Source organism: Streptomyces sp. NPDC028368, assembly GCF_055565615.1.
Genome location: NZ_JBVHTY010000016.1, coordinates 113482 through 169250, shown reverse-complemented (window position 1 = coordinate 169250; position 55769 = coordinate 113482). Strand labels below are relative to the sequence as shown.

Genomic DNA, 55769 nt, shown 5'->3' with positions numbered 1-55769 from the left:
GATCGACCGGCCCGGAACGAAGGTCGTCGTGAACCCCGGTGGTACGAACGAACAGTTCGCCCGCGCACATCTCAAGCGGGCCACCATCACGGTCCACCCGGACAACACCACGATCTTCGACGAGATCATCGCCGGCCGCGCGGATGTGATGATGACGGACGCCGGCGAGACCCGCTACCAGGCCAAGATCCACCCCGAACTGTGCGCGGTCCACCCCGACAAGCCCTTCTCCTTCTCCGAGAAGGCCTATGCACTGCCGCGCGGCGACGACGAGTTCAAGGCGTATGTGGACCAGTGGGTGCACCTCGCCACTCACGACGGGACGTACCGGAAGTACGAGGACGTCTGGATGAAGTGACGGCTTATGCGGTGGTGCACAGGAGCGCGGGGTCCGCGACCGCGAGCGGCGCGCCTGCCGGGCGGTCAGGCCTGCGCCCCGCCTCCCGAGTCCGCATGCCCGAGCACATTCACCACCCGCCCGTTCGGGTCCTTCACGAAGAAGCGGCGCACGCCCCACTCCTCCTCCTGCAGCGGCCGGACGATCTCCGCCCCGCTCGCGAGCACGGCCGCGTACGCCGCGTCCACGTCCTCCACCTCGACGCTCATATCGGGGGCGACCGGCGCGGTCTTGTCCTCGGTCATGAAGGTGAGCTGCGCCGTGGGGTTGGCGGGGGACGCCAAGGTCATCACCCACCCCTGGTTCATCACCTCCTCGAAGCCCAGCAGGCCGTAGAACTCCCGGCTCTCCTCCAGGGCGTCGGACTGGATATCGGGGACGACGCGGCGTACGGACATCGGTAACTCCTTTGACGGGGGCCTCCGATGATGCCTTGAGGCGCTGTCATGGGAGCCTCATGTGGGCGTCATGTGGGCGGATTTCTCGGCGATGGCGTGGGGTGGGCCGAGGGGTGGGGGTGGGCAACGTGCTGCCCCGGATGCCGGCCGGTGCGCCGAGGGGTGAGGGCGTGACGGCGTGACGGCGAACGCGGTCCGTCCTGGCCGGGTGGCTGCCGAGCGGTCCGCCCGCTGTCCTGGTAGCGCCCGCAGGCGCACCCCCAGTGGCGTACCCGCCTTGTCCGGACAATGTGACCTCTGGACTTCCCGTCATCTGCGCGGACGGATACGCTCGCGAACGTGGGGAAACGCGATACAGACGCCGCGGGCGCCGAGAGCCCTGTCCAGTTCAGCGTGGACCGGAGCAGTCCGGTCCCGCTGTATTTCCAGCTCTCCCAGCAGCTGGAGGCCGCGATCGAGAACGGCAAGCTGGCGCCCGGCAGCCTGCTCGGCAACGAGATCGAGCTGGCCGGGCGGCTCGGGCTGTCCCGGCCCACGGTGCGCCAGGCGATCCAGTCGCTGGTCGACAAGGGGCTGCTGGTCCGTCGCCGCGGCATCGGCACCCAGGTCGTCCACAGCCAGGTCAAGCGCCCGCTGGAGCTGAGCAGCCTCTACGACGACCTGGAGGCGGCCGGGCAGAAGCCCGCCACCCGGGTGCTGCTCAACACCACCACCGAGGCCGACGCCGAGGTCGCCGCCGCGCTGGGCATCGCCGAGGGCGCGGAGGTCGCGCTGGTCGAGCGGCTGCGGCTCACGCACGGCGAACCCGTTGCGCATCTGCGTAACCACCTTCCCGCCGGGCTGCTGAAGCTGGAGACCGCCGAGCTGGAGGAGACCGGCCTCTACCGCCTGATGCGGTCGGCCGGGATCACCCTGCACAGCGCCCGCCAGGCCGTCGGCGCGCGGGCCGCGACGGCGGAGGAGGGCGAGCGGCTCGACGAGCCGGAGGGCGCCCCGCTGCTGACGATGCAGCGCACCACCTTCGACGACACCGGTCGCGCGGTCGAGTTCGGCTCGCACGTCTATCGCGCGACCCGGTACGCCTTCGAATTCCAGCTGCTGGTGCGCCCCTGAGTCAGGCCCCGAGCCGAGGTTCTTCGTCAGAATGTTCTGACAAACTATTGACGTGGCTCCGCGCCCGCCGTTAGAACTCCTCCAGCCGCATTCCGGCGGCCTGGAGCAAAGGCGGTTCCACGATGAGCGGCGTGCGAAGCGCGCGAAAAGTGCGTACAGCCGGACCCGTCACCGTCCGCGGTGCCGCCTTGGTGGCGGCCCTCGCGCTGGTCGCCGGGTGCAGCGGTTCCGGCGGCAGGAACGCGGACGGCGGGGAGGGTGACGAGGGCTCCGGCGCACCCCGGATGACCATCGGCATGGTCAGCCACTCCGGCGAAGGTGACACTTTCTGGGACATCGTCCAGAACGGCGCGGAACGGGCCGCCGCCAAGGACCGGGTGAAGTTCCTCTACGCCAACGACAAAGAGGGCGCCAAACAGGCCGAGCTGGTGCAGGCCTACATCGACCAGAAGGTCGACGGGCTGATCGTCACCCTCGCCAAGCCGGAGGCCCTCAAAGCGGTCGTCCGCAAGGCCGTCGCCCACGGCATCCCAGTCGTCACGATCAACTCCGGCGGCGAGTTCTCGAAGGCGTACGGGGCGCTGACGCACATCGGCCAGGACGAGTCGGTGGCCGGCCGCGCGGTCGGCGCCGAGCTGACCGCACGGCACGCCAAGAAGGTCCTGTGCGTCATCCACGAGCAGGGCAATGTGTCGCTGGAGGACCGCTGCGCGGGCGTCCGCAAGGGCTTCTCCGGGCCGGTGGAGAACCTCAATGTCGACGGCACCAACGCGCCCTCCTCGCAGTCCTCCATCGAAGCCAAGCTGCAGGCCGACAGCTCCATCGACGCGATCGTCACGCTCGGTGCGCCGATGGCGGCGATCTCCGTCAAGGCCAAGCGGGAGGCGGGCAGCCGGGCCGGGATCGCGACCTTCGATCTGAACTCCGCCGTGGTCAAGCTCCTCAAGGCCAAGGACGTCACCTTCGCCGTCGACCAGCAGCCCTTCCTCCAGGGCTACGAGGCGGTGGACCTGCTGTGGCTGCACAAGGCCAACGACAACGTGCTCGGCGGCGGCAAACCGGTGCTCACCGGGCCGGCGCTGGTCACCGGGAAGGACGTACCCATGCTGGAGTCGTACACCGGACGGGGCACCCGATGAAGCCGTACGGAAGACCGGGAGGGCAGGATCCGGGGCGGGATCCTGGACGGAACCCGGCGCAGGACCAGGGACGGGATCCGGCACAGGACGCGGAACGGACCGCCGGGCGGGACCGGCGACCGGACCCCACGAACCGGTACAGATCACCGGTAACGGATACTTGGCCGGTTGGGCGAATACGACCCATGCGGCCGACACAGCGACATCAGCGGGAAGGGCAAGTCCTCGTGGCAAGGGTTCGAAGTAGGGGACGCGTCGTGAGCGCCGTGCTGGCGGGAGTGCTCTGCGCCGCACTGGCGGGGTGCAGCAGCACCGGAGGCAAGCGGGCCGAGGACGCGCGCGCCGCGCAGGCCGCCGGCGGCAAGGCCGCCGTGAACACCCCCAGGTGGACATTTGCGATGGTCACTCACTCGGGTGACGGCGACACCTTCTGGGACATCGTGCAGAACGGCGCGGAACAGGCCGCGGCCAAGGACAACATCAAGTTCCTCTACGGCCACGACGAGGAAGCCCAGCGGCAGGCCCAGCTGGTGCAGTCCTACATCGACCAGAAGGTCGACGGGCTGATCGTCTCGCTCGCCAAGCCCAACGCCATGAAGGACGTCGTCGAAAAGGCCGAGAAGGCCGGCATACCGGTGATCACGGTGAACTCCGGCGCCGAGGAGTCCAAGGCGTTCGGCGCGCTCAGCCACATCGGGCAGGACGAGACGGTGGCGGGCGAAGCCGTCGGCGAGGAGCTGAACAAGCGAGGCCGGAAGAAGGCCCTGTGCGTCCTGCACGAGCAGGGCAATGTCGGCCATGAGCAGCGCTGCGACGGCGCGAAGAAGACCTTCAAGGGCGATCTGCAGAAGCTGTACGTCGAGGGCACCAACATGCCCGATGTGCAGTCGTCCATCGAGTCCAAGCTCCAGGCGGACCCCGGCATCGACGCCGTCGTCACCCTCGGCGCCCCCTTCGCCCCCACGGCCGTCAAGGCCAAGGAGCAGGCCGGCAGCAAGGCCGAGATCGACACCTTCGACCTCAATGCCCAGGTCGCCGGCGGCCTCAAGGACGGCTCACTCGGCTTCGCCGTCGACCAGCAGCCCTACCTCCAGGGCTACCAGGCCGTGGACCTGCTCTGGCTCTACAAGTACAACTCCGACGTCCTCGGCGGCGGCAAGCCGGTGCTCACCGGACCCCAGGTGATCACCAAGAAGGACGCCGCCGCACTGCAGGAATTCACGAAGCGGGGGACCCGATGAGCACCATCGTCAAGGCATCGGCACGGGACGAACGGCTGCTGCACCGCTCCCTGGCGCGCCGCCTGATGGGCCGCCCCGAACTGGGTTCGGTCGTCGGCGCCATCGCCGTCTTCGTCTTCTTCTCCCTCGCCGCCGAGCCGTTCCTGCAGGCCTCCAGCCTCTCCACCGTGCTCTACGCCTCGTCGACGATCGGCATCATGGCCGTGCCGGTGGCACTGCTGATGATCGGCGGCGAATTCGATCTGTCGGCCGGCGTCATGGTCGTCAGCTCGGCCCTGATCTCGTCCATGGTCAGCTACCAGATGACGGCCAACACCTGGGTCGGTGTCGGGGTGTCCTTGCTGGTCACGCTGGCCATCGGCGTCTTCAACGGCATCCTGCTGACCCGTACGAAACTCCCCAGCTTCATCATCACGCTCGGCACGTTCTTCATGCTGACCGGCCTCAACCTCGGCTTCACCAAGCTGATCAGCGGCACCGTCTCCACGAAGTCCATCGCCGACATGGAGGGCTTCGACTCGGCCCGTGCGCTCTTCGCCTCCCACCTGACCATCGGCAGTGTGGACATCCAGATCACCATCGTGTGGTGGATCGCGCTGGTGGCCCTCGCCACCTGGATTCTGCTGCGCACCCGCGTCGGCAACTGGATCTTCGCGGTGGGCGGCAACGCGGATGCGGCGCGGGCGGTCGGCGTCCCGGTCACGAAGACCAAGATCGGCCTGTACATGGGCGTCGCCTTCGCCGCCTGGGTCTCCGGCCAGCACCTGCTGTTCTCGTACGACGCGATCCAGTCCGGCGACGGCGTCGGCAACGAATTCCTCTACATCATCGCGGCCGCGGTCGGCGGCTGTCTGATGACCGGCGGCTTCGGCTCGGCGATCGGGGCCGCGGTCGGCGCCTTCATCTTCGGCATGACCAGCAAGGGCATCGTCTACGCGCAGTGGAACCCGGACTGGTACAAGTTCTTCCTCGGCGCGATGCTGCTGCTCGCCACACTCCTGAACGCATGGGTCCGCAAGCGGGCGGAGGACAAGTCATGACAGCCCTCGTCGAGCTCGACAACGTCAGCAAGTTCTACGGCAACATCAAGGCGCTGGAGGGCGTGTCCCTGCAGGTGCACGCGGGGGAGATCTCCTGTGTGCTCGGCGACAACGGCGCCGGCAAGTCCACCCTCATCAAGATCATCGCAGGGCTGCACCAGCACGACGCCGGCACCTTCACCATCGAGGGCGAGGAGACAAAGCTCGCCTCCCCGCGTGAGGCCCTGGACCGCGGAATCGCCACCGTTTACCAGGACCTGGCCGTCGTCCCGCTGATGCCCGTGTGGCGGAACTTCTTCCTCGGCTCCGAGCCGACCACCGGCGTGGGCCCCTTCAAGCGGCTCGATGTCGCCACGATGCGCAGGACCACGCGCAGCGAGCTGCTGCGCATGGGCATCGATCTGCGCGACGTCGACCAGCCCATCGGCACCCTCTCCGGCGGCGAGCGGCAGTGCGTCGCCATCGCCCGCGCCGTCTACTTCGGCGCCAAGGTCCTCGTCCTCGACGAGCCCACGGCGGCGCTTGGCGTCAAGCAGTCCGGCGTCGTCCTCAAGTACGTCGCGGCCGCGCGGGACGCCGGACTCGGCGTGGTGTTGATCACCCACAATCCGCACCACGCCTACCTCGTCGGCGACCGTTTCGTGCTCCTCAAGCGCGGCACCATGGCCGGCAGCCATGCCAAGAAGGAGATCGCCCTGGAGGAGCTGACCCGCCAGATGGCGGGCGGCAGCGAGCTGGAACAGCTCAGCCACGAGCTGGCCCGTTCGGCGACCCCGGAATTCCCCGGCGGCCACCGGCCCGACTGATCGTCCGCCGTGCCCCGCGCCGGTCCCCGGGCCGCGCGGGGCGCGGCACCCCACGTCACGGTGCGCCGGACGTCGCGGGTGATGCACAATCGCACCGAACCATCCGAAGCTTGCATGCCCTGCGCACCTCGCGAAGGCATGCCGGCCATCCACGCCGAGGCCCCGGCCTCCTGAGACCCGCAGGGACGAGACGACTCTTGCGAGCACGCAGCCGCCGCGACCGGAACGGCAGCCGTAACGGCGAAGAGGTGGGCCGATGAGTATGTACCGGGACCGGGTGCACCGAGGATCGGCCAGAGCCACCGTCCTGCGCACGGTCGGCACCCGCGAGCGGCGCTCGCATCTGACCGCCCCCCGGGTGCCCACCGTCGGCATCGACATCGGCGGCACGAAGGTCATGGCGGGTGTGGTCGACGCCGACGGCACCATTTTGGAGAAGGTCCGCACCGAGACGCCGGACAAGTCCAAGAGCCCCAAGGTGGTCGAGGACACCATCACCGAGCTCGTCCTGGACCTCTCCGACCGGCACGACGTCCACGCGGTGGGCATCGGCGCGGCCGGCTGGGTCGACGCGGACCGCAGCAAGGTGCTCTTCGCCCCGCATCTGAACTGGCGCAACGAGCCGCTGCGCGACCGCCTCGCCGGCCGCCTTGCGGTGCCGGTCATGGTCGACAACGACGCCAACACCGCCGCCTGGGCGGAGTGGCGGTTCGGCGCCGGACGCGGCGAGGACCACCTCGTCATGATCACGCTCGGTACGGGCATCGGCGGCGCCATCCTGGAGGACGGCGCGGTCAAGCGCGGCAAGTACGGCGTGGCCGGTGAGTTCGGCCATATGCAGGTCGTGCCCGGCGGCCATCGCTGCCCGTGCGGCAACCGCGGCTGCTGGGAGCAGTACAGCTCCGGCAACGCCCTGGTCCGCGAGGCCCGGGAGCTGGCCGCGGCCGACTCCCCGGTCGCGTACAACATCATCGAGCGGGTCGGCGGCCGGATCGGCGACATCACCGGTCCCCTGATCACCGAGCTGGCCCGCGAGGGCGACGCCATGTGCGTCGAGCTCCTCCAGGACATCGGCCAGTGGCTCGGCGTCGGCATCGCCAACCTCGCCGCCGCCCTCGACCCGTCCTGCTTCGTCATCGGCGGGGGCGTCAGCGCCGCCGACGACCTGCTGATCGGCCCGGCCCGGGACGCCTTCCGGCGCAACCTCACCGGCCGCGGCTACCGCCCCGAGGCCACCATCGCCAAGGCCCAGCTGGGCCCCGAGGCCGGTATGGTCGGCGCCGCCGACCTCGCACGCCTGGTGGCCCGCCGCTTCCGGCGCGCCAACCGCCGCCGCGTCGAGCGCTACGAGCGCTACGAACGGTCCGGCCGCCGATGACCGACTCCGACCTGAATTCCATGAGCGACGATCACCTCCCCACCCCGCCGCCCGAAGGCAAGCGCCCCCGCCCCGTCCTGATGGCCCTGATCGTGTTCCTCCTGATCGCGATCCCGGCCGGCTACATCGTCATCTCCGCCGAGCAGAGCCGGGACAGCGGTGTGGGCAAGGAGGCGGAGGCCGCGGCCACCGGACTGACCAACGCCTTCCCGTCCAAGGTCCAGCAGCGGACCTACGACGTCCCGGTGCCGGTCGGTTCCACCCCGGTCTACTACTACGAGACCAACTCCTGGAAGACCAGTTCCCTCTTCGTGCAGTTCCGGACCAACGACTGGGGTCTCGACCACTACCTCAAGGCCGTGGGCACCAGCGCCGCCGCCCTCAAAAAGGGTGCCAAGACCATTCCGCCCGGCCAGGCGGCGAAGGTCGGCTGGGACTTCAGCGTCGACTGGCCCTGGGCGGGCACCGTCAACCCGAAGAAGGCGCCCCAGCCCACGCAGCGGATCATGGTCAGTTACGACGAACCCGGTCACCCCGTCGTCTACACCGTCTCGACCATCACATTCTGATTTTTTTCCGGCCTCTTCGTCCCACTTCTTCCTGACCTGGGTGTCAGGACCGTGTCACGGAGTCGGTAGCGTGGTCGGGTGAGCGAGAAGACCCTGCAGCACCGGATCGACGGTCCCGACGACGCACCCGTACTCGTACTGGGCGCATCGCTCGGTACCACCTGGCACATGTGGGACCGGCAGATCCCCGAACTGACCCGCCACTGGCGCGTCATCCGTTTCGATCTGCCAGGTCACGGAGGCTCGCCCGCCCACGCCGCGTCCTCCATCGCCGAACTCGCCGACCGGCTGGTCGCCACCCTCGACCTCCTGGGCGTCGAGCGGTTCGGCTACGCCGGCTGCAACATCGGCGGTGCCATCGGCCTCCAGCTGGCCCTCACCCGCCCGCACCGGGTCACCTCCCTGGCCCTGGTGTCCTCGTCGCCCCGCTACGGCACCGCGGACGCCTGGCGCCAGCGCGGCGTGGTGATCCGTACGAACGGACTGGACCCGATCGCCCGCACCGCCCCCGAGCACTGGTTCACCACCGGCTTCGCGGGCGCCCAGCCCGCCATCGTCGAATGGGCCGTCCAGATGGTGCGGACCACCGACCCGGGCTGCTACATCGCCGCCTGCGAGGCGCTGGCCGCCTACGACGTACGGTCCTCACTCAGCCGGGTCGGCGTGCCCACCCTCGTCGTCGTCGGCTCCGAGGACCAGGTCACCCCGACCACCGACGCCCGCACGCTGGTCGCCGGCATACCGGACGCGAGCCTGGCCCTGGTGCCCGGCACCTCCCACCTCGCACCCGTCGAGCAGCCCTCGGCCGTCACCGAGCTCCTCATCCGGCACTTCACCACCGCCTGGCACGACAAGCCAGGGCCGGCCGGCCAGGCCGCGATCGGTGCCGCCGCCCCCAAGGCGCAGATCGCACCCCCGCCGCCCCCGGTGGCGCCCCCCGCCGCCATAGAGTCCGGCCTCACCAAGCCGGAACCGGCCCGCGGCGGCACCTACGACGCGGGCATCAAGGTCCGGCGCGAGGTCCTCGGCGACGCCCATGTCGACCGCGCCGAGGCCGCGGCCGACGATTTCACCGGCGACTTCCAGGACTTCATCACCCGCTACGCCTGGGGTGAGACCTGGACCCGCCCCGGTCTCGACCGCCGTACCCGCAGCATCATCACCCTCACCGCCCTCGTCGCCGGCGGCCACCACGACGAACTGGTCCTGCACGTCCGCGCCGCCCTCCGCAACGGCCTCACCCCCACCGAGATCAAGGAGGTCCTGATGCACACCGCGATCTACTGCGGCGTCCCGGCAGCGAACTCCGCCTTCGCGGTGGCCCAGCGGGTGATAAAGGAAGAGACAACGCCGGAGGGGTGAGGGGCACTCGATCCTTTCTGCGGGTGGGCGGCCGGACCCCGCGGCAAGATGGCCGTATGGAACTTACGAAGAAGACCCATGCCTGCGTCCGTCTCGAGAAGGACGGGCAGACGCTCGTCATCGACCCCGGTGCCTTCAGCGAGGAGGACGCGGCCGTCGGCGCGGACGCGATCCTGGTCACCCATGAGCACATGGACCACTTCGACCAGCAGCGGCTGCGGGCGGGCATGGAGGCGAACCCGGGCGCCGAGATCTGGACCCTGGCCAGCGTCGCCGACCAGCTCTCGGCCGCCTTCCCCGGCCGGGTGCACACCGTGGGCGAGGGCGACACCTTCACCGCCGCCGGGTTCGACATCGAGGTGCACGGCCAGCTGCACGCCGTCATTCACCCCGACATCCCCCGGATCACCAACGTCGGCTATCTCCTCGACGGCGGTGCGGTTTTCCATCCCGGCGACGCGCTCACCGTCCCCGAGGGCCGCACCGTCGACACCCTCCTGCTGCCGGTTCACGCCCCCTGGAACAAGATCGCCGAGATCATCGACTACGTCCGCGCGGTCGCGCCCCGCAGCGCCATCGACATCCACGACAGCCTGCTCCAGGACCACGCCCGCCCGCTCTACGACGCCATGATCGGCAAACTCGGCGGCGCCGACCACGGCCGCCTGAGTCCCGGCGCCAGCACCACACTCGGCTGAGGGCCACCCGGCCGACCGCCACTCCTGCGGCCGCCGCTCCGCTGACTGTCAGACCCTCGCTGTAGGTTTACGTCCATGCGCATCGCGACCTGGAACGTCAACTCGATCACCGCCCGCCTCCCGAGGCTGATGGCCTGGCTGGAGAGCACCGGCACGGACGTGCTGTGCATCCAGGAGACCAAGTGCTCGGCCGAGCAGTTCCCGTACGACGAGCTGCGCCGGCTCGGCTACGAAGCGGCGGTCAACGCCGACGGCCGGTGGAACGGCGTGGCGCTGCTGTCCAAGGTGGGCCTGGACGATGTCGTCATGGGCCTGCCCGGCGGCCCGGACTACGAGGGCGTACAGGAGCCCCGCGCCGTCTCGGCCACCTGCGGCCCGGCCCGCGTCTGGTCGGTGTACGTCCCCAATGGCCGCGAGGTCGACCACGCCCACTACGGCTACAAGCTCCACTGGTTCGAGGCGCTGAAGGCGGCGGTTGCCGAGGACACGGCGGGCTCCCGCCCCTTCGCGGTCCTCGGCGACTTCAACGTCGCGCCGACCGACGAGGACGTCTGGGACCCCGCCGTCTTCGTGGGCGCCACCCATGTCACCCCCGCCGAGCGCGCCGCCCTCGCCGCCCTCCGCGAGGCGGGCCTGACGGACGTCGTACCGCGCCCCCTGAAGTACGACCACCCCTACACCTACTGGGACTACCGCCAGCTCGCCTTCCCCAAGAACCGCGGGATGCGCATCGACCTGGTCTACGGCAACGAGCCCTTCGCCAAGGCCGTCTCGGACGCCTACGTCGACCGCGAGGAGCGCAAGGGCAAGGGCGCCTCGGACCATGCGCCGGTCGTCGTGGATCTCGATGTATGAGCGACGAGGCAGGAGCGGACGGGCGAGCGGAGACGCCTGAGCCACGACGCCTGAGCCACGAGGCCTGAGCCACGACGCTTGAGCGGAGACCCATGAGTGGGGCCGGCCGCCGTATGCCGCTGTTGATGCTGGATCTCGACAACACTCTCGTCGACCGCGATGCCGCCTTCCGCGCGGCGATGACCGCCTTCCTGGCCGAGCACGCTCTGCCGGCGGCCGATATCGAGTGGCTGATGTCGGTCGACGCGAGCGGGTACACCCCGAGAGAGGCGGTGGCCGACGCCAAGGCCGGGCGGTACGGGGCGGCCGTGCCCGCGAGTGCCGTTCGGAGCCTCCTCGACCGCGGCGGCGCCGATCGCGTCGTCCTGGCCGAGGCCACCCGCGAGACGCTCGGCAGGGCGGTCACCGACGGCTGGGTGTGCATGGTCGTCACCAACGGCCGCCTGGCACAGCAGGAGGCGAAGATCCGTCACGCCGGGCTCGACCGGCTGGTGCACGGCTGGACGACAACTTCGGCTCGCAGCTGCTCACCTCGGATGTGAACGGCGACGGGCGGGCCGACCTCACGGCGATCGCCGGCCAGGAGAACGACGGCGGCGCCCTGTGGCACCTGCCGGGCACCACCGCCTCCTCGCTCTACGACCCCACCGCCACCACCAGCTTCGGCCCCACCACGGTCGGCGTCACCAACGGCCCGCTCACCGGCTTCGGTTCGGACCTGGCCGGCTGACGCCGCACACCCGGAGCGAGCCGCCAGGCGCTGGTGCCGTCACCCCCGTCCGGGCACCAGCGCCCGCAGGTCCACCGACTCGCCGAGCGCTTTCAGCCCCGCGTCGCCGGGGTGGAGATGGTCGCCGCTGTCGTAGGCGGGCAGCATCCGCCGGTGCCGCTGGGGATCGCGGAGCACGGCGTCGAAGTCCAGCGTCGCGTCGAAGGCTCCGCCGTGGGCGCGGAGGAACGCGTTGACGGACTGCCGGCGGGCCTCGACGGCCGGTGTGCAGTCCGGGTAGCCCTCGCAGGGAGTGATGGTGGCCGCCACGACCCGCAGTCCCCGCTCGTGCGCGCGCCGGGCGAGGGCGCGCAGACCGGCGATGACCTCGTCCGCCGAGGTGCCCCAGCGCACGTCGTTGATGCCCTCGAAGACGACGACCGTACGGGCGGCGGGCTGCGCCAGCACATCCCGCTCCAGGCGGTGCTGGGCGCTGACCCCGCCGGTGTCGGTGCTGACCCCGTCGCCCTGGTAGCGGTCGGTGACGATGCGGTTCGCGGAGATGCCCTGGTTGAGGACGCCGTAGCGGGGGAGGGCGGTCCCCGACTGGAAGCGGCGGGCGAGCACATCGGGCCAGCGGCGGTTGGCGCCGCTCGTCGACTTCACCCCGTCGGTGATGGAGTCGCCCAGCGCCACGATCGAGCCGGGGCCGCCGTCGACGTCGACGCCGGTCAGGAACGGCCAGATGGTCATCGTCTCCGGATAGCCCGCGCCCCCGGTGTCACCCGTGCGGTCTCCGCTGCCCGGCGCACTCAGATAGGACACCTGGGCGGCCTCCTGGTGGACCGGCGCCGCCGTCACCGTCCCCGGCAGATGGAGGGAGACCAGGAGGTTGGTGTCCGCCGGGACGTGGAAGTCCACCGGATCGCTGAAGGCCTCGGCGCCCGCCGGTATGCGGGTGCCGGTGCGGCCGCGGCCGAAGGTCAGCGGTACGGGTGCCGTATCCGCCGCGGCGCCCGCGTCCTGCACCGCCACGCTCGCCGCCCCTATGTCCACCGGCGCCGCGGCGAAGGTGTTCGCCAGCCGTATCCGCGCCCGCGGCCCGCCCGCGCCGGCGTGCACGACCAGCCGCAGCGTACGGTCCGTCCAGGGGCCCACCGCCCGGTAGCCGGCCGTACCGGCCGCCCAACTCCCGGTTCTGCCCTCCGAGTTGTCCCGTACCGCCGCCGCGAAGACATGCAGATCGGCGGCCGGTCCCGGGTCCCGCGGCAGCACCACCGACGCCACCTCGCGCCCGGCCTTCAGCGGTACGGACACCGCGTACAGCCGCGCCGACTGCGCGCTCTGCCCGCCCGCGCCGTTGATGTGCGGCAGCGCCACCGCCTTGGTGCTCAGCGGCCCCGATCGCCAGTCGGGCGCGGTGAGTTCGTAGGCGGTGCGGGATCCGTCGCGGTAGTGCACCGTTCCGGTGCCGGACGCCGGCGCGCCCTCGTCGGCCGGCCCGGTCCCGGCGACCAGGAACGTGAGCGCGCCGCCCCGTCCGTGCAGCGCCACCGCCTGCCCGTCCGCCACCACGTTGTCCGGCGCGCCGGCCGCCTTACGGGGCAGGCCGAGCCGCGCCCCGTCGATGACGAGCGTGCGGCCGGGCGTCCAGCCGGCCGCCGCCAGGTCCTGTGCGGAGAGCGAATGGCCCGCGCCGTCGAAGTCGGCGGCGTCCGGTCCGGCGTTGTCACTGACGGCCGTGTTGTCGAAGAGGCTCGCCAAGGGCAAGGGGCGCTGCGGGTGGGGCGCCGCCGCGGCCGGTGCCGCGAGGACGGTGGCGGCGGGCAGTGCGGTCGCGGTGAGCAGAAGTGCCAGGGCGGTGCTCCATGGTCGTACGCGCATGAATGCCTTCCCTCTGGTGGCTGCGGCGACGTGAGGTGACGTCAGATGACATCGGTCGAGGTCAACGGGCAGGTTCCGAGCTGCGATCCGGCCGTTCCCGCGAGGGGCGGGGCGCTTCTGCGGATCCGGCGGATCCGATCCGAGCGCCATGAAAGTAGGGAGGCCGGCCGGGGGCGTCAAGGTGACGATCGAGGATCCGTCGCGCCGCGCGCCTGTGGCCGTGGCCCTGGTACGGGTGGGACCCTCGCACCATGAACATGTCTTTCCTGGACAAGTGGCGCAAGCGCTCTCGGGCGGACCGGTCGGTGCCACTGGCGGAGTCGGTGAGCGCCGATCCCGACAGCGTCGTCGAGCTGCTGTCCGAATGCGAGCTGCTGCGGGCGCAGGCCGCCGCCGAGGGGGTGGAACTGGACGACTCCGTGGGCTCGTTGGAGGCGCTGGACCAGCTGCAGCCGGTCTGGCGGGACGACCCGGAAGTGGTGTCCTGGCTCGGCAATGACGCGGGTCTCTATCTGGGGACGGTCCTGGTGCGCACCGTGCGGGGCGCCGTATGGCATGTGTGGCCGGACGGGCAGCCGGTGGTCAGGCTGGCGTCGGGGCGGGAGATCGATGTGGTGGAAGCGGGGCATGAGTGGGCGGATGTCGGCGCGCCCGAGCTGTCCCAGGTCTACGCCGAGGCCGACGAGAGCTGAGCCGCCGGCCGATGGAGCGCAGGGCGACGGCGCCGCGAGGAGTTCCTCCGTAACCGTGGATTACGTCCCTCTATCCTTCGCTACGTGCGTGTCCAGAGAAATACACCCCTTTCCTCCCGGTAGTTTGCGGGCTCTCCCCTGTACGGATGAGAGTGGGCAGGTCTGCATATGGCCGGTGATGCGCTGATTGAACTGCGCGGGGTCAACAAGCACTACGGAAAACTGCACGTCCTCCAGGACATCGACCTCACCGTCGGCCGCGGGGAGGTGGTGGTGGTCATCGGGCCCTCAGGGTCCGGGAAGTCCACCCTGTGCCGGACCATCAACCGCCTGGAGACCATCGAGTCGGGCAGCATCGAGCTGGACGGCAGACCGCTTCCCGAAGAAGGCCGGGCGCTGGCCAAGCTGCGTGCCGAAGTCGGCATGGTTTTCCAGTCCTTCAACCTCTTCGCCCACAAGACCGTGCTGGCCAACATCATGCTGGCGCCCGTCAAGGTCCGTAGGACGAAGAAGGACGAGGCGGCGCAGCGGGCCCGCGAACTCCTCGACCGGGTCGGGCTCGCCTCCCAGGCGGACAAGTATCCGGCCCAGCTCTCCGGCGGCCAGCAGCAGCGCGTCGCCATCGCCCGCGCCCTCGCCATGGACCCCAAGGCGCTGCTCTTCGACGAGCCGACCTCCGCCCTCGACCCGGAGATGATCAACGAGGTGCTGGAAGTCATGCGCCAGCTCGCCCGGGAGGGCATGACGATGGTCGTGGTCACGCACGAGATGGGCTTTGCGCGGTCCGCCGCCAACCGCGTCGTGTTCATGTCGGACGGCCGGATCGTCGAGGACCGCACCCCCGAGGAATTCTTCACCGCACCGCGGAGCGAACGCGCGAAGGACTTCCTCTCCAAGATTCTCAAGCACTGAACGGGGGCGCCGCGATGCCGCATTTTCCTCTCACGCCCCTGCGCCGCGCCCTGGTGGCAGTCCTGCTCACCGCGCTCTCGCTGGCCGTGGCCGGCTGCGGCCGGGACGGCAGCCCACCGGTCAAGGGCCCCAAAGGCAGCGAACTGCCCCGGTACCCGGTCGCCAAGAACTTCCGGCTGTCCGCCTCGCCGACCTGGGAGAGGGCCGAACGCCGCGGGCATCTCGTGGTCGGCGCCAAGGAGGACCAGCCGTATCTCGGCGAGAAGGATCCGGCGTCCGGCCGCTACACCGGCTTCGATATCGAGATCGCCAAGATGCTGTCCGCCGGTCTCGGCTTTCCGCCCGGCAGCATCCAGTTCAAGACGATCGCCTCGGCCAACCGCGAGACGGCCCTGCAGAACGGCCAGATCGACTACTACGTCGGCACCTACACCATCAACGACAAGCGCAAGAAGCTGGTGGGTTTCGCCGGGCCGTATTACATGGCCGGTCAGTCGCTGCTGGTCCGCAGCGATGAGAAAGACATCCACGGACCGCAGGACCTGGCCGGCAAACGCGTCTGCTCGGCGGCCGGCTCGACGCCGGCGCAGCGCATCGCGGCCGAATACCCCAAGGCCGATCTGGTCACGTACGACGCCTACTCGGTGTGCGTGGACAACCTGCTGACCTATCAGGTCGACGCGGTCACCACGGACGACGCGATTCTGCTGGGGTACGCGGCCAAGGTGCCCGACGAGCTGAAGGTGGTCGGCAAGCCGTTCTCCGAGGAGCCGTACGGGATCGGCGTACCGCGCGGCGACAACGCCCTGCGCCTCGCCCTCGACACCGTGCTCGCCGCCGACGAGAAGAACGGCAACTGGAAGAAGGCGTACCACGCGACGCTCGGTGTGTCCGGAGTGCCCGCACCGAAGCCGCCCCCGATCGACCGCTACCCGGCGAGCTAGGACCCGACCCGTGAACGTTCTCCTGGACAACCTCTCCCTCTACGGGGACGGCCTGCTGGGCACCCTCGAACTCACCGTCTTCGCCTCGCTCCTCGCCCTCGTCCTCGGCTTCCTGATGGCGGCCTTCCGCGTCGCGCCGGTCGGCTCACTGCGGGCGTTCGGCACGGCCTGGGTGATGGTGCTGCGCAATACGCCGCTGACGCTGCTGTTCTTCGCCGTGGTGCTGGGCCTGCCGCGCTTCGGGCTCGTGCTGCCCTTCAAGCTGTTCGCCATCCTCGCCCTCGGCTGCTACACCTCCGCCTTCATCTGCGAGGCGGTGCGCTCGGGCATCAACACCGTGCCGGCCGGGCAAGGGGAGGCGGCCCGCAGCCTGGGCCTGACCTTCCCGCAGACCCTCGGCGACATCATCCTTCCGCAGGCGTTCCGCTCGGTCATCCCGCCCATCGGCTCGACCCTCATCGCGCTCGCCAAGAACTCCGCGATCGCCGGCGCCTTCAGCGTCGTCGAACTCCTCGGCGTCTACAAACCGCTCAACGAGATGGGCTACAGCATCATCTGGACCTTCGTCTGGATCGCCGTCGGCTATCTGATCGTGACCCTGACCATCAGCGCGCTCTTCAACCTGCTGGAGAAGCGCTACGGAGTCGCCCGATGACCTCGACCACCGCCCTCTACGACATCCCGGGCCCCCGTACCAAACAACGCCACCGCCTCTACGGCCTCGTCTCGACCGTCGCGATCCTGGGCCTGATCGCCTGGATCATCCACCTCCTCTTCGCCACCGGCCAGTTCACCGCGACCAAGTGGACTCCCTTCACCTACAAGGGAATTCAGGAACTTCTGCTCACCGGACTCGGCAACACGCTGCGCGCCTTCGGCCTCGCGGCGGTCCTGTCGCTGGCGCTCGCGGCGGTGCTCGCGGTCGGCCGGCTCTCCGAGCACCGGCTCATCCGCTGGGTGAGCACGCTGGTGGTCGAGTTCTTCCGCGCGATGCCCGTCCTCGTCATGATCTTCTTCATCTACGTGGCGCTGAAGGTGGCACCACTGCCCGCCCTCGTCACCGGTCTGGCCCTCTACAACGGCTCGGTGCTCGCCGAGGTCTTCCGTACCGGCGTCAACTCCGTCGACCCGGGCCAGCGGGAGGCCGCCTACGCGCTCGGCATGCACAAGACCCAGGTCATGACGCACGTCCTGGTGCCGCAGGCGCTCCGCGCCATGCTCCCGGCGATCATCAGCCAGCTGGTCGTCGCCCTGAAGGACACCTCGCTCGGCTACCTCATCACCTACGAGGAATTCCTGCACGCCGGCAAGCTCATCGCCGCCAACCTCGACTACGGCCTTCCCTTCATCCCCGTAGTCATGATCATCTCGCCCCTCTACATCGGTATGTGCATGCTGCTCTCCTGGCTCGCCAACTGGGCCGCCAAGCGTCAGCGGCGCAACCCGAAGGTCAAGGCGGACGAGGTGGCCCTACCGGAGCCGGGCATCTTGCTCCCGGGAGGGGACCACCAGCCGAAGGGATGAGAGCGGCCACGTGCCCGCCGGAGCGGGGGCACGTGGCCGGACTCCCGTCCCCCCTCCGGAGGTACCGCGCCTCAGTCGCGCACCGGCACCGACACATACGAGGGATCGCCCGCCGGGGAGGAGAACGTCAGCTTGGCGCCACTGGGGTTGTGCTCGATGTAGAGCGGGTCGACGGTGTCCACGACCACCGCGAGACGGTGCCCGGCCGGGACGTCGTACGCCGTGGAGAAGAGGTCCAGGTCCAGGCCGAAGGGCTTGTCCGGGGTCTTGCCGTGGAAGGTGAACGGGGCGTGGGTGACCAGCTTGCCGAGGCCGAGCGGGCCCACGTCGTAGAGGTAGGCGATGGCGGTGCCGCTCTCGGCGGTGCTCGCCACGGTGGTGTGCAGACGGGTCGTACCGCGCACCCGCTGCCCGGTCTCGTAGCGCTCGGACTGCCAGACGGCGGCCAGTGAGCGCGGCAGCAGCGGGATGGACGCCATCGGAGGCAGCCGGAAGAACTGGTCCAGCATGCTGGAGAGGAAGATCAGCCCGCCGTCGGCGCCGGAGTCGAGATTGGTGTGGATCTGCCGGCTGCCGCCCAGCTCGATCCTCCGGTGCGCGGACGGCACGTCCTTCCAGCTCGGGTAGCCCTCGTACGCCCCGGTGGAACGGGACTTGAGCAGGACCGGCGACTCGCGGTTGATGCCGTTGTCCGCGCCCTTGAGGTAGTGGTCGAACCACCGCTTGGTGTTCGTCCAGGTGTCATTGGGCAGCCCGAACAGTCCCGTCGCCTCCGCCGTCGCGTGGTCACCGGGCCGGAACTCCAGCCGCTTCGGCCCCTTCAGCTTCTCGTAGAAGGCGGCGTACTGGTTCGGCGGGAAGAGGGAATCGCCCCATGCGTTGCCGAGCATGACGGCCGCGCCATTGGCGTTGATCTTGTCGATGTAGGTGGCGGGGGAGCGCTTCTTCCCCCACGCGATCATGTCCTTCTCCTTGGCGAGATCGGACGTGAAGAAGTCCTTGAGGATGCGCTGCAGTTCGGGGCTGGGGCGGCCGGTCAGCGCGCCCGCGCCGCCGAGCATCGCCGCTGCCTGGAGGTGCTGGGTGCGGCCGCTGTAGATGGAGTCGATCAGGTTGCCCCAGCCGCTGAGCGCCGCAACCGCCTTGATCCGCTTGTCGAATGCGGACGCCAGCAGGCTGATCCCGGCCCCGTACGAGACCCCGCCCATGCCGACCTTGTGCGGATCGGCGGGCGTGTGGGCCAGCGCCCAGTCGATGACCTTCGATGCATCGGCGATGTCCTGCGGGCCGGCGGTTTCGATCTTCCCGCCCGACTGCCAGAAGCCACGCGAGTTGTATCCGACGACCACATAGCCCGCCTCGGCCAACTTCTGGGCCTGCGCCATGTATTCGACCTGCGGCATGGCCCAGCTGGTGGGCAGTACGAGGACCGGGTACCGCCGGGTTCCGTCCGCACCGGCCGGGGTGAAGACGTTCGCCTTGAGGGTGATGCCGCCGTCGCCCTTGATGTCGACGAACTTCACCGAGGGCGCGCCGGATGCGGGCGCCGATTCCACGGTCGCGGCCTGGGCGGTGGCCGGCGCGCCGGTGAGAGCCGTGGTGGCGAGTACCGCCGCGGAGACGGTGCCGATCGCGGCGCGCAAGGTCGTGCGGGAGGGCGTCATCTTCTCTGCTCCAGATCTCGATGCGAGCCGCTCGGGCGCTGTCCGAGGACAGGTGGGGCGCACGGGGCTCGAGTTGACTGGAGGGTAAGGTCCACGGCTTACCTGTGGTAACCCGTCGGTAGGTTACGGGTGGGTAACGTCGAGGAGGCGAGGGTGAGTCTCATGCCGCGGCACCCGCCCCTTGTGCGTCATGTCTGCTTGACGTCAGGTCGCCATGACGAAATGCTGGGCCCATGCTGACTCCCGAAAGCCTCGAGGGGCATTTCACCCTGCTGACCGCCACGGCCCGCTACGACGCCCTCCGGCTGCGGGACTCCCTGGCTTCCGATCCAGACGTTCAACCGCTTGGCAGGGATGAGGTGTTGGAGATGCTGGCGCTCGGTGAGGTGATCGCGCGCAAGGCGGCGTACGGCCGGCAGCTCTCGGTGCGGTCCGCTCGGGCCGCGGGCGCCTCCTGGTCGCAGGTCGGGGCGGCGCTGGGAATGAGCAAACAGGCCGCCTGGGAGGCGCACGGCCGCTGGATCGAGGAGAACGCCGGGCGCGCCGGCGGAGGTGAGGGGGAGTGAGCGGAGCGGACACTTCGCCGCGATGGAGGAGCCGGATCTCTTCACGCAGGAAGTCCGGACGTCCTTCGCCCTGTTGCGGCGCCGGCCTCGGCGCCCGGCGGGCTGACGTCCCGCCAGAGGCGGACGATCCGGGCGGCGATGGCGGTGCCCTGGCACCTGCCGGTGGCCGCCATCGGCTCGCCCAGTCCTACGGGCGCCCCGACGCAGGCACCTCCTCGTCCGCCGGTACGGGGCCCGGCGGTGTCCCGTCGCCGAACGGGCGGCCGCCCAGCTCCTCCCGGTGGTGGGGCGTCAGCCAGCCGCTGAGATCCGGGCCGAGCGGGACGATCCCGGTCGGGTTGATGCCCGTGTGCACCCGGTAGTAGTGCTGCTTGATGTGGTGGAAGTCGACGGTGTCGCCGAAGCCGGGCGTCTGGTAGAGGTCCTTGGCGTACGACCACAGCACCGGGTCCTCGGCCAGTTTGAACCGGTTGCATTTGAAGTGGCCGTGATAGACGGCGTCGAAGCGCACCAGCGTGGTGAACAGCCGGATGTCGGCCTCCGTGATGGTGTCGCCGACCAGATAGCGGCGGTCGGCCAGCCGCTCGGACAGCAGATCCAGGCGCCGGAAGACATCGCCACAGGCGTCGTCGTAATCGCTCTGTCCGGTGGCGAATCCGGCTCGGTACACCCCGTTGTTGACGTCGTGGTAGACGCCCTTCATGACCTCGTCGATCTCCTCCCGCAACGGCTCGGGGTAGAGGTCGGGCGCGCCGGGGCGGTGCAGCGCCTGCCATTCGGTCGCCAGGTCCAGGGTGATCTGCTGGTAGTCATTGGTGACGAGTTGCCCGCTGGGGACGTCCACGATGGCGGGGACGCTGACCCCGCCCGGGTAGTCCTTCTCGCGGGTGTCGTAGGCCTCGCTGAGGTAGCGGATGTCCAGTACGGGGTCGCGGCCGCCGGGATCCAGGGTGAAGCGCCAACTGCGCTCGTCCTGAAGGGGGTCGGTGACGGCGAGCGAGAGCGCGTCCTCCAGGCCGAGCAGCCGCCGCGCGATGACGGCCCGGCTCGCCCAGGGGCAGGCGCGGCTGACAACGAGGCGGTAGCGGCCGGGCTGCACGGGCCAGCCGTCCCGGCCGTCCGCCGTGATGCGGTCCGCGAAATGGCTCCGTGAGCGCTTGAACGGCTTTCTGCCGTATACGGCGTTGCCTTCCGCGGCGGCGCCGCCGTCATCGCCGTGGTGGTTGCCGTCGTCGTGGGTGGGGCGCGCCATCGCCGGCTCCTTCCTGTGTGCTCTCCGTGGGTGGTGGCTGTGGTGCTCTGTGCGTGCTCTGTGCGTGCTCTGTGCGTGCTCTGTGCGTGCTCTGTGCGTGGCGAGCCTTCCCCGTTCGCCGGGCCGTGACGCGATCCCGTACAAAGAGATATGTCCGGGAATAGTGTTATGGAGGTTGGGATTTGATGCCGAGTGATATTCGTTGGCCGGCGGTCATTCAAAGTTTTACGAAGGGCGTAATGGCCACTTACCGGTAACCCGGGAGCCGCACCTGGAATCGGCCGATGATCAAGAAACTATTCGGCGTCGTCATAGCCGGCGCCGCGCTCATCGCGCCCACGGCGACCGCCCATGCCGCATCTGCGGCCGACTGGCAGCGGGTGGGTGACGGCATCACCTCCGGAATCAGCGGAATCGTGGTCGACGGCCGGGACGGTGACGCGGTGGACACCCTCGCCGTCCGTGACAACAAGAACCCCGGCGAGAACCGGCTGGTTGCAGTGCGCTACCGCCCGGCCCACTGCACCTGCTGCACTTGCGGCTTGGCTGGCCGGCAGCGGTACGACGTACCGCATTCACGTGGAAAAGGGCATCGCTCACGCCGTGAGCGCATTCCAGCTGCCCGGAATTACCTCGGACGGTAACTACGAGGGATTCGCGCTGACCGCGACGAAGGGCGAAAGCGTCGCCGTCTGGGCGGACCGGGGGCAGGATGGCCGGCCGGCGAAGCTGACCACCGCGAAATGGGATCCGGCCACCAATGACTTCGGCAAGCGCGATTCCGCGGAATTCAGCGCGCCGTATCCGGCCGAGGACGTCCGGCACATCTCGGATGTCAAGATCTCGGCCTCAGGTGAACTGACCGTGTCGTCCGCATCGGACCCGGGCGACGACGGTCCGTATCACGGGAAGGGGTCCTGGGCACGGACGAGGAGAACGGCGGCGGATCCATCGCCGCCGCCGAGTTCTGCAGCCCGTGAAACGGCCATGAGCCTCGCGTGAGACGAGGCACCGAGGGGCAGCCGTCCCTGCCTCGCGGTTGCCGGCCCATGGCGTGAGGCGACCTCACCCGAGGCGCGTCAGATCGGGGCGCAGCCGGTGCCAGATCGGGTGCCGTAGCCGTCCCCCCGAGGTCCAGCCGGTGAAGGTGACCTCGGCGATGAGCCGGGGCTCTGCCCAGTGGGCGCCGGTCACGTCCACCGGGTTGGTGAAGGGGGAGTGGCCCAGAGGGATCACCCCCAGATATTGCGCGAGATCCCGCCGCTCCCGGTCGGACAGGCCCGAGCCCACGGAGCCGACGTACCGCAGCCCGCTCGCTTCCTCCACGCCCGCCAGGACGGAACCCGGGAGCCCGGTGAGCCCGCCGTGACCTTCCGTCCAGCCGCCGATGACCACGTCGAGCGTCACCAGATGCTTGGTCTTGCGCCACTCGGGTGACCGTACGCCCGGCGTATACGGCGAGGTCAGCCGCTTCGCCACCACACCCTCGATGCCGCCCCGCAGCGACGCCTCCCATGCCTGCTGCCCATGGCCCTCCACATGGGCCGGCACCGACCAGTTCGCGCCGCGCAGGCGCAGCTGGGAGAGGATGGCGCGGCGCTCGTAATACGGCGTCCCGAGCAGCGACCGGCCCAGATACATCACGTCGAAAAGGACGAGGTGAACCGGGTATTCCATGGCCAGCCGGGCCGTGCGGCGCGGGTTCACCACCCCCATCCGGCGCTGCAGCAGCCCGAAATCGGGCCGCCCCCGCGCGTCCAGCACCACCACCTCGCCGTCCAGCACCGCGGGCCGGCCGCGCAGCTGCGCGCCCAGCGCGGCGAGCTCGGGGTAGGTCGTGGTCGCGTCGTTCCCGGCCCGGGTGGCCAGCCGGACCGTGCCGTCCCCCGACGTGCTGACGACGCAGCGCGCACCGTCCCATTTGGCCTCGAACGCCCACAACGCCTGCTCGTGCTCGGCGGGCAGCGGGCCGACGGTGGCCAGCATCGGCCGGACCTCGGGATACGGCGAAAAGCCAGGCTCATCGGTCGGGGCCATATGTCGATGATCGGGCGATACGGGGCCTGGGGCCAGGCGGGGCCAGGCGGGGCCGTGCGGTGCGGGCTCCGCACGTCCGGCACGTCCGGGCAGCCTCTGCGGGGAGCCGACGCGCTGCCGGGCACCTAGGGCCGGTGGTGCCCCGCCATGCCGCCCCGGGAAAGGGGCGGCATGGCAGAGCGCATCGGACACTCAGCATGGAAAACCGGATTCTCCTGCGCGGCATGTCCAGGCGGGGAGACGGGTGGTTTTCCCGGCGCGCTCGGGTGGTGAGGTGCCTGCCCGCCTGCCCGGCGAGATGCCTGCCCGCCTGCCTGCCCTGTGTTCGCCCGCCCCGCGCCCGCCCGCGTCAGGCGCCGCCGGCATCATGCGCCCTCGCGGAACACCAGCAGATAGCGCCAGAAAGGCAGTCGGCGGATGCCGGCTCCGGGAAGCAGCGGAGTCGTAGTGCCGGGAGGGGAGTTCGAGCTCGGTGATGTCGGCGTGCTCGTAGCGGGGGAGCGGGGCGCCCGTCCCTGACGGTGACCGGGCGGCTGGTGACGGTGCAACCAGGCCAGGTCACGCGCACATACGATCACTTCTGATCATCACGGAGCAGGATGCCAAGGGCGGTCAACGACTGTCGAGGCGGTCAAGGACCGTCGAGGCTGTTGAGGAGAGGCGGGGATTGCGGATGAGTCGGGCGGTGTTGGTGACGGGTGCCTCGCGGGGCATCGGCCGCGCGGTTGCGGAGCGGTTTGCGGCGGCCGGAGACCGGGTCGCGCTGCACTACGCGTCGCGTCGGGAGGCGGCCGAGGAGGCCTTCGCCGGATTGGCGGGGAGCGGGCACATCCTGGTCCAGGGAGATGTGCGGACGCCGGACGGCGCGGCGGAGATCGCCGAGGCGGCGGTGGACGGGCTCGGCGGGATCGATGTGCTGGTCAACAATGCCGCAGCGAATGTGGCGCACCCGTTGGACCGTACGTCGTTCGAGGAGTGGCAGGCCGCCTGGCGAGGGATCGTGGACGTGAATCTGCTCGGGGCGGCGCACATCAGCTACTGCGCGGCGCGGAACATGATCGAGCGGGAGGTGGCGGGGCGGATCGTCAACATCGGATCGCGGGGCGCCTTCCGCGGCGAGCCGGATCATCCGGCCTACGGCGCGTCCAAGGCGGCGCTGCACGCCATGGGCCAGTCGCTGGCGGTGCATCTCGCGCCGTACGGGATCGGCGTCGCCTCGGTCGCGCCGGGGTTCGTCGGGACCGAGCGGGTCGCGGACCGTCTCACCGACGACGTCAGGCAGCAGAGCCCGTTCGGCCGGGTCGCCACACCGCAGGAGGTGGCCTCCGCCGTCCACTACCTGGCCTCGCCCGACGCGGTCTGGTCCTCCGGCGCGGTGCTCGACGTCAACGGGGCGTCGCACCTTCGGTGAGGTGGGTGGCGGGTGAGGCGCGACGGGCGCCCGCGGCAGTGCACCGCAAGCCCCGGAAAAGGGGAAGCCCCGGCCGAACGGGGGATTTCGGCCGGGGCAGCTTGGGGGTGGAGGCGTACGGAAAAGTGTTTCCGCGCCGTCTCCAATTGAACGATAAACCATTGGCCGGCGTTGCCGCGGCGGAGCCCCGGGTGACAGTCGTCACCCATGGCGGCCGCGGCCGCGGCGTGCGGTCGGCGCGCCGGGTGACGTGCAGGGATATGGGGACGTGCAACCGCGCGGTGCGCGCCCTGCCCGCCTTCAGGCCTCGATACGGATCGGCCGGTACTCGCGGTCCAGCAGCCGGGGCAGCTACCGCCGCAACGCCGTAACGGTCCGGGCGCGATCGCCGCCGCCGCACGCGGCCACCGCCTCGGGCCGCAGCCACACCCCGGGGCGAGGGGTTCCGCGCCCGTTCGGCCGGGCCGTGGCCGGGGGCGTCAGGGGCTGACCGCCAGCACGATGTACGCGGCCAGCAGGGCCAGATGGACGCCGCCCTGCAAGGGTGTGGCACGGCCGGGGATCACCGTCAGGGTGCCCACCATGACGGTGAGGGCGAGCAGGACCATATGGGTCGCGCCGAGGCCCAGGTAGAGGGGGCCCGTCAGCCAGATCGAGGCGACCGCGACCGCGGGGATGGTGAGGCCGATGCTGGCCATCGCCGAGCCCAGGCCGAGATTGAGGCTGGTCTGTACGCGGTCCCGGCGCGCGGCCCGTACGGCGGCGATGGTCTCCGGCAACAGGACCAGCAGGGCGATCACGATGCCGACGACGGAGGACGGCAGGCCCGCCGCGGCCACACCGGACTCGATGGTCGGCGACACCGCCTTGGCCAGCCCGACCACCGCGATCAGGGCCAGCGCCAGCAGACCGAGGCTGACCATCGCCGTCCGGCGGGACGGCGGATCGGCGTGCTCCTCGCTGTCGATCACCTCGCCGGACGCCGTGACGGGCAGGAAGTAGTCTCGGTGCCGGACCGTCTGGGTGGTGACGAACATGCCGTAGAGCACCAGCGCGGCGAGCGCGGCGAAGACCAGCTGCGGGGTGGAGAACCGCGGCCCCGGCGTGGTGGTGGTGAATGTCGGCAGGACCAGGCTGAGACCGGACAGCGTTGCGACGGTCGCCAGCGCGGCGCCGGTGCCCTCGGCGTTGAAGACGGCCACCTTGCGCTTGAGGGCGCCCACCAGGAGACACAGTCCGACGATGCCGTTGCAGGTGATCATCACGGCCGCGAAGACGGTGTCCCGGGCGAGCGCGGCGCTCTTGTCGCCGCCGTCGGCCATCAGCGTGACGATCAGCGCCACCTCGATGATCGTTACCGCGACCGCCAGTACCAGGGACCCGAACGGCTCGCCCACCCGATGGGCGATCACCTCGGCGTGATGCACCGCGGCCAGCACCGCTCCGGCCAGCAAGCACGAGACCACGACGACCAGGGCGACCGGCAGCGACCGGCCCCACGTCACGGCCAGCAGGATGACCGCCAGGACCGGCAGCACACCGGTCCAGTGCAGGACGATGGCACGCAGGCTGGCGATCATGCTTCCGAGCTTCGCAGATCCCCCTGGCGGCCGCCCGCCGAGCGTGCCCTCTCCGTGAGCGTGCCCTCTCCGAGCGCGCCCGCCCGCCGGGCGTCAGGCCGCCGCCCGGTGCCCCTTCGGCTCGGCGGCCGTGATCGCGGCCTTGGTGACATCCGCGACCAGCTCGACGACATCGGGCCCGTACGCCTGCGAGTTCACCACCTTCAGCAGCAGCGCGAACTGGCCCCCGGCGCCGTGCTTACGGGCCAGCCGGGCCCGGTTGCGTACGAGGTGGCGCACCGCGGCCCGATGGGTGACCGGGCGCTGACCGGCCGCCAGGAACACCGGCCGGTCGCCCTCACCGGCCGTCAGCCGGGCCAGCAGGACGTACTCGGTCGCGCCGGGCTCCATCCGGTACGCCGTGCCGCCGATGGTGAAGGTGCCGCGGTCGGCGCCGGACTCGTCGCCCGGATGCACCGCGACGCCCGGCAGCAGATTGGCCATATGGGCCGCCAGGCGGCGGTGCGCGGTCGGGTCGCCGACACAGAACTCGGTGCGCGCCCCGAAGCCCTGGAGACCGGTGTCGTGCGGCGCGACCTCCGGGTGCGCCCCGCAGTTCTCGATCACCGCGGCCAGCCCGAGCAGCGCCAGCGCGTCGTGGCGCGGGATGCTCCAGTGGGCCGAGGCGCTGTCCCGGTGGGTGACCAGCACGCACTCCGAGCCGTCCGGCAGGCCGAAGAAGTTCTGCTCGCGGGTCACCTTCCGGCGGGCCGCCGCCGATTGCACGGCCCAGCCGGCAGCCAGGCCCACAGCGAGGGCCGCGACAGCCACGGTCAGGAGCAGCAGGGTGTCATCCATGGCGGGGGAGCGTAGCGGCTGCCCGGGTGTGTGTTCGAGGGCGGGCTGGTGGCTGGGCCGGCTTGTCCCGCTATGCCCTCTGCCGAGGGGCCGCGTCCGCGAGTAGGCTCCGGGCCCCTACCGCCCCCCCGATGCGTACGCACTTGGAGGACAACCCGGTATGCCGAACGCCCGACGTCTCACTGTCCTGGGGGCGGCCGCCGCGCTGGCCGGCTCCCTGCTGACGGCCCCGGCCGCCGCCCGGTCCACACCACCGCAGGGCCCCTCGCCCCAGGTGCACGCCACCCCCGCCAAGACCCCGGTCGCCGTCGGCTACGGCGGGGCGGTCTCCAGCGTCGACGCGGACGCCTCCGCCGCCGGTATCGCCGTACTCAAAAAGGGCGGCAACGCCGTGGACGCCGCGGTCGCCACCGCCGCCGCCCTCGGCGTCACCGAGCCGTACTCCTCGGGAGTGGGAGGCGGCGGCTACTTCGTCTACTACAACGCCGGTACGCGCACCCTACGCACCCTCGACGGCCGGGAGACCGCCCCGCGCTCCGCCGACAAGAACCTCTTCCTGGAGCACGGCAAGCCGATCCCGTTCGACGACGCCGTCACCAGCGGCCTGAGCGTCGGCACCCCGGGGACGCCCGCCACCTGGGACACGGCCCTGCGCAAGTGGGGCAGCCGGTCGCTCGGGCAGGTGCTGCGCCCCGCCCGGCGCCTCGCCCGCGACGGCTTCACCGTCGACGAGACCTTCCGGCAGCAGACCGCCGCCAACGAGGCCCGCTTCCGCGACTTCCCCGCCACCGCCGGCCTCTTCCTCCCCGGCGGCAAGCTCCCGGTGGTCGGCTCGACATTCAAGAACCCCGATCTGGCCCGTACCTACGGGGAGTTGGCGAGGCGGGGCGTCGGTGCGCTCTACGGCGGCGACCTGGGCCGGGACGTCGTACGCACCGTCCGCAAGCCACCGGTCCGCTCCGGCGCGGAGCGCACCGTACGACCGGGCGACCTGACCGCGCACGACCTCCGCGCCTACCGGGCCCTCGGCCAGGCGCCAACCCACACCACCTACCGCGGCCTCGATGTCTACGGCATCGGCCCGTCCTCCTCCGGCGGCACCAGCATCGCCGAAGCGCTCAACATCCTCGAGAAGAGCGACCTTTCCCGCCTGACCGAAAAGCAGTACCTGCACCGCTACATCGAGGCCGGCCGGATCGCGTTCGCCGACCGCGGCCGCTGGGTCGGCGACCCGGCGCAGGAAGACGTACCGACCCAGGGCCTGACCTCGCAGCGCTTCGCCGACTCCCGCGCCTGCCTGATCCACGACAACAAGGCCCTGACCAGCCCGCTCGCCCCCGGCGACCCGCGCCGGCCCGAACCCTGCGGCACCGCCGGCAAGGCCGCCCCGACGACGTACGAGGGCGAGAACACCACCCACCTCACCGTCGCCGACAAGTGGGGCAACGTCGTCGCCTACACCCTCACCATCGAGCAGACCGGCGGCAGCGGCATCGTCGTCCCGGGCCGCGGCTTCCTCCTCAACAACGAGCTGACGGACTTCTCCTTCGCGCCCGCCAACCCGGCCGTCCATGACCCCAACCTCCCAGGCCCCGGCAAGCGCCCGCGCTCGTCCATCTCTCCCACCATCGTGCTGCGCCACGGCAAGCCCGTGGTCGCCCTCGGCTCACCCGGCGGCGCGACCATCATCACCACCGTCCTCCAGTCCCTGGTGAACTTCCTGGACCGCGGTATGCCCCTGGTGGACGCCATCGCCGCGCCCCGCGCCAGCCAGCGCAACGCGGCGGCCACCGAGCTGGAACCTGCCCTGTGGAACAGCCCGGTCCGCGGCCAACTCGAGGCGCTCGGCCACACCTTCACACAGAACCCGGAGATCGGGGCGGCGACCGGTGTACAGCGGCTGCCGGACGGACGCTGGCTCGCGGCGGCCGAAAAGGTACGGCGCGGCGGCGGCTCGGCGATGGTGGTCCGACCGTAGTCCAGGGTCCTCTCTCACGGGCGCTGTGCCGTCCGTATGACGTCCATGTGGCCTACCGCGCGGCGTCATTGCTGGCCCCGTTGGTGCCGACTAGCCTCCTGGGACCGTTCGTCGGCAAGAACGGTCCGTTCGCAAGAACGGTCCCAGGGAGGGCGCGCACAGTGAGCGTTGACGAGAGCCGTGGCGGCGGAACGGGCCCCGGCCCGGCAGGCCGTCTCCGCACGACGGCCGGAGAACTGGAAGGGCTCGCCGAACAGGCGCGGGCACTGGCCGACGGGAGGGTGACCTCCACCGCGCTGGTACGGCGTTCCCTGGAGCGCATCGAGGCCACCCAGGGCACCGTCAACGCCTTCCGGCGGGTACGGCCCGACGCGGCGATGGCCGAGGCCGCGGACGGCGACCGCAGGCTGGCCGCCGGCGAACGGCTGCCGCTCCTCGGCGTGCCCGTCGCGGTCAAGGACGACACCGACGTGGCGGGCGAGCCCACCGCGTTCGGCTGCGCCGGGGAGTTTCCGCCCAAGGAACACGACGCCGAGGTCGTACGGCGGCTGCGCGCGGCCGGCGCGATCATCGTCGGCAAGACCAACGCCTGCGAACTGGGGCAGTGGCCGTTCACCGAAGGACCGGCCTTCGGCGACACCCGCAACCCCTGGAACCTCGACCACACCCCCGGCGGTTCCTCCGGCGGCTCGGCCGCCGCGGTGGCCGCCGGCCTGGTCCCCGCCGCGCTCGGCACCGACGGCGCGGGCTCGGTCCGTATCCCGGCGGCGTGGTCCCACCTCATCGGCATCAAGCCGCAACGCGGCCGCATCTCCACCTGGCCGGACGCCGAGTCCTTCCAGGGCATCACCGGCATCGGCCCGCTGGCCCGCACCGTCGAGGACGCGGCCCTCCTCCTGGACGTCGCGAGCGGCAACCACGACGGTGATCTGCACCGTCCGCCCGCCATCGGGGCCCGCGAGGCCGCCGGCCGCGACCCCGGCCGCCTCCGCATCGCCCTCTCCTGGAAACCGCCCATCACCTTCACCCGCAAACCGCTGCACCCGGAAGTCCGCGCCGCGGTCACCGGCATGGCCCGCACCCTCGCCCGCCTCGGCCACTTCGTCGAGGAGGCCGAACCCGACTACGGCCTGGTCGGCCTCTCCTTCGTCCCGCGCGCCACCGCCGGCGTCGGCGAATGGGCCGCCCGCGTCCCCGACCGCACCCTCCTCGACCCCCGCACCCTCGGATCCGTCCGCATGGGCCGCATCCTCGGCGGCCCCGTGCTCCGCCGCGCCCGCGCTGCGGAGCGACGCCAACAACGCCGCATCGGCGCCCTGTTCGGCCCCTACGACATCCTTCTGACCCCCACCACCGCCACCCCGCCGCCGCGTATCGGCACCCTCGCCAAACTCAACGGCTGGCGCACGGATCAGGCCATGATCGCCGCCTGCCCCTACGCCTGGCCGTGGAACGTCCTCGGCTGGCCGGGCGTCAGCATCCCCGCCGGATTCAGCAAGGACGGCCTGCCGCTGGGCGCCCAACTCCTCGGCCCGGCGCACGGCGAGCCGCGGCTGATCTCGCTGGCGGCGCAGCTGCAGGACGATCTGCGGTGGCACGAGCGCAGACCGGTGGGTCACCCGGCGCCGTAGCCGTACGCAGGCACCGGGCGTGTCGCTCCGCCGCGCAAGCTACCGGCGCGGTGCCGGCAGCCGGCGCGGTTCGAGCCGTTCCTCGACGGCCGAACCGCCCTCGCGCACGACCACGTACGCGCCCTTTCCCGGCGCTTCCGTGACGGTTTCGACGAGCTCGGTTCCCCGGTAGACCAGACCCACGCCGTCGTCGGTGCAGTGCGTGGTGGGCAGGGTGCCGTCCGCGACGAGCCGGTGCACCAGCGGGCGGCGCCCCGGGTCGCTGTCGTAGTGGACGCCGTTGCCGTACGGCAAGAAGCCGAGCGCGTCGGTGAGCGGCCGCAGTTCGGGTCCGAAGGAGTCGGTGGCGCCTCCCTCGAACCAGCAGATCGACCCCGCGCTGACACCGCTGAGCACCACACCCGCCTCCCAGGCGCGGCGGAAGACCGTATCGAGCCCGTGCACCCGCCACACCGCCAGCAGATTCGCCACCGAACCGCCCATGACCCACACGACATCCTGCTCCAGGACGGTGCCCGCCACGTCCTCGAGATTCGGCATGGGGAACAGGTGCAGCGGCGTCAGGTCGAACCCTGCTACCCGGGCCGCCTCGGTCATCCGCGCGGTGAAGTGCTCGGCGTCGCCGATCGCGGTGCCGACGTACATGACGCGGGGCCGGCGTCCGTGGACCCCGGACAGCTCGACTGCATGGTGCACCAGAGCGTCGAAGGCCACCATCGTCCGGTTTCCGATGCGGTGACCACCGGAGGTGGCGAGGATGGTGGGCTCCGAAGCGCTCATGGCGGGATCCTACTCAGCGTGATCCGCCGTCCGGCGGGCGGGCCGGTACCGCCAACTCAGGCCAGCAGCTTGAGGATTGCTTCCGTCGTGCCGGTCTCGCCGAGCCGCGGGAAGATCTTCTCCCTCCTGCTCACTTAATTGGAACGGTTGAGGAGCGAGCCGAGGAGCAGAGGCGTCATTCCTGCGTCAGCCGTCGTATCAGGTCGGTCGCGGTCGCCAGGGTGCGCTGTTCCTCCGGGCCGAGGCGTTCCTCGATGGCCACGGCGAGCCAGTTCTGCTTGGCCTGCCGTACGACCTCGAGGGCGCGGCGCCCCTCCTCGGTGAGGGAGAAGACGACCTGTCGCCCATCGGTCGGATGCGGGCTGCGGGCGAGGACGCCGTGCTCTTCCAGCGCGCTCAGGGTCATCCGCATGGACTGCGGGCGGACCAGCTCGGCGCGGGCCAGCGCCGCGGTGGTGGCCGGCCCGTCGGCGTCGATCCGGGCGATGACCGCGCGCTGGGTGGGGCTGAGCTCACCCTGGGGGGATGCGGCGCGAAGGTGCCGCATCAGCTGCCCGACGGCCGCGCCCAGGTCTGTCGCGAGGCGTTCCTGACTCTTTTCCGGCATAGCGCGAGCGTAAGAGATCAACAGACAAACTTGCAAGTTTACCTGTTGTGTGCGCGTTCTGTAAACCGTCCGTAGCGCGCCGTCGTCCTTGCCGAAACATCCAACGTGTCGAATGCGGGCGAGTGGGAGAAGTCCGCCTAGGGGGGAGAGACTCAGCCCATGTCGGGAGCTCAACTCCACGATGCAGTAGAGGAGTTCGCGTCCTTCTTGGCCGGTCTTGCGCAGCGGCTCGATCCTGCGGCCGGGTGGTACGCGGTGTTTGCGCGGCGCGACCCCGAGGGGCTGCGGGCCTGCCTGGAAGGGCGGGACGTGCCGCCGTGGGATGTGGTCGAGTCGCTGCTCTACGACCTTGCGGGGCTGCCCGGTGAGCAGGCCGCCACCATGGCGAAGGCGCGTGCCCGGCGGTTGCACGCGCAGGCGGTGGCCGGCTATGACGCACAGCCCGGCGGCCGCCCCGCACTCCAGGAGCGCCTGGAGGTCATGTTGCGCGAGCAGCGGCACGCGGCGCTGCGTGCCCGCGAACTCCAGGCCGCCGCATGGGCGGCGGCCGGCTCCCCGGAGGCGGACCGGCTGGCCGACGAGCTGGCCTGGGCGCAGGACGACCACCTCCGCGCGGGTGCCCGGACCGGCGAGCTCCGGTCCCGCCTGGAGGCCCTGAGAGAGGCCGAGGGCAGGCAGCGGGCCACCGGCGACAGGGGTGCGAAGCGGGCCACCGGCGACGGGCGCACGAAGCGGGCCAAGGGCAAGCGCCCCGCTCGCCCCCGCGGCGCCCGGTTCGCCGGGCTGGAGGAGCAGCCGGAGCCAGAGGAACAGCCGGAGCCGGAGGGGCGGACGGCGGCGGAGGGGTGGACGGCGGCGGAGGGGCGGCCGGAGCCGCAGGCGGACGAGAGTGCCCCCGCCCCGGGGCCCGCCCCCCGCGGCGCCCGCTTCGCCGGGGCGTACGGCCAGGAGCCGAGGGGTGCCGACGAGCAGGCGGGCGGCCGTACCGGCCCCGCGGCCGCCGCCACCGCCGAGGCCCGCGAGGCCGCCGCCACCGCCGTCTCCCGACTGGCCCGGCTCCGCGCCACCGCCAACGGCGGCCTCGCCCACGCCGAACTCTGCGCCGCCGCCAACCGCCCTGCCGTGGAACTCCCCCTCCTCATCGAGGAGTTGGAGCGCGCCGGGCTCGCCTCCGACGTCCCCACCCTGCTCTGGGAAGCGGCCTGTCTGCCGCCCGCCGGGCTCGCCGCGGCCGCCGATGCGCTGGCCGCCGCGGACCGTACGGCGGACAGCGCCCACCTGCTGCGGCAGGGCGTGGCCCGCCCCGTGGCGGAGGTGGCGCAGGCCGCGCTGGCCCTGCTCGACCGGGACCGGACCGCGCAGGCGCTGGAGCTGCTGGCCGCGTTCGTACGGGTCCGTACGCCGGAGGAAGCGGCTGCGGCGGCCGCCGTGGCGCCGGGTGCGCTGGGACCGTTGCTGCTGGCCGCGGCCGAGCAGGTCTCGCCGCACCGGCACGCCGACGTCGCCCATGCCCTGCGCGCCGCCCATCTGTGAATCGCGCCCCGGACGCGCCGCGCTGAGAGATGGTCTTGCCACCGTGCGTGACGGGGCTTACGGTCACCTCCACACGCGTAGACCCGCGTGGGCTGCAGGCTGACGCATCGACAAAGGAGCAGCTCATGGCCGATGTTGTGCGTGCCGCACTGGTCCAGGCGACCTGGACCGGCGACACCGAATCGATGATCGCGAAGCACGAGGAACACGCCAGAGCGGCGGCCGCGCAGGGCGCGAAGGTCATCGGCTTCCAGGAGGTCTTCAACGCCCCGTACTTCTGCCAGGTGCAGGAGCCGGAGCACTACCGCTGGGCCGAGCCGGTGCCCGACGGTCCGACCGTACGGCGGATGCAGGCCCTGGCCCGCGAGACCGGCATGGTCATCGTCGTCCCGGTCTTCGAGATCGAGCAGTCCGGGTTCTACTACAACACCGCGGCCGTCATCGACGCCGACGGCACGGTCCTGGGCACCTACCGCAAACACCACATCCCGCAGGTCAAGGGCTTCTGGGAGAAGTACTACTTCAAGCCGGGGAACGCGGGCTGGCCGGTGTTCGACACCGCCGTCGGTAAGGTCGGCGTCTATATCTGCTACGACCGCCATTTCCCCGAAGGCTGGCGCCAGTTGGGCCTCAACGGCGCCCAGCTCGTCTACAACCCCTCCGCCACCTCCCGCGGACTGTCCGCCTACCTCTGGCAGCTGGAGCAGCCCGCGGCGGCCGTCGCCAACGAGTACTTCATCGCGGCGATCAACCGGGTCGGCGTGGAGGAGTACGGCGACAACGACTTCTACGGCACCAGCTACTTCGTCGACCCGCGCGGCAGGTTCGTCGGCGAGGTCGCCAGCGACTCCAAGGAGGAACTCCTCATCCGTGACCTCGACTTCGGGCTGATCGACGAGGTCCGGCAGCAGTGGGCCTTCTACCGCGACCGCCGCCCCGACGCGTACGGCGGGCTGGTGCAGCCGTGACCCACGATTCCGCGAGCCTGCACGCCCGCCACCAGAGCGTCATGCCGTCCTGGCTGAGCCTCTACTACGAGCGGCCGCTCGAGATCACCCACGGCGAGGGCCGCCACGTCTGGGACGCCGAGGGCAACCGCTACCTCGACTTCTTCGGCGGCATTCTCACCACCATGACGGCCCACGCCCTGCCCGAGGTGACCAAGGCGGTCGGCGAGCAGGCCGGCCGGATCCTCCACACCTCGACGCTCTACCTCTCCCGCCCCATGGTCGAGCTGGCGGAGCGGATCGTCGCGCTCTCCGGCATCCCCGACGCCCGGGTCTTCTTCACCACCTCCGGTACGGAGGCCAATGACACGGCCCTGCTGCTGGCCACCGCCTACCGTCGCTCCAACCAGGTGCTGGCGATGCGCAACAGCTACCACGGCCGGTCGTTCTCCGCCGTCGGCATCACCGGCAACCAGAGCTGGTCGCCGACCAGCCTCTCGCCGCTCCAGACGCTGTATGTGCACGGCGGGGTGCGCAGCCGCGGCCCGTACGCGGAGCTGAGTGACGCCGCCTACATCGAGGCCTGCGTCGCCGACCTCGAAGACATGCTCGAGCAGACCGCGGGCGGCGTCGCTGCGCTGATCGCCGAACCGGTGCAGGGCGTCGGCGGCTTCACCGCGCCGCCGGACGGCCTCTACGCGGAGTTCCGCGCGGTGCTCGCCCGGCACGGCATCCTGTGGATCAGCGACGAGGTGCAGACCGGCTGGGGCCGTACGGGAGACCACTTCTGGGGCTGGCAGGCACACGCCGACAACGGCCCGCCGGACATGCTCACCTTCGCCAAGGGCATCGGCAACGGCATGTCCATCGGCGGTGTGGTGGCCCGCGCGGAAGTGATGAACTCGCTCTCCGCGAACTCCATTTCCACCTTCGGCGGCAGCCCCGTCACCATGGCCGCCGGTCTCGCCAACCTCGCCTACCTCCTCGATCACGACCTCCAGGGCAACGCCCGGCGCGTCGGCGGTCTGCTCATCGAGCGGCTGCGGGCGGTTGCGGCCGGGCTCGATGTCGTACGGGAGGTACGCGGCCGCGGCCTGATGATCGGCGTCGAGCTCGTCCGCCCCGGCACCGACGAACGCTCGCCGCAGGCCGCATCCCTGGTCATCGAGGCCGCCCGGGAACGCGGCCTGCTGATCGGCAAGGGCGGCCAGGGCGGCGCCTCGCTGCGCATCGCGCCCCCGATGACGCTCACCGTCGCCGAGGCGGAGGAAGGGGCGGAACTGCTCGCGGAGGCGCTGCGGGCGGCGCAGGGGCAGCTGGCGGGCACGTAGCGGGAAAGCCCGGCGGGCGGGGCAACTTGCGTTGCCCCGCCCGCCGTTGTCGTGCTGTCGTGCGGTGTGCTCAGCCCAGTACGGACGTCAGCTGCGCGACCTCTTCGCGCTTGGGCAGCCGCAGCGCGATCCAGGACCCGTCGTTGAACTCCACATCGGCCCGGAAGATCTGGCGCGCCGGATGCGGCTCGCGGCGCTTGCCGAAGGTGCCTCGGGGGTACTCGGCCAGCAGCTGGGCGGGGTGCGGCCTGCCGTACTCCGCACCGAACGGCTCGCTCAGCACCAGCAGCCGGTGCGAGGTGACCGCCAGCACGAAGTCGTCGTTCAGGCCGCTGAGCGGTCCGTCCAGGGTGTTGTTGCGTACCGCGATGAACAGGCTGCCGGCGGTGCTGTCATAGCCGCCGGACCAGGAACCGCCGTGGGTCGGGCGCCGCAGCGCGCGATAGAGGCGGCTGCACTGGCGCCGGAAGAGCGTGCCGATGGCGTCGCCCTCGAAGATCCAGCCCCAGGAGGACGGGAAGAACAGGCTCGCCACAAAGCGCACCGGTGCCCACCAGTCGACGTTCACGGTCTTCCTGATGCGGTAGCGCCTGGGAATCTTCGGCGGCAGCAGGTCGTCCACCTGAAGCAGGAAGGCGGCGCTCAGCTGCTCGCCCTGGTGCAGCTGAGCTGCGACCTCGCGGTGCAGCTCAGGCGGACCCACCAGCCCCACGGCCTGCCCGGCCGGGGTGCCACCGGGGGCCGGCGGGTACATGCTCATCCAAAAGTCCCCTCAACGCTTGCCGGGTCGACATGGTACGGCTTGGGCGCCTCGGAGCCGTCCTCGGTGAAGGAATCCCGTCCGGTCTCGCTCTTGACGTAGTCCTTGAGCGGCGTCTTCCAGTTCGACTCGATGCCGGCTTCCTTGCCGGCCTTGCCGATCAGCTTCCGCCCCTGCTTGTACGGCTGGCTGATCGCCTGCCGTTGCAGGAAGCTCAGCCCGTCTTCCTTGCCTTCCTTGCCGCCCAGCGCCTCGGCCGTCTTACGGACCTTCGACGCGGCCTGCCGGATCTTGCGGGCCTCGGCCAGGACCTCCTTGATGGACTTGCCGCTGCGCACGGCCTCCTTGATGTCCTTGACGGCCTTCATCAGCTGTTCGAGCGCCTTGCCCAGCTTCGCGGAGATCGCCGTGATCCGGGCGATGGCGGCGCTCACCTCCGCGCCGCTGACCAGCGCATCGACGACGGTGGCCAGACCGGCGGTGAACAGGTCCAGGATGAAGCTGGTCGCCAGCTCCGCGACCAGCATCTGGATCAGATCGCTGAGCAGCTCGACGACGGTCGACTCGGCGAGCGCGCACTCCTCGGCCGCCTGGCCCAGGATCTTCGCGGTCTGTGCCATGTCGTAGGCCGTGTCATCGATGGCGCTGACGACGTGCCCCATGTGGGAACCGAAGCCGTCGGAGGACCGGCCGTGCCAGTGCTCGGAGAGCTCCTTGGCGCCCGACCGCAGATCGTTCGCCACATCACGCATGTCCTGGCCGCGCGCCCGCCAGGCCTCGGCGGCCTGGTTGAGGGCTTCCGGCGCACCGGTGACCTTGTCCAGCAGGTCCATGCAGCCGGTCTTCTCCAGCGTCCACACCACGGCCTCGTCCACCGAACCGCTGATGCCGCTGCGGTCGGGGGTCTTGGCCTTGGGGACCTCGGGGAAGGCGCGGTGGTCCGGGCGCGAGGCCCACTCGTATGTGTGGCTGTTGCCCGCCGCGAGGATCGCATCGCTCACAGCTGGACCCCCTGCATGCTGGAGACGGTGACGATCTCGTTGTCGTCGTACGCCTGGGCGGACTGGCGCAGACCGTCAGCGGTGTGCTGCAGGATGTCGGCCAGGTCTTTGCAGTTGTCGACGTCCGCTTCGGCGTGTTCGTGGTAAGCCTGGTAGAGCCCGTGCGCGTCCGGGAGTTTGCCGAAGGCGTTCTCCGGGATCTGGATCGTGCCCAGGCTTCGCATGATTTCGGTGATCCGGTCCGCCGCTTTGTCGATCTTCGCGGCATAGTTGGTCAGCGCATCCGTATGGACGCCATACCCGGCACTCATGTCATTCCCCCGTTGGCGCTCTGATTTCGCTGGGCGCGAGCCAATTTATGGCAGGGAACTGTGGCTCATAAGCGCCTGGAATGCTCGATTGCCGGAGCATGGAGCGAAGATGGGGTGTCGTTGACGTCAACCGGGAAATTCTTTACCCAATATCGACAGTTCCTTACCCAGACTTGACCGATGGTGCGGTGGGGTCTCGCGGGTGGCGCGAAGGTGATCTTGGGACGCTACCTCCCGTATGTCCGGCCTACCGCCACACTGTTGAGATATGTGAGGGCCTTGCCCCGCACGCCGCCGGAGCGGTGGACGCCCCATTTATCGGCGACCCGATCGGTGCGCACTGTCGCGGCTTTGTGCGGGTCGGTGTTTGCGGTGATCTTCTGGAGTGTGTCGTTGTGTCAGAACTTTACCCAGCCGTTGCCTGGGCTCTTGAAGATCTTTATCTCGACGACGAACTCGGTGACGAAGTCGTGCCAGGTGTGGAGGGCGAGTCCGGTGTGCCACAGCTGAAGGGTTTTCAGGTCCGGGCGCTGCACTTCCCCGGGCCCCGCTCGGCCCGACCTGATCCAAACGACAGGCCCTAACTCCCCGCCGCCACCTGCCGTACGGTGTCGGCCACCAGGGTGAAGAAGCGGGTGTGCGCACGGCGGCTGCACGGGGCCTCCGGGTTCCACGGCAGGAGCCGCGCCCCGGCCTCCAGGGCGCGCCAGTGTTCGTCGGCCCGCAGCTCCGACGGCCGGGCGGCGTTGACCCGCTCGTCCGAGAGCACGATGTCCGGGTGCATCCCGGCGGCCTCCGCCCAGCCGACCGTCGACCAGTTCGCGCCGGATCCGGCGGCCGGCTCCAGCAGGTCGACGCCGTGCTCGGCCAGCGCCCGCAGATCCGGCCAGGCGCCCGGCCGGGCCAGATGGACCCGCTCGCGGTCGCCGGGCGACAGCGCGAGCACGCGAGGCCGCACCGGGCCCCCGGTCGCCTGCCGCAGCACATCCTCCGCCGCGTCCAACTCCCGTGCGCTGCCGAGGGGTTCACCCTTCCCGAGTGAGCCGGCCAGCGCCGCGAACCGCTCCCGCACCTCGGCGAGCCCGCGTCCGGGCCCCACCGCAACGGCCGCCACCGGGACATGCGCCTCCAGCTCCAGCGCGGTCTTCGGCTCCAGCCCGTAGACCTGTTCGCCGTCGTAGGTCACGGCCACGACGAGATCCGGCTCCGCCTCCAGCAGGGCGTCCGGGTGCAGCGCGCCGCCCGAACCGAGATACGGGATCTCCCCGAGCGGCAGCTCACCGGCCTTGGCGGGATCGGGGGCGGCGCCGTCGTGCTGGGACCCGAAGATGCCCACGGGGCGGATGCCGTGGTCCCACAGCGTGGCCCCCGCCTGTATGTAGGTCACGATCCGCAAGGGTCGGTTCCCGGCCACCGCCAGGCGCCCGCGGTCGTCGGAGAACTCCCACGGCGTGCTCTGCTCCATGACGTGCCGCCTTTCTGACGTCGTCCTGCGTCTCCTGTGTTGCGCGCCCTGTGCCTGATGTCCGGTGCCTGCTGTCGGGTGTCCCTGTGATCCGTGATCTGCGACCGGAGTCGTCGTACGGCCCCGTCCGGCGTCCTCGTTCTGCCCGCCGCGGCGCCCCCGCACCCCTCCAGGGCCGGTCTCCCACAAGCGGTGGGCCGGGCTCCGATCACGCCCGGCGTTCAACCGTCCAGCTGATCGTCGACGCAACACGAATGTCCCCGCTGATTAACGGTCACGGTATTGCCACCGTGGGTGACATGCTTCTACGGTCTCCTTCTCGACCGGAATCTACGGGTGTAGACCGGTTGTGGCGTGGCGTCAGCGGAGCGGGCATGCCGAGGAGACGGTGCATCGCGCTCCGCCTTCCGGTGCCGACGAGGTTGCTGGTGTGGAGGGAGCAGGGATTGTGAGCCGTACGGTCATCCGGGGCGGACTGGTCATCACCGCCGCCGACGAGATGCACGCCGATGTCCTGGTGGAGGAAGGCCGGATCGCCGCCCTCGCCGCGCACGGCAGCCCCCATGCGGAGAGCTGGAGCCAGTCCGCGGACCGCACCATCGACGCTACCGGCAAATACGTCATCCCGGGCGGCGTCGACGCGCACACCCACATGGACTTCCCGTTCGGCGGGACCGCCTCTTCCGACACCTTCGAGACCGGCACCCGCGCCGCCGCCTGGGGCGGCACCACCACCATCGTCGACTTCGCCGTCCAGAGCCGCGGCCAGGCGCTGCGCCAGGGCCTGGACACCTGGTACGCCAAGTCCGACGCCCAGTGCGCCATCGACTACGCCTTCCACATGATCCTGTCGGACGTGAACGAGAGCACGCTCAAGGAGATGGACCTCCTGGTGGCGGAGGGCGTCACCTCGTTCAAGCTGTTCACCGCCTACCCGGGTGTGTTCTACAGCGACGACGGCCAGATCCTGCGGGCGATGCAACGGGCCGCGGGCAACGGCGGGTTGATCATGATGCACGCCGAGAACGGCATCGCCATCGACGTCCTCGTCGAGCAGGCGCTGGCCGAGGGCCGCACCGACCCGCGCTACCACGGCGAGGTCCGGCACGTCCTCCTCGAGGCCGAGGCCACCCACCGCACCATCCAGCTCGCCCGGGTCGCCGGCGCACCGCTCTACGTCGTCCACGTCTCCGCCGAAGAAGCCGTCGCCGAGATCTCCCAGGCCCGCCGGATGGGGCTCAATGTCTTCGGCGAGACCTGCCCGCAGTATCTCTTCCTGTCCACCGACAACCTCGCCGAGCCGGACTTCGAGGGCGCCAAGTACGTGTGCTCCACCCCGCTGCGGCCGCGCGAGCACCAGGCGGCGCTGTGGCGCGGGCTGCGGACCAATGACCTCCAGGTGGTCTCCACCGACCACTGCCCGTTCTGCTTCCAGGGGCAGAAGGAGCTCGGCCGCGGCGACTTCTCCAAGATCCCCAATGGAATGCCCGGGGTGGAGAACCGGATGGACCTCCTCCACCAGGGCGTCGTGGAAGGCCGTATCAGCCGCCGCCGCTGGATCGAGATCGCCTGCGCCACCCCGGCCCGCATGTTCGGCCTCTATCCGAAGAAGGGCACCATCGCCCCCGGCGCCGACGCCGACCTCGTCATCTACGACCCCACCGCCGAACAGACCGTCTCCGCCGAGACCCACCACATGAACGTCGACTACTCGGCATACGAGGGCAAACGGCTCACCGGACAGGTCGAGACGGTCTTCTCCCGCGGTGAACCCGTCATCGACCGGCGCGAGTTCACCGGACGCGCGGGCCACGGCCAGTACATCCCGCGCGGCACCTGTCAGTACCTCATTTAAGGAGCGCCGCTGTGGACTTCGGAGTTGTCCTGCAGGCCGACCCGCCCGCCTCCGCCGTCGTAGGCCTGATGCGCCGCGCCGAGCGCCAGGGATTCCGCTACGGCTGGACCTTCGACTCAACCGTCCTGTGGCAGGAACCGTTTGTCATCTACAGCCGCATCCTGGACCACACCGAGCACCTGATCGTCGGCCCGATGGTCACCAACCCCTCCACCCGCACCCCGGAAGTCACCGCCTCCACCTTCGCCACCCTCAACGAGATGTACGGCAACCGCACCGTCTGCGGCATCGGGCGCGGCGACTCGGCGATGCGGGTGGCCGGCAGGCCACCCAACACCCTGGCCCGGCTCGGCGAGGCCATCGGCGTCATCCGTGATCTGGCCGAGGGACGGGAGGCGGACGTCGGCGGCGGCCACCGGATCCGCATCCCCTGGATCGAGAACGGCAAGCTGCCGGTGTGGATGGGCGCGTACGGGCCCAAGGCCCTTGCGATGGCAGGGCAGTTGGCGGACGGCTTCATCCTCCAGCTCGCCGACCCCTTCCTCACCGAGTGGATGATCAAGGCCGTACGCAATGCCGCGACCGAAGCCGGACGCGACCCGTCCGACGTCACGATCTGCGTCGCCGCGCCCGCATATGTGGGCGACGACCTCACCCACGCCCGTGGGCAGTGCCGCTGGTTCGGCGGCATGGTCGGCAATCACGTCGCCGACCTCGTCACCCGCTACGGCGAACACTCCGGCCTGGTCCCCGACGAGCTCACCGACTACATCAAGGCCCGCGAAGGGTACGACTACTCCCATCACGGCCGCGCCGACAACCCGGACACCGCCTTCGTACCGGACGCCATCGTCGACCGCTTCTGCCTGCTCGGCCCTGCCGAGGCGCATATCGACAAGCTGCGCCGGCTCAAGGAACTGGGCGTGGACCAGTTCGCGCTGTACGCCATGCACGACGCCAAGGAAGCCACCATCGACGCCTACGGAGAACAGATCATTCCCGCGTTCACCGACTGACCGGGCGCCGGGGCGGGGCGCGGCCCCGGTCACCGGTGGCTCGCCCCGGATGAAAGGTCTCCCCGTATGACCGCGCCCTCCCCGCCCGTGCCGCCGGAACTCCCCGAGTCACCGAACACCCAGGTCAGCGCACCGGACGGCCGCATCGAACCGGCCCCCGGGGCCATCGAACCGCACGGCCGCTACTTCAACGCCGACCTGCGCCCGGTGCCGCTGGCCGAACGCCGCTGGACCACCTACAACTTCACCGCCCTCTGGGTCGGCATGGCCCACAACATCCCTTCCTGGACGCTCGCCTCGGGGCTGATCGCGCTCGGCATGGACTGGCGGCAGGCCGTCCTCACCATCGCCCTGGCCAATGTGATCGTCCTCGTACCGATGCTGCTGACCGGTCATGCCGGACCCAAGTACGGCATACCCTTCCCCGTCCTGGCCCGTGCCTCCTTCGGCCTGCGCGGCGCCAACCTCCCCGCGCTGATCCGCGCCGCCGTCGCCTGCTGCTGGTTCGGCATCCAGACCTGGATCGGCGGCCAGGGCATCTACATCCTGCTCGGCAACATGGTCGGCGGGGACTGGGCCCACGCCACCGCCATCGGCGGCTACCCCTGGACCCTCTGGCTCTGCTTCCTCCTCTTCTGGGCCGCCGAACTCGCCATCATCCACCGGGGGATGGAGACGCTGCGCCGCTTCGAGAACTGGGCCGCGCCCTTCGTCCTGGTCGGTGCCGTCGCCCTGCTGGCATGGATGGCGGCCAAGGCGGGCGGGTTCGGTCCGCTGCTGGACCAGCCGAGCGCACTGGGCTGGGGCGACCGCTTCTGGCCGGTCTTCTTCCCCTCCCTGATGGGCATGATCGGCTTCTGGGCGACCCTCTCGCTGAACATCCCCGACTTCACCCGGTTCGGGGCCGGGCAGCGGGCCCAGGTCTGGGGGCAGACGCTGGGGCTGCCCACCACGATGACGGCGTTCGCGCTGCTCTCCGTACTGGTCACCTCCGGCTCGCAGGCCGTGTACGGCGCCCCGGTCTGGGATCCGGTCGCCCTGGCCGGCAAGGTCGACAACGTCTTCGGCCTGCTCTTCGCCCTGGTCACGGTCCTGATCGCGACGATCTCCGTCAACATCGCCGCCAACGTGGTCTCGCCCGCGTACGACCTGGCCAACCTCGCGCCGCGATTCATCACCTTCCGCAGGGGAGCGCTGATCGCCGGCGTGGTCGGCGTGCTCATGCTGCCGTGGAAGCTCACCGCCACACCCGAGCTGTACATCTTCACCTGGCTCGGAGTGGTCGGCGGGCTGCTCGGCACGGTCGCCGGAGTGCTCATCGCCGACTACTGGATCGTCCGCCGTACCGTCCTCGACCTCGCCGATCTCTACCGCCCCGGCGGCCGCTACTGGTACACGGCCGGCTGGAACTGGCGCGCGGTCCTCGCCTTCGCCGTCGGCGGGCTGCTGGCGGTCGGCGGCTCGTACTCCCATCCAGGGAAGGGGCCGTTCCCCGCCGACGGCCTGATCCCGTTCCTCAAGCCCCTGGCCGACTACGGCTGGGCGGTGGGCCTCGGCGCCGCACTGACGGTCCATGCGCTGCTGATGGGCAGGGCCCGCCGATGACCTCGGGCCTGTCGTTTGGATCAGGTCGGATCAGGGAGCGGGGTCTGGTGCGTGCAGCTGCAAGGCGGAGGATTGAGGCAACGCGGAGCGTCGCTGATTGACGACAACGCCGCAGATGCGCGTGCCAGACCCCGCGAGCCCGACCTGATCCAAACGACAGGCCCTCGGCGCCGGCTATCTGTCACGGGATGCGCGTGGTCCACTCGTCGTTCTCGAACTTGGTCCGGACGAGGTCCTGGGCGCGGGCCATCTCCTCGGCGGTGACCTCGCCGCGGGTCAGGCCGTAGCGGGAGCGGAAGGAGTCGATCATTTTCTCGATGACGCTTTCGCGGGGCAGGCCGGTCTGGCGGCGCAGCGGGTCGACGCGCTTCTTGGCGCTCTTGATGCCCTTGTCGGAGAGCTTTTCCTTGCCGATGCGCAGCACGTCGAGCATCTTGTCGGCGTCGATGTCGTAGGACATGGTCACGTGGTGCAGGACCGCACCGGGGCCGCCGCCCGGTCCGACCACGCGCTTCTGCGCGGCGCCGGCGACCTTCCCCACCTCGGTGGCGATGTCGTTGAGCGGCTGGTACCACGCCTTGATGCCCATGTCGCCGAGCGCGGCGAGGACCCAGTCGTCGAGGTAGGCGTAGCTGTCGGCGAAGGACAGGCCGGATACCAGGGCCTCGGGGACGGCGAGGGAGTAGGTGATGGTGCTCCGGGGTTCTGCGAACATGGCGCCGCCACCGGAGATCCGGCGTACGACCGTTACGCCGTGGCGGGCGATGCCGTCGGGGTCGACTTCATTGCGCAGGGACTGGAAGCTGCCGATGATGACGGCGGGCGCGTCCCATTCCCAGACCCGGAGGGTGGGCGGGCGCCGGCCGGCGGCCACCTCCGTCGCGATGACCTCGTCGAGTGCCATGTGGAGGGCCGGCGACTGGGGTGCTTCGTGGATGAGCTGCCAGTCGTAGTCGCTCCAGTTGGTGGCCTGGGCGAGGGCGCGGCGTACGGCGATGGCGACGCTTTCGGCGGTGAAGCCGAACAGCACGGCCGACCGGGGCAGCGCGGCATCGATACGGGCGGTGAGCCCGGCGGTGTCCGTGTCGGCGGGGGCGCCTTCCAGGGCGGCGTCCATCTGCACGAGGGCCTCGTCCGGCTCGAGGAAAAAGTCGCCTGCGACCCGTACGTTCGTCAGGCGCCCCGCTTCGACGTCGAGGTCGACGACAACGAGCTTGCCTCCGGGAACCTTGTACTCACCGTGCACCGCGTTACCTCCAGTCCCGGCAGGCAGGCAGGCAGGCAGTCTGTCTGCGCCTACGGTTGCCTGTGTTCATCTATATTCGCTCATATTTGTCTATGCTCCGAATTCTCTCCCGCGCCGGCTCAGCCGTACTCAACGGCGGTTACAGGGGTATTCCTCGGCCTGTTCTCCCTTCGGCATCGGGATATCCCGATGCCGAAGGGAGTTCGTGACGTTCATGTGGCCCCTGTGCTGATGGGGCGTCATCTCGCTGACATGGCTGGGCGTCGCCGGGGCCGACGGCGTCGGGCCGCGGCCGCTGGTCTATGCGCCGGCCTGCCGGCTCTCGAAGGGCTGCGCCGCCTGGGTGCTCAGGGGAAGCGTCACTGCCGAGTCCGTGTGCAGGGTGATGCGTACCGGTGCGATGCTGGTGGCATCGGCCGACGGCTCTCCGGTGCCGGGATTACGGGCGTAGCGCGGATGGGCGCCTCCGCTGATCTGGAGGCGGATGCGGTGACCGGCGGCGAAGCGGTAGGCGGTGGAGCTCATCGGCACGGTGACCTCCGAGGGGGCCTGCCCCACGGTCCGTAGCCGGGTCAGCCCGTCGCAGACATTGGTGGAACGGCCCTGTGCGCTCACGTCGCACAGCCGGGCGAAGACGTCGGCGAATCCGGTGTCCGTGGAGATCCGCAGCCGGGCGGAGACCGGGCCGAGGATGTCCAAGGGCTCGGCCAGCGGCGGGCCGGTGAACGTCAGGACGTCCTCCCGCCGTTCCAGACCGCTGTTGTCGCGGGCGCCTGCGGTGCGGGAGAGCAGGCGCCCGCCCAGGGAAGGTGTGGGGTCGGCCGGGTCGTAGCGGAAGGACGTCAGCGGTGTGGAGCCGGTGGGGGGCTGCTGGGTGAGGTGCCCGTCCGCGGTGGGGAACCAGGAGCCGGTGACGCGGGGCGGAGGCCAGTCGTCGAGGTCTCGCCACGCCTCCTCGCCGCCGACGTGTACGCGCACGGGCGTCGGGCGCAGGCCGCCGGGGTCGTCGCACAGGTGCGCCCGCAGCCAGGCGAGGCTCTCGGCGAAGACCTCGGGCCAGCCCTGTTGGAGCGCGGAGGTGTGGGTCCACGGTCCGACGAGCAGGGAGGTTTCGCAGCCGGCCTGCCGCAGCCGGTCGTACTGCGCGAAGGTCTGGTCGGCCAGCGCATCGTGCCACCCGGTGATCAGGCTGGTGGGCACGCTCAGCTGTTCCGCCGCCTCGGCCAGGGAGACGCCGTGCCAGTGCGGGTCGTCGGCGTCCGGGTGGGTCATCGCGTCGTCCAGCCAGGGCACTTCTCCCAGGGCGGACTCGTGCGCGCCGCGCAGCGGCAGTGCGGTGGTGATGGCGCGCAGCCGGCGGTGCAGGCGCAGTATCGCCTTCGCGAAGGGCACCATCCCCTGGTGCTGGTATGTCATGCCGGCGCCGGCGGCGAGGGCGTTGTCCAGATGGAACGCGCCGCCCGCGTGGAAGAAGGCGTGGGGATCGTGCAGGCCGACCTGTACCACCATGGCTTTCAGTTCCGGTGGCGGGTCCAGGGCGAGCGCCCACTGCACATAGCCGAGGTAGCTGGGGCCGATGGTGCCCAGCGTTCCGTTGAACCAGGGCTGCTTCCGCAGCCAGGACACGGCGGCCTGACCATCGGCGGGCTCATCGCGCCACGGGTCGAACCGGCCGCCTGAGCCGCCGGTGCCACGGCAGCTTTGCAGGACCACGTGGAAGCCCTGTTCGGCGAAGAGAAGGCCGTACAGGGGTGACCACGGCAGGCTCCTGCCGTAGGGCGAGCGCACGAGAAGGGTGGGGAAGTCGCCCTCCGCGCGGGGGAAGTAGTGGTCGGTGAGCAGTGGGCTTCCGTCGGCGGCCGGTACCGCGATCCGCGGCTCCCAGCCGACTTCGTGCTGTTTTGCCGGGAGGCCGCGCCATGTTGCCCGCATCATCCGTGAGGACAGCGGTGGCTTCCCGGTCGGTGCGGTCCAGTTGATCCTTGGCGCGGCGTCGTGCGGGTGTGCTGGCATGGTTCCCCTCCACTATTTACGTACGCTGTACGAGAATAGTGGATGCTTGGATGTCCTTCGCAACTCCCGGCGCTCAGGGTTCGCACCTCCCGGCGCTCAGGACAGGAAAGGAAGCAAGAAGAACGTGACCCGTGGTGACGGGGCCGACGCCACCGGCGTCGACCCCCAACAGCTCTGGCTGAGCCCCGATCGGCCCCGCAGAGGGCGCAGGCCCGCCTTCAGCCGCGAGGCGATCACGGCCGCGGCCGTCTCCCTCGCGGACGCCGAAGGGCTGGAGGCGGTCACCATGCGACGAGTCGCCGCCCAGGTCGGGGCCGGCGTCATGTCCCTCTACAGCTACGCCCCCGACAAGGAAACGCTGGTCGAGCTGATGGTCGACCACATCAGCGGCGAACTCCCGACGGCAGAGCCCGCTACCGGCGACTGGCGCAGCGATCTGAAGACCATCGGCCACCTCCAGCGTGCCCTTATGCTCCGTCACCCCTGGCTCCCCGCTGCGCTGTCCGCCCGCCGCACCCTCGGCCCGAACTCGCTGGCCTTCCTGGAGTGCGCACTCGCCGCCCTGCGGCCCACCCGGCTGGACGGCGCGGCGAAGCTGGAGGTCTTCAGCCTGCTCACCGGGCTTGTCGCCGGACACGTCGGCTACGAGATCGCCCAGTCCGCGGCCGCGAACCGGCCCGACCGGGCCGCGGCCGAAGCCCGCTACCTGGCCGTCGTCGCCGCCGACGGCCACCACCCGGAGCTCGCCGAAGTCCTCTCCGCACCCGGGCGCCCCCTGGACCCCGATGCCACGTTCACCCGGTTCCTCGGCCGCCTGATCGACGGCCTGGACACCGACTGATCCCGCAGACGACCTCTCAGATGGCCATGGGGGCTCGGCCCTTAGCCCAGATCCGCCAGCAACCTGGGCAGCGCGCTGCCGATCGGCTCGCGGATCACCTCGTCGGCGAGCTCGTCGTACGGGGTCGGTTCGGCGTTGACGATGATCAGGCGCGCGCCGTGCTCGGCGGCGAGGCCCGCGAGCGAGGCGGCGGGCTGGACCTGGAGCGTGGTGCCGACGGCGAGGAAGACCTCGGCGGCCTTGGCCACGCCCATGGCCGTACCGAGCACCTGCGGATCCAGCCGCTCGCCGAACATCACCGTCGCCGACTTCAGTACGCCGCCGCACACCAGGCACGCGGGATCCGGCTCGCCCGCGGTCACCCGCTCCAGCGCCTCCTCCATCGGGGACCGCGCAGGGCAGCGGGTGCAGACCACGGCGCGCGCGGTGCCGTGCAGCTCCAGGACCTTGCGCTCGGGCATCCCGGCGAGCTGATGCAGCCCGTCCACGTTCTGAGTGATCACCCGCATCGGGGTCCCGGACCGCTCCAGCCGCACCACCGCCTCATGCGCGGCATTGGGCCGGGCGCGGAAGACCGGGCTCTCCAGCCGCATCCGCCACGAGCGTTGCCGGATCTCGGGGTCGGCCATGTACGTGTCGTAGGTGACCAGCTTCTCGGCCTCCGGGTCGCGCCGCCACAGCCCGTTCGGGCCGCGGTAGTCGGGGATCCCGGAGTCGGTGGAGATCCCGGCGCCGCTGAGGATCGCGACGAGGGGGCGGCGCGGCGGACGGTCGGCGGCCGGGTCGTGGTCGGTGCTGGTCATGGTGCGAGCGTACGCAGGCGGTGCGCCTGCGGTCCTGTCACTTTTCGGTGTCGGGGTGCCAGCCGGGGGCGTGCCGGCCGGCGAGTTCTTCCCAGGCGGGTACGCCCCCGGGGAGGGGCCAGGAGCGGGTGAGATCCGGGGTGAGATCGAGCTCGTGCAGCTGTTTGCCCAGCTGGCGGCTTGCCGCGCCGGCGAGGATCGTCGCCAGCCCTTCGCCCTCCGCGTAGGCGCGCTCCAGGGGTGCGAGGCGGTGCTCGTAGTCGCTGATGATCGGCTGGGCGATCCACTTCAGCCACCGCTCCGACGACTCACGGGCGAGCGTGAGGACGGCGGGGCGGCCGCCCTCGGCGAGCGCCGCCGCGAGCCGGTCGTGCCCGTCCACCAGCACCAGCGAGTCGAGGCCGCCGACCCACCAGACCAGGACGGGTGGCAGGACGCCCTCGCGATACTGGCGGCGGTACGCCTTCACCCGTGGCGCGTCGGGCGTGGACAGCGGGCGCAGCGGAAGGAGGTCGCGGCGGTCCTCGTCGGGGTCGCCGGAGCCGCCCCAGGTGATGTGGCCGATGGCCGGGTCGTGGTGCGGCAGCCGTTCCCAGTTCTTGGCCGCGTCCCACTTGGGTGGCATACCACGCGTCAGTTGCCAATCGCCTTCGTGCAGCGGCCCGTTGGCGCTGTCCCGCAGTCCGTCCGTGAAGTGGTTCGCCCACCGGGCGAACCAGGCGTCGTCATCGTCCGGGCACGCCTCCCGGTGCTTGCGGGCGAGGTCGGCGCGCAGGGGCGGCAGGGGTGATGCGTACCGCCCGGTGCGGACGTAGTGCACGCCGCGACCCGTGACCCGCTGCCGCGCCAGCAGCGCGACCTGATTCCCTTGCTCACCGTCCTGGAGCAACACCAGCCGCCCTCCGTCGGCGACTTCCCAGCGCAGCGGCGGGCGTGCCGGCCTGTCGACGCTCAGGGCGAGCCCGTTCCAGCGGACCCCTTGGGCGGCGCGGGGGAGGTTAGTGCGCTGCATGGCCATGGGGACAAGACTAACGATGCGTTGATCGTCACCCATGGCCGAGGAGCCGCCCGTGTTCACCACCCGCCCCACCCTCCAAGGCACCTTCGGGATGGCCTCCACCACGCACTGGCTGGCGTCGCAGTCCGCGATGGCTGTCCTGGAGGACGGCGGCAACGCCTATGACGCGGCCGTCGCCGCCGGGTTCGTGCTGCATGTGGTGGAGCCGCATCTGAACGGGCCGGCGGGCGAGGTGCCGATCATCCTGGCTCCCGCCGGTGGTCCGGTGCGGGTGCTGTGCGGCCAGGGTCCGGCGCCGTCCGGCGCGAGCGTGGCGCACTACACCGCGCTCGGGCTCGACCTGGTCCCCGGCACCGGGCCGCTCGCCGCCGCCGTACCGGGCGCCTTCGACGCCTGGATGCTGCTGTTGCGCGATCACGGAACACAAACCCTGGCCGAAGTGCTGCGCTACGCCATCGAGTACGCCGAGCACGGCCACCCGGCCGTGGAGCGGATCGGCGAGACGGTCGAGACGGTGCGCGAACTCTTCGAGACGGAGTGGACCTCCTCGGCCGAGATCTACCTGCCCGGCGGCCGGTCCGTCGCCCCGGGCGGGCTGCTCAAGAACCGTCCCCTGGCGGCCACTTGGCAGTGGCTGATACGAGAGGCGGAGGCCGCCGCCACCGGGCGTGAGGCCCGGATCGACGCCGCCCGCAAGGTGTGGCGCGAGGGCTTCATCGGCGAGGCACTCGCCGACTTCGCGGCCCGGCCGGCCATGGACACCTCCGGCAGGCGGCATGCGGGCACCCTCACCGGGGACGACCTGGCCTCCTTCGCCGCCGGCTACGAGGCCCCGGCCACGTACGACTGGAACGGCTGGACCGTCGCCAAGGCGGGCGGCTGGTCCCAGGGCCCGGCATTCCTCCAGCAACTCGCCCTGCTGCCAACGGAGTTGCCCGAATACGGCAGCCCCGAGTACGTCCACCTGCTCATCGAGGGCGGCAAGCTCGCGATGGCCGACCGCGAGGCCTGGTACGGCGACGCCGAGGAGGTGCCGCTCGGCACGCTGCTCAGCGCGGACTACAACGCCGCCCGCCGGACGCTGATCGGCGAACGCGCCTCGCACGAGCTGCGGCCCGGCAGCCCGGACGGCCGCAGCCCCCGGCTCGGCAAGCACGCGGCGGCCGTCGCCTCCGGCGCCGCGGGATTCTTCGCCATGGGCATCTCCGGGGGCGGGGCGGGCGAACCGACGGTCGGACGCGGGGTGCCCGAGGATGTCGCCCCCGAGGTCGACCGCGACGGCGCCACCAGGGGCGACACCTGCCATATCGACGTCGTCGACCGCTGGGGCAACCTGGTCTCGGCCACGCCCTCCGGTGGCTGGCTGCAGTCCAACCCGGTCGTCCCGGCTCTCGGCTTCCCGCTCGGCACCCGGCTGCAGATGGCCTGGCTGGAGGAGGGCCTGCCCAACACCCTCACCCCCGGGCGCCGCCCCCGTACCACCCTCACCCCGTCCCTCGCGCTGCGCGACGGCGTCCCGGTGCTGGCTTTCGGAACGCCCGGTGGCGACCAGCAGGACCAGTGGCAGCTGCACTTCTTCCTCGCCGTGGCGCTGCGCTCGGCGGTCCGCGGCGGCCTCGACCTCCAGGGCGCCATCGACGCCCCGAACTGGCACCACGACTCCTTCCCGGGCTCGTTCTTCCCGCGCGGTATGCGACCGGGGAGCGTGACGGTGGAATCCCGGATCGGCGCGCCGGTCATCGACGGGCTACGGCGGCGTGGCCATCTGGTCACGGTGGGTGGCGCCTGGTCGGAGGGGCGGCTGTGCGCGGTGGCGCGGGATCCGGAGACCGGGGTGCTCTCGTCGGCGGCGAATCCGCGGGGGATGCAGGGGTACGCGGTCGGGCGCTGAGGCCGCAGGGCCGGGCGCGGGCGCCTCGCGGTGGCCTCCGCGGCATCGGGAGTTCACCTGGAGTCCAGTCGCGGTGTCAGTGGCTCGTGGTTCGATGGACACATGATCGATGCACTTCGTACCCAAGATTCGGGAGATACCACGAATATCACCGACGCCGTCACCCTGACCGCCACGACCGCCCCCGCGCCGGACCTCTCCGCGCCGGATCGGTCGGTGCCGGACCTGTCCGAGCTGGACCTGGCGGCCGTGGAGGCCGCCGTCCGCCAGGCAGCGGCCGACGAGATCATGCCGCGCTTCCGGCAACTCGCCGCCGAGGACATCGTCGAGAAGAACGGCCCGCACGACCTCGTCACGGTCGCCGACCGGCTCGCCGAGGAACACCTCACCGCCGCGCTCACGGCCCTGCTGCCCGGCTCCCGGGTGGTCGGCGAGGAAGCGGTGCACGCCGACCCGTCCGTGCTGGAGGCGCTGCACGGCGACGCCCCCGTCTGGATCGTCGACCCGGTCGACGGCACCCGCCAGTTCGTCCACGGCGATCCCGGTTTCGCCACCCTCGTCGCGCTCGCCCACCGTGGCGAGGTGCTCGCCTCCTGGACGTACGCCCCCGCGCTGGGCCTGATGGCCATCGCCCGCCGCGGCGCCGGCGCCGAGCTGAACGGCATACCGCTGCGGGCCGGATCCCCCGGCTCCGCCGCCGTCCTCGACGTCGCCACCTCCCACTTCGACTTCACCGACGACGAGCAGAAGCGGGTGCTCGCCGCCCTGGACACCGGCGGTATCGCGCCGCGCCCCTGTGGCTCGGCGGGTCTGGAATATCTCCACATAGCCCGCGGCGACCTCGACGCCACGGCCTTCAGCTGGGAAAACTCCTGGGACCACGCCGCCGGGCTGCTGCTGGTGCACGAAGCGGGCGGTGCCAGCGGTACGGTCGCCGGACAGCCGTTCCGCATCGAAGGCGGCAATGCCCTGCCGTTCACCGCAGCACGGGACGCCGAAACGGCTCGGCGTATCCTCGGACTGCTGGCAGCCGCCAACTGATCCTCACCGACGAGGGTCGGACTTGAGGGGAGTGGCGCAGGTGCCGAGGATGCTCGATGCCGTCGTGATCGGGGCAGGACCCAACGGCCTGACGGCGGCGGTCGAACTGGCCCGCCGCGGTATGTCCGTCGAGGTCTTCGAGGCCTGCGGCACGATCGGCGGCGGGGCCCGCACCGAGGAGCTGACCCTCCCCGGCTTCCGCCACGACCCCTGCTCCGCGGTGCACCCGCTCGCCGTGGGCTCGCCCGCCTTCTCCGCCATGCCCCTGGAGCGCTACGGCCTTCAGTGGCTGCACCCCGACCTCCCGATGGCGCATCCCTTCCCGGACGGCACGGCGGGCGTGCTGGCCCGCTCCGTCGGCGAGACCGCGATGTCCTTCGGCCCGCACGACGCCGGGACGTACCGCAGGCTCATCGCGCCCTTCGTCGGCAAGTGGGACACCATCGCCCACGACTTCCTGCGCACCCAGTGGCTGGGCCTGCCCAAGGACCCGCTGACCTACGCCCGCTTCGGCCTGGTCGCCGCACAGCCGGTCACCCTCCTCAACCGCCGCTTCCAGGACGAGAAGGCCCGCGCCCTGATGGCGGGCCTGGCGGCGCACGCCATAGCGCCGCTCGGCAGCTTCGGGACCAGCGGCCTGGCCCTGGTGTTCGCGCTCGCCGCGCACGCGGGCGGCTGGCCGGTGCCGCGCGGCGGCTCCCAGGCCATCTCCGACGCCCTTGCCGGACTGCTGCGCGCCCATGGCGGCGTGGTGCACACCGACTTCGAGGTCAAGCGGCTCGACGATCTGCCGCCGGCCCGCGCCTATGTCTTCGACACCTCACCGACCGCGCTCGCCCGGATCGCGGGCCTGGGCAACGCCTACCGCGACGTGAAGTACGGCCCCAGCGTCTTCAAGATCGATTACGCGATGGCGGAGCCGGTGCCGTGGACCGCCAAGGAGGCCCGCCGGGCCGGCACCGTCCATATCGGCCCCACCAGCGGCGAGATCGGCGCCGCACTGGACGCCGCGGTGACCGGCCGGGACCCGTCCGTCCCCTTCCTGATCACCGCCCAGCCCAGCCTGATCGACGACAGCCGCGCCCCCGAGGGCAAGCACACCTTCTGGGCGTACGGCCATGTCCCCAACGGCTGGGAGGGCGATGCCACCGACGTCGTCGAGCGGCAGATCGAGCGCTTCGCGCCCGGCTTCCGCGACCTCGTCCTGGCCCGCGCGGTCGCCGGACCGCCCCAGATCGCCGCCCGCAACGCCAACTACGTCGGCGGCGACACCGCCAGCGGCTCCGCGGCCGGCCTGCGCCTGCTCATCCGCCCCAAGCTCGCCCGGGTCCCGTACGAAACCGCGCACCCCGCCGTCTTCCTCTGCTCCCAGTCCACCCCGCCCGGCCCCGGCGTCCACGGCATGTCCGGCCACTACGCCGCCAAGACCGTCTGGCGCCGACTGCGCGAAAACCGCCGCTGATCAAAGAACTGGCCGCCCCGTAGGCCCCTGCCTACGCTCGGCACCATGCGCACCTCCCTCACCCTCGTCCAGGGCGACATCACCGAGCAGTCCGTGGACGCCGTCGTCAACGCCGCCAACTCCTCCCTCCTGGGCGGCGGGGGAGTGGACGGCGCGATCCACCGCCGCGGCGGCCCCGAGATCCTCGCCGCATGCCGCGACCTGCGCGCTTCCCGGTACGGCCGCGGCCTGTCCACCGGCGCGGCGGTCGCCACCACAGCCGGCCGGCTGCCCGCGCGTTGGGTGATTCACACCGTGGGCCCGGTCTTCGCCCACGACGAGGACCGCTCCCATCTCCTCGCCTCGTGCTACCGCGAGTCGCTGCGGGTCGCCGACGAGCTGGGCGCCCGGACGGTCGCCTTCCCGGCCATCTCCACCGGCGTCTACCGCTGGCCCATGGACGACGCCGCCCGCATCGCCGTCGAGACGGTGCGCACGGCGGACACGGCCGTGGAAGAGGTGCGATTCGTCCTCTTCGACGAGCGCGCGTACGCGGCATTCGCCGGGCAGATGCGCTGACCCGGGCACCGCCGGCCCCCATGGGGGCGGTCGCCTCGACGATGCGCCCCTCTCCGGCCCCGGCCGGCCGGGGATTCACCGCGTTCCGTCAGTTACGCACTGCAGTGGTCCAGTTGCACCCCGCCGCGTTTGACGCCTCACCTCTTCACGGGCGGCGGAGTGCCGATGCGTCATGCGGCCCTCGCCGAGGCGCGAGGTTGCCTCATCCGAATCTACTTGCACACTTGGAAAGTAGATGCCATGATCGCAACGTCGCACTGGCGACGAGGCTTCGCAGGAGGAGATATGACCCAGGACCCGTCGATACAGGCCGGTGACGCGCTGGCGCGAGCGGAGGAGTTGAGCCGAGCGGTACGCAAGAGCTCGCGCTGGTCCGTCCGTTACCTGGCGGCCTTCGCTGTGGCGAGCGGGGTCTTCACCTACGTGGTCGGCATGATGAAAGGCGTGGTTATCGGCCTGAGTTCGGTGGCCTGGGCCATGTTCGTCATCGCGATCTCGCTCTGGGCGGCTCGGCAGCAGGTGCACCGCCAAGGCTTCGCCCGCCGGCAGCAGCTCGTCGTGACGGGCTGGGGCATCGTCTACGGGATCGCGGTGAGCGTCGGCACATCGCTGTTCGCCGGCGACGCCATCTGGTGGGTCCCGGCGGCGCTGGCGACCGCCCTACCCGCCACGGCCGGGGCCGTGATGGAGAGCCGCTCGTGACCCACCCCCGGCATCAGCTGAACGACGTCATCCACTCGCCCGTGCGCTTCTCCATCGTGGCGACCCTGGCCGCCTCCGACAAGGTCGAGTTCAAGTTCCTGCGCGACACGATCGAAGTCAGCGACTCCACCCTCTCGAAGCACATCAGCGTGCTCGAATCGGCCGGCTATGTGAAAGCCACCAAGGGCTACGTCGGCAAGCGGCCCCGGACCTGGCTCTCGATCACCCCCGACGGCCGGACCGCGTTCGCGGAGCACTGCGAGGCCCTGCGGGCCATCGCCTCCGGAGAGCTGGGGCACACGTCGGACTGACGCCCCCGGCAAGCGGTGGCGGGTGGCCGTCCGGGGTGGGTACGGACGTTCGTAC

At 70.8% G+C, this 55769-nt stretch carries 54 protein-coding genes (1 of these 54 running past the window's edge); 37 read left to right on the top strand and 17 right to left on the bottom strand.

Annotated features, from left to right (window positions below; all coding sequences use genetic code 11):
* On the top strand, positions 1 to 358 hold the 3' portion of the coding sequence (locus tag ACZ4S3_RS31510) for a transporter substrate-binding domain-containing protein (protein WP_467940338.1). Its footprint begins 491 nt before the window's first position; only the last 358 of its 849 coding nucleotides appear in the window; its start codon lies beyond the left edge, outside the window; the stop codon is at positions 356 to 358.
* Positions 359 to 423: 65 nt separating this feature from the next.
* On the opposite strand, the gene ACZ4S3_RS31505 is transcribed toward ACZ4S3_RS31510, so the two are convergent.
* Entirely contained in the window at positions 424 to 795 is a 372-nt protein-coding gene (locus tag ACZ4S3_RS31505) for a VOC family protein (RefSeq protein WP_467940334.1), read from the bottom strand.
* 393 nt (positions 796 to 1188) lie between these two features.
* Here ACZ4S3_RS31505 and ACZ4S3_RS31500 point away from each other — a divergent pair, with 393 nt between their 5' ends.
* From ACZ4S3_RS31500 to ACZ4S3_RS31445, 12 genes are all read left to right on the top strand, one after another.
* Complete coding sequence (locus tag ACZ4S3_RS31500) at positions 1189 to 1908, top strand: GntR family transcriptional regulator (protein WP_467940441.1); 720 nt, start codon at positions 1189 to 1191, stop codon at positions 1906 to 1908.
* 122 nt (positions 1909 to 2030) lie between these two features.
* The gene (locus ACZ4S3_RS31495; protein WP_467940330.1) at positions 2031 to 3047 is read left to right on the top strand and encodes a sugar ABC transporter substrate-binding protein; all 1017 of its coding nucleotides are present in this window, start codon (positions 2031 to 2033) and stop codon (positions 3045 to 3047) included.
* Between the two features lie 227 nt (positions 3048 to 3274).
* The gene (locus ACZ4S3_RS31490; RefSeq protein WP_467940325.1) at positions 3275 to 4288 is read left to right on the top strand and encodes a sugar ABC transporter substrate-binding protein; all 1014 of its coding nucleotides are present in this window, start codon (positions 3275 to 3277) and stop codon (positions 4286 to 4288) included.
* Positions 4285 to 5328, top strand: a complete 1044-nt coding sequence (locus ACZ4S3_RS31485) for an ABC transporter permease (RefSeq protein ID WP_467940323.1) — start codon at positions 4285 to 4287, stop codon at positions 5326 to 5328. Before ACZ4S3_RS31490 ends, ACZ4S3_RS31485 begins: the two co-directional genes overlap by 4 nt.
* Positions 5325 to 6134, top strand: coding sequence for an ATP-binding cassette domain-containing protein (locus tag ACZ4S3_RS31480; protein ID WP_467940318.1), 810 nt, complete (start codon positions 5325 to 5327; stop codon positions 6132 to 6134). The genes ACZ4S3_RS31485 and ACZ4S3_RS31480 overlap by 4 nt, the downstream gene beginning before the upstream one ends.
* A gap of 256 nt (positions 6135 to 6390) precedes the next feature.
* A complete protein-coding gene (locus ACZ4S3_RS31475; protein ID WP_467940316.1) occupies positions 6391 to 7512 on the top strand; it encodes an ROK family glucokinase in 1122 nt (373 codons plus the stop codon).
* Positions 7509 to 8081 (top strand): hypothetical protein, encoded by a 573-nt coding sequence (locus ACZ4S3_RS31470; RefSeq protein WP_467940314.1) that lies wholly within the window; start codon positions 7509 to 7511, stop codon positions 8079 to 8081. Before ACZ4S3_RS31475 ends, ACZ4S3_RS31470 begins: the two co-directional genes overlap by 4 nt.
* A gap of 78 nt (positions 8082 to 8159) precedes the next feature.
* Positions 8160 to 9443 (top strand): bifunctional 3-oxoadipate enol-lactonase/4-carboxymuconolactone decarboxylase PcaDC, encoded by a 1284-nt coding sequence (gene pcaDC / locus ACZ4S3_RS31465; protein WP_467940312.1) that lies wholly within the window; start codon positions 8160 to 8162, stop codon positions 9441 to 9443.
* A gap of 56 nt (positions 9444 to 9499) precedes the next feature.
* Positions 9500 to 10141: an MBL fold metallo-hydrolase gene (locus tag ACZ4S3_RS31460; protein ID WP_467940308.1), complete on the top strand. Its 642-nt coding sequence runs from the start codon at positions 9500 to 9502 to the stop codon at positions 10139 to 10141.
* A gap of 75 nt (positions 10142 to 10216) precedes the next feature.
* Positions 10217 to 10996 (top strand): exodeoxyribonuclease III, encoded by a 780-nt coding sequence (locus ACZ4S3_RS31455; RefSeq protein ID WP_467940304.1) that lies wholly within the window; start codon positions 10217 to 10219, stop codon positions 10994 to 10996.
* A 92-nt stretch (positions 10997 to 11088) separates the two neighbouring features.
* Entirely contained in the window at positions 11089 to 11538 is a 450-nt protein-coding gene (locus tag ACZ4S3_RS31450; protein ID WP_467940301.1) for an HAD family hydrolase, read from the top strand.
* A complete protein-coding gene (locus ACZ4S3_RS31445) occupies positions 11535 to 11726 on the top strand; it encodes a hypothetical protein (RefSeq protein WP_467940297.1) in 192 nt (63 codons plus the stop codon). The genes ACZ4S3_RS31450 and ACZ4S3_RS31445 overlap by 4 nt, the downstream gene beginning before the upstream one ends.
* Before the next feature lie 39 nt (positions 11727 to 11765).
* Here ACZ4S3_RS31445 and ACZ4S3_RS31440 read toward each other — a convergent pair whose 3' ends face one another.
* Positions 11766 to 13589, bottom strand: a complete 1824-nt coding sequence (locus ACZ4S3_RS31440) for an SGNH/GDSL hydrolase family protein (RefSeq protein ID WP_467940292.1) — start codon at positions 13587 to 13589, stop codon at positions 11766 to 11768.
* 251 nt (positions 13590 to 13840) lie between these two features.
* On the opposite strand from ACZ4S3_RS31440, the gene ACZ4S3_RS31435 reads away from it, so the two are divergent.
* The 5 genes from ACZ4S3_RS31435 (at position 13841) to ACZ4S3_RS31415 (ending at position 17661) form a co-directional block, all read left to right on the top strand.
* Positions 13841 to 14281 carry a DUF6278 family protein gene (locus ACZ4S3_RS31435; protein ID WP_467940288.1) on the top strand — a complete coding sequence of 147 codons (441 nt, stop codon included), beginning with the start codon at positions 13841 to 13843 and terminating at the stop codon, positions 14279 to 14281.
* A 168-nt stretch (positions 14282 to 14449) separates the two neighbouring features.
* Complete coding sequence (locus ACZ4S3_RS31430; protein WP_467940285.1) at positions 14450 to 15193, top strand: amino acid ABC transporter ATP-binding protein; 744 nt, start codon at positions 14450 to 14452, stop codon at positions 15191 to 15193.
* A 14-nt stretch (positions 15194 to 15207) separates the two neighbouring features.
* Positions 15208 to 16137: a glutamate ABC transporter substrate-binding protein gene (locus tag ACZ4S3_RS31425; RefSeq protein WP_467940280.1), complete on the top strand. Its 930-nt coding sequence runs from the start codon at positions 15208 to 15210 to the stop codon at positions 16135 to 16137.
* A 10-nt stretch (positions 16138 to 16147) separates the two neighbouring features.
* Complete coding sequence (locus ACZ4S3_RS31420; RefSeq protein ID WP_467940278.1) at positions 16148 to 16792, top strand: amino acid ABC transporter permease; 645 nt, start codon at positions 16148 to 16150, stop codon at positions 16790 to 16792.
* Complete coding sequence (locus ACZ4S3_RS31415) at positions 16789 to 17661, top strand: amino acid ABC transporter permease (protein ID WP_467940275.1); 873 nt, start codon at positions 16789 to 16791, stop codon at positions 17659 to 17661. The genes ACZ4S3_RS31420 and ACZ4S3_RS31415 overlap by 4 nt, the downstream gene beginning before the upstream one ends.
* A gap of 71 nt (positions 17662 to 17732) precedes the next feature.
* On the opposite strand, the gene ACZ4S3_RS31410 is transcribed toward ACZ4S3_RS31415, so the two are convergent.
* On the bottom strand, positions 17733 to 19325 hold the full coding sequence (locus ACZ4S3_RS31410) for an alpha/beta fold hydrolase (protein ID WP_467940272.1): 1593 nt from the start codon (positions 19323 to 19325) through the stop codon (positions 17733 to 17735).
* A gap of 233 nt (positions 19326 to 19558) precedes the next feature.
* Between ACZ4S3_RS31410 and ACZ4S3_RS31405 the strand changes: the two genes are divergently transcribed.
* Positions 19559 to 19891: a hypothetical protein gene (locus ACZ4S3_RS31405; RefSeq protein ID WP_467940270.1), complete on the top strand. Its 333-nt coding sequence runs from the start codon at positions 19559 to 19561 to the stop codon at positions 19889 to 19891.
* A 187-nt stretch (positions 19892 to 20078) separates the two neighbouring features.
* On the opposite strand, the gene ACZ4S3_RS31400 is transcribed toward ACZ4S3_RS31405, so the two are convergent.
* Entirely contained in the window at positions 20079 to 21143 is a 1065-nt protein-coding gene (locus ACZ4S3_RS31400) for a glutathione S-transferase family protein (protein WP_467940266.1), read from the bottom strand.
* Between the two features lie 284 nt (positions 21144 to 21427).
* Here ACZ4S3_RS31400 and ACZ4S3_RS31395 point away from each other — a divergent pair, with 284 nt between their 5' ends.
* On the top strand, positions 21428 to 21787 hold the full coding sequence (locus ACZ4S3_RS31395) for a hypothetical protein (protein WP_467940264.1): 360 nt from the start codon (positions 21428 to 21430) through the stop codon (positions 21785 to 21787).
* On the top strand, positions 21747 to 22145 hold the full coding sequence (locus ACZ4S3_RS31390) for a hypothetical protein (protein ID WP_467940260.1): 399 nt from the start codon (positions 21747 to 21749) through the stop codon (positions 22143 to 22145). The genes ACZ4S3_RS31395 and ACZ4S3_RS31390 overlap by 41 nt, the downstream gene beginning before the upstream one ends.
* A 63-nt stretch (positions 22146 to 22208) precedes the next feature.
* Here ACZ4S3_RS31390 and ligD read toward each other — a convergent pair whose 3' ends face one another.
* A complete protein-coding gene (gene ligD / locus ACZ4S3_RS31385; RefSeq protein ID WP_467940256.1) occupies positions 22209 to 23180 on the bottom strand; it encodes a non-homologous end-joining DNA ligase in 972 nt (323 codons plus the stop codon).
* 673 nt (positions 23181 to 23853) lie between these two features.
* Here ligD and ACZ4S3_RS31380 point away from each other — a divergent pair.
* Complete coding sequence (locus tag ACZ4S3_RS31380; RefSeq protein WP_467940251.1) at positions 23854 to 24591, top strand: SDR family NAD(P)-dependent oxidoreductase; 738 nt, start codon at positions 23854 to 23856, stop codon at positions 24589 to 24591.
* A 479-nt stretch (positions 24592 to 25070) separates the two neighbouring features.
* Here ACZ4S3_RS31380 and ACZ4S3_RS31375 read toward each other — a convergent pair whose 3' ends face one another.
* The gene (locus tag ACZ4S3_RS31375) at positions 25071 to 26171 is read right to left on the bottom strand and encodes a calcium:cation antiporter (RefSeq protein WP_467940246.1); all 1101 of its coding nucleotides are present in this window, start codon (positions 26169 to 26171) and stop codon (positions 25071 to 25073) included.
* 93 nt (positions 26172 to 26264) lie between these two features.
* Complete coding sequence (locus ACZ4S3_RS31370) at positions 26265 to 27008, bottom strand: hypothetical protein (protein ID WP_467940242.1); 744 nt, start codon at positions 27006 to 27008, stop codon at positions 26265 to 26267.
* Positions 27009 to 27168: 160 nt separating this feature from the next.
* On the opposite strand from ACZ4S3_RS31370, the gene ggt reads away from it, so the two are divergent.
* Together ggt and ACZ4S3_RS31360 are read left to right on the top strand one after the other, a co-directional pair.
* The gene (ggt, locus tag ACZ4S3_RS31365; RefSeq protein ID WP_467940239.1) at positions 27169 to 28986 is read left to right on the top strand and encodes a gamma-glutamyltransferase; all 1818 of its coding nucleotides are present in this window, start codon (positions 27169 to 27171) and stop codon (positions 28984 to 28986) included.
* A gap of 161 nt (positions 28987 to 29147) precedes the next feature.
* A complete protein-coding gene (locus ACZ4S3_RS31360) occupies positions 29148 to 30617 on the top strand; it encodes an amidase (protein WP_467940236.1) in 1470 nt (489 codons plus the stop codon).
* Positions 30618 to 30656: 39 nt separating this feature from the next.
* Here ACZ4S3_RS31360 and ACZ4S3_RS31355 read toward each other — a convergent pair whose 3' ends face one another.
* Positions 30657 to 31397, bottom strand: a complete 741-nt coding sequence (locus tag ACZ4S3_RS31355) for a Type 1 glutamine amidotransferase-like domain-containing protein (RefSeq protein WP_467940233.1) — start codon at positions 31395 to 31397, stop codon at positions 30657 to 30659.
* A gap of 175 nt (positions 31398 to 31572) precedes the next feature.
* The gene (locus ACZ4S3_RS31350) at positions 31573 to 32004 is read right to left on the bottom strand and encodes a MarR family winged helix-turn-helix transcriptional regulator (protein ID WP_467940231.1); all 432 of its coding nucleotides are present in this window, start codon (positions 32002 to 32004) and stop codon (positions 31573 to 31575) included.
* A 159-nt stretch (positions 32005 to 32163) separates the two neighbouring features.
* On the opposite strand from ACZ4S3_RS31350, the gene ACZ4S3_RS31345 reads away from it, so the two are divergent.
* The 3 genes from ACZ4S3_RS31345 (at position 32164) to ACZ4S3_RS31335 (ending at position 35815) form a co-directional block, all read left to right on the top strand.
* A complete protein-coding gene (locus ACZ4S3_RS31345) occupies positions 32164 to 33537 on the top strand; it encodes a hypothetical protein (protein WP_467940227.1) in 1374 nt (457 codons plus the stop codon).
* Between the two features lie 125 nt (positions 33538 to 33662).
* On the top strand, positions 33663 to 34505 hold the full coding sequence (locus ACZ4S3_RS31340) for a nitrilase-related carbon-nitrogen hydrolase (protein ID WP_467940224.1): 843 nt from the start codon (positions 33663 to 33665) through the stop codon (positions 34503 to 34505).
* Between the two features lie 41 nt (positions 34506 to 34546).
* Positions 34547 to 35815 carry an aspartate aminotransferase family protein gene (locus ACZ4S3_RS31335; RefSeq protein WP_467940439.1) on the top strand — a complete coding sequence of 423 codons (1269 nt, stop codon included), beginning with the start codon at positions 34547 to 34549 and terminating at the stop codon, positions 35813 to 35815.
* A gap of 70 nt (positions 35816 to 35885) precedes the next feature.
* Here ACZ4S3_RS31335 and ACZ4S3_RS31330 read toward each other — a convergent pair whose 3' ends face one another.
* From ACZ4S3_RS31330 to ACZ4S3_RS31315, 4 genes are all read right to left on the bottom strand, one after another.
* The gene (locus ACZ4S3_RS31330) at positions 35886 to 36575 is read right to left on the bottom strand and encodes a hypothetical protein (protein WP_467940220.1); all 690 of its coding nucleotides are present in this window, start codon (positions 36573 to 36575) and stop codon (positions 35886 to 35888) included.
* Positions 36572 to 37576: a WXG100 family type VII secretion target gene (locus ACZ4S3_RS31325; protein ID WP_467940216.1), complete on the bottom strand. Its 1005-nt coding sequence runs from the start codon at positions 37574 to 37576 to the stop codon at positions 36572 to 36574. The genes ACZ4S3_RS31330 and ACZ4S3_RS31325 overlap by 4 nt, the downstream gene beginning before the upstream one ends.
* Complete coding sequence (locus tag ACZ4S3_RS31320) at positions 37573 to 37887, bottom strand: hypothetical protein (RefSeq protein ID WP_467940212.1); 315 nt, start codon at positions 37885 to 37887, stop codon at positions 37573 to 37575. The genes ACZ4S3_RS31325 and ACZ4S3_RS31320 overlap by 4 nt, the downstream gene beginning before the upstream one ends.
* A gap of 580 nt (positions 37888 to 38467) precedes the next feature.
* On the bottom strand, positions 38468 to 39352 hold the full coding sequence (locus tag ACZ4S3_RS31315; protein ID WP_467940209.1) for a substrate-binding domain-containing protein: 885 nt from the start codon (positions 39350 to 39352) through the stop codon (positions 38468 to 38470).
* A gap of 448 nt (positions 39353 to 39800) precedes the next feature.
* On the opposite strand from ACZ4S3_RS31315, the gene hydA reads away from it, so the two are divergent.
* The 3 genes from hydA (at position 39801) to ACZ4S3_RS31300 (ending at position 43828) form a co-directional block, all read left to right on the top strand.
* Positions 39801 to 41207: a dihydropyrimidinase gene (hydA, locus tag ACZ4S3_RS31310; protein ID WP_467940207.1), complete on the top strand. Its 1407-nt coding sequence runs from the start codon at positions 39801 to 39803 to the stop codon at positions 41205 to 41207.
* 11 nt (positions 41208 to 41218) lie between these two features.
* Positions 41219 to 42223: a TIGR03842 family LLM class F420-dependent oxidoreductase gene (locus ACZ4S3_RS31305; protein WP_467940205.1), complete on the top strand. Its 1005-nt coding sequence runs from the start codon at positions 41219 to 41221 to the stop codon at positions 42221 to 42223.
* 66 nt (positions 42224 to 42289) lie between these two features.
* Entirely contained in the window at positions 42290 to 43828 is a 1539-nt protein-coding gene (locus tag ACZ4S3_RS31300) for an NCS1 family nucleobase:cation symporter-1 (RefSeq protein ID WP_467940201.1), read from the top strand.
* Positions 43829 to 44009: 181 nt separating this feature from the next.
* On the opposite strand, the gene ACZ4S3_RS31295 is transcribed toward ACZ4S3_RS31300, so the two are convergent.
* Positions 44010 to 45074, bottom strand: coding sequence for a lipoate--protein ligase family protein (locus ACZ4S3_RS31295; RefSeq protein WP_467940196.1), 1065 nt, complete (start codon positions 45072 to 45074; stop codon positions 44010 to 44012).
* Positions 45075 to 45374: 300 nt separating this feature from the next.
* On the bottom strand, positions 45375 to 47006 hold the full coding sequence (locus tag ACZ4S3_RS31290) for a CocE/NonD family hydrolase (RefSeq protein ID WP_467940437.1): 1632 nt from the start codon (positions 47004 to 47006) through the stop codon (positions 45375 to 45377).
* A gap of 205 nt (positions 47007 to 47211) precedes the next feature.
* On the opposite strand from ACZ4S3_RS31290, the gene ACZ4S3_RS31285 reads away from it, so the two are divergent.
* The gene (locus tag ACZ4S3_RS31285; protein ID WP_467940192.1) at positions 47212 to 47928 is read left to right on the top strand and encodes a TetR/AcrR family transcriptional regulator; all 717 of its coding nucleotides are present in this window, start codon (positions 47212 to 47214) and stop codon (positions 47926 to 47928) included.
* Positions 47929 to 47969: 41 nt separating this feature from the next.
* Here the strand turns inward: ACZ4S3_RS31285 and ACZ4S3_RS31280 are convergent, their stop codons facing one another.
* Both ACZ4S3_RS31280 and ACZ4S3_RS31275 read right to left on the bottom strand, forming a co-directional pair.
* Entirely contained in the window at positions 47970 to 48731 is a 762-nt protein-coding gene (locus ACZ4S3_RS31280) for an SIR2 family NAD-dependent protein deacylase (protein ID WP_467940187.1), read from the bottom strand.
* A gap of 37 nt (positions 48732 to 48768) precedes the next feature.
* The gene (locus ACZ4S3_RS31275) at positions 48769 to 49749 is read right to left on the bottom strand and encodes a hypothetical protein (RefSeq protein WP_467940183.1); all 981 of its coding nucleotides are present in this window, start codon (positions 49747 to 49749) and stop codon (positions 48769 to 48771) included.
* A 52-nt stretch (positions 49750 to 49801) separates the two neighbouring features.
* Here ACZ4S3_RS31275 and ACZ4S3_RS31270 point away from each other — a divergent pair, with 52 nt between their 5' ends.
* From ACZ4S3_RS31270 to ACZ4S3_RS31245, 6 genes are all read left to right on the top strand, one after another.
* The gene (locus tag ACZ4S3_RS31270; protein ID WP_467940181.1) at positions 49802 to 51640 is read left to right on the top strand and encodes a gamma-glutamyltransferase family protein; all 1839 of its coding nucleotides are present in this window, start codon (positions 49802 to 49804) and stop codon (positions 51638 to 51640) included.
* Positions 51641 to 51742: 102 nt separating this feature from the next.
* Positions 51743 to 52681: an inositol monophosphatase family protein gene (locus ACZ4S3_RS31265; RefSeq protein ID WP_467940179.1), complete on the top strand. Its 939-nt coding sequence runs from the start codon at positions 51743 to 51745 to the stop codon at positions 52679 to 52681.
* Between the two features lie 40 nt (positions 52682 to 52721).
* Positions 52722 to 54143 (top strand): phytoene desaturase family protein, encoded by a 1422-nt coding sequence (locus ACZ4S3_RS31260; protein WP_467940177.1) that lies wholly within the window; start codon positions 52722 to 52724, stop codon positions 54141 to 54143.
* Between the two features lie 45 nt (positions 54144 to 54188).
* Positions 54189 to 54701, top strand: a complete 513-nt coding sequence (locus ACZ4S3_RS31255; protein WP_467940173.1) for an O-acetyl-ADP-ribose deacetylase — start codon at positions 54189 to 54191, stop codon at positions 54699 to 54701.
* A gap of 285 nt (positions 54702 to 54986) precedes the next feature.
* Positions 54987 to 55403 carry a hypothetical protein gene (locus ACZ4S3_RS31250; protein ID WP_467940171.1) on the top strand — a complete coding sequence of 139 codons (417 nt, stop codon included), beginning with the start codon at positions 54987 to 54989 and terminating at the stop codon, positions 55401 to 55403.
* Positions 55400 to 55714 (top strand): winged helix-turn-helix domain-containing protein, encoded by a 315-nt coding sequence (locus ACZ4S3_RS31245; protein WP_467940169.1) that lies wholly within the window; start codon positions 55400 to 55402, stop codon positions 55712 to 55714. The genes ACZ4S3_RS31250 and ACZ4S3_RS31245 overlap by 4 nt, the downstream gene beginning before the upstream one ends.
* Positions 55715 to 55769 lie beyond the last annotated feature (55 nt).

What these genes read in the sequence shown, in the direction of transcription:
- ACZ4S3_RS31335 (WP_467940439.1), top strand. Translation starts at nt 34,547, where the DNA reads ATGCCGTCCTGGCTGAGCCTCTACTACGAGCGGCCGCTCGAGATCACC.
- ACZ4S3_RS31485 (WP_467940323.1), top strand. Translation starts at nt 4,285, where the DNA reads ATGAGCACCATCGTCAAGGCATCGGCACGGGACGAACGGCTGCTGCAC.
- ACZ4S3_RS31350 (WP_467940231.1), bottom strand. Translation starts at nt 32,004, where the DNA reads ATGCCGGAAAAGAGTCAGGAACGCCTCGCGACAGACCTGGGCGCGGCC.
- ACZ4S3_RS31505 (WP_467940334.1), bottom strand. Translation starts at nt 795, where the DNA reads ATGTCCGTACGCCGCGTCGTCCCCGATATCCAGTCCGACGCCCTGGAG.
- ligD (WP_467940256.1), bottom strand. Translation starts at nt 23,180, where the DNA reads ATGGCCCCGACCGATGAGCCTGGCTTTTCGCCGTATCCCGAGGTCCGG.
- ACZ4S3_RS31315 (WP_467940209.1), bottom strand. Translation starts at nt 39,352, where the DNA reads ATGGAGCAGAGCACGCCGTGGGAGTTCTCCGACGACCGCGGGCGCCTG.
- ggt (WP_467940239.1), top strand. Translation starts at nt 27,169, where the DNA reads ATGCCGAACGCCCGACGTCTCACTGTCCTGGGGGCGGCCGCCGCGCTG.
- ACZ4S3_RS31265 (WP_467940179.1), top strand. Translation starts at nt 51,743, where the DNA reads ATGATCGATGCACTTCGTACCCAAGATTCGGGAGATACCACGAATATC.
- ACZ4S3_RS31375 (WP_467940246.1), bottom strand. Translation starts at nt 26,171, where the DNA reads ATGATCGCCAGCCTGCGTGCCATCGTCCTGCACTGGACCGGTGTGCTG.
- ACZ4S3_RS31300 (WP_467940201.1), top strand. Translation starts at nt 42,290, where the DNA reads ATGACCGCGCCCTCCCCGCCCGTGCCGCCGGAACTCCCCGAGTCACCG.
- ACZ4S3_RS31405 (WP_467940270.1), top strand. Translation starts at nt 19,559, where the DNA reads ATGCTGACTCCCGAAAGCCTCGAGGGGCATTTCACCCTGCTGACCGCC.
- ACZ4S3_RS31330 (WP_467940220.1), bottom strand. Translation starts at nt 36,575, where the DNA reads ATGAGCATGTACCCGCCGGCCCCCGGTGGCACCCCGGCCGGGCAGGCC.
- ACZ4S3_RS31415 (WP_467940275.1), top strand. Translation starts at nt 16,789, where the DNA reads ATGACCTCGACCACCGCCCTCTACGACATCCCGGGCCCCCGTACCAAA.
- ACZ4S3_RS31410 (WP_467940272.1), bottom strand. Translation starts at nt 19,325, where the DNA reads ATGACGCCCTCCCGCACGACCTTGCGCGCCGCGATCGGCACCGTCTCC.
- ACZ4S3_RS31275 (WP_467940183.1), bottom strand. Translation starts at nt 49,749, where the DNA reads ATGGCCATGCAGCGCACTAACCTCCCCCGCGCCGCCCAAGGGGTCCGC.
- ACZ4S3_RS31480 (WP_467940318.1), top strand. Translation starts at nt 5,325, where the DNA reads ATGACAGCCCTCGTCGAGCTCGACAACGTCAGCAAGTTCTACGGCAAC.
- ACZ4S3_RS31425 (WP_467940280.1), top strand. Translation starts at nt 15,208, where the DNA reads ATGCCGCATTTTCCTCTCACGCCCCTGCGCCGCGCCCTGGTGGCAGTC.
- ACZ4S3_RS31355 (WP_467940233.1), bottom strand. Translation starts at nt 31,397, where the DNA reads ATGAGCGCTTCGGAGCCCACCATCCTCGCCACCTCCGGTGGTCACCGC.
- ACZ4S3_RS31250 (WP_467940171.1), top strand. Translation starts at nt 54,987, where the DNA reads ATGACCCAGGACCCGTCGATACAGGCCGGTGACGCGCTGGCGCGAGCG.
- ACZ4S3_RS31430 (WP_467940285.1), top strand. Translation starts at nt 14,450, where the DNA reads ATGGCCGGTGATGCGCTGATTGAACTGCGCGGGGTCAACAAGCACTAC.
- ACZ4S3_RS31380 (WP_467940251.1), top strand. Translation starts at nt 23,854, where the DNA reads ATGAGTCGGGCGGTGTTGGTGACGGGTGCCTCGCGGGGCATCGGCCGC.
- ACZ4S3_RS31345 (WP_467940227.1), top strand. Translation starts at nt 32,164, where the DNA reads ATGTCGGGAGCTCAACTCCACGATGCAGTAGAGGAGTTCGCGTCCTTC.
- ACZ4S3_RS31475 (WP_467940316.1), top strand. Translation starts at nt 6,391, where the DNA reads ATGAGTATGTACCGGGACCGGGTGCACCGAGGATCGGCCAGAGCCACC.
- ACZ4S3_RS31495 (WP_467940330.1), top strand. Translation starts at nt 2,031, where the DNA reads ATGAGCGGCGTGCGAAGCGCGCGAAAAGTGCGTACAGCCGGACCCGTC.
- ACZ4S3_RS31400 (WP_467940266.1), bottom strand. Translation starts at nt 21,143, where the DNA reads ATGGCGCGCCCCACCCACGACGACGGCAACCACCACGGCGATGACGGC.
- ACZ4S3_RS31460 (WP_467940308.1), top strand. Translation starts at nt 9,500, where the DNA reads ATGGAACTTACGAAGAAGACCCATGCCTGCGTCCGTCTCGAGAAGGAC.
- ACZ4S3_RS31450 (WP_467940301.1), top strand. Translation starts at nt 11,089, where the DNA reads ATGAGTGGGGCCGGCCGCCGTATGCCGCTGTTGATGCTGGATCTCGAC.
- ACZ4S3_RS31280 (WP_467940187.1), bottom strand. Translation starts at nt 48,731, where the DNA reads ATGACCAGCACCGACCACGACCCGGCCGCCGACCGTCCGCCGCGCCGC.
- ACZ4S3_RS31340 (WP_467940224.1), top strand. Translation starts at nt 33,663, where the DNA reads ATGGCCGATGTTGTGCGTGCCGCACTGGTCCAGGCGACCTGGACCGGC.
- ACZ4S3_RS31470 (WP_467940314.1), top strand. Translation starts at nt 7,509, where the DNA reads ATGACCGACTCCGACCTGAATTCCATGAGCGACGATCACCTCCCCACC.
- ACZ4S3_RS31395 (WP_467940264.1), top strand. Translation starts at nt 21,428, where the DNA reads ATGATCAAGAAACTATTCGGCGTCGTCATAGCCGGCGCCGCGCTCATC.
- ACZ4S3_RS31290 (WP_467940437.1), bottom strand. Translation starts at nt 47,006, where the DNA reads ATGCGGGCAACATGGCGCGGCCTCCCGGCAAAACAGCACGAAGTCGGC.
- ACZ4S3_RS31320 (WP_467940212.1), bottom strand. Translation starts at nt 37,887, where the DNA reads ATGAGTGCCGGGTATGGCGTCCATACGGATGCGCTGACCAACTATGCC.
- ACZ4S3_RS31255 (WP_467940173.1), top strand. Translation starts at nt 54,189, where the DNA reads ATGCGCACCTCCCTCACCCTCGTCCAGGGCGACATCACCGAGCAGTCC.
- ACZ4S3_RS31440 (WP_467940292.1), bottom strand. Translation starts at nt 13,589, where the DNA reads ATGCGCGTACGACCATGGAGCACCGCCCTGGCACTTCTGCTCACCGCG.
- ACZ4S3_RS31455 (WP_467940304.1), top strand. Translation starts at nt 10,217, where the DNA reads ATGCGCATCGCGACCTGGAACGTCAACTCGATCACCGCCCGCCTCCCG.
- ACZ4S3_RS31435 (WP_467940288.1), top strand. Translation starts at nt 13,841, where the DNA reads ATGAACATGTCTTTCCTGGACAAGTGGCGCAAGCGCTCTCGGGCGGAC.
- ACZ4S3_RS31370 (WP_467940242.1), bottom strand. Translation starts at nt 27,008, where the DNA reads ATGGATGACACCCTGCTGCTCCTGACCGTGGCTGTCGCGGCCCTCGCT.